The sequence below is a fragment of the Cohnella hongkongensis genome, assembly GCF_042654645.1.
GTDB classification, from domain to species: Bacteria; Bacillota; Bacilli; order Paenibacillales; family Paenibacillaceae; genus Cohnella; species Cohnella hongkongensis.
The window spans coordinates 1-57,671 of record NZ_JBHSEP010000016.1 but is presented as its reverse complement, the minus strand read 5'-3'; the positions used below and the strand labels follow the sequence as shown (position 1 = coordinate 57,671).

Sequence of the window (57,671 nt, the reverse complement as noted above, 5' to 3'; positions counted from 1 at the left end):
AAGCATGGCAGAGCGCCGGAGACGCCCGTCGCGCTCGTGCAGTGGGGAACGAGGGCCGAGCAGCGCACCGTAGTCGGAACGCTCGGCGATATCGAGGCGAAGGTGAAGGCGGCCAATCTGCAGCCGCCCGCCGTTATCGTCGTCGGCGAGGTCGTCCGGCAGCGCGAGGCGTTGGCTTGGGTTGAGAGCAAGCCGTTGTTCGGCCGGCGCGTCCTCGTCACCCGCGCGCGAGCGCAAGCGAGCGAACTGGCCGCGAAGATCGACGAGCTGGGCGGGGAGCCTTACGAGTTTCCCGTCATCGAGACGAGGCTTCCTTCCGGGAAGGAAGCCGAGGATGCGATTGCGAGCGCGTTGGCCCGGGCGGAGGAATACGATTGGGTGATGCTGACCAGCGTCAACGGCGTCGATTATTTCTTTTATTGGCTGGATCGCTTCGGCATCGACATTCGCCGGTTTCATCGGGCGAAATTCGCCGCCGTCGGCCCGAAGACGGCAGAGGCGCTGGCGCAGCGGGGCGTTCGGGCGGACCTGCTGCCGGAGAGCTTTCGAGCCGAGGGCTTGCTCGATAGTCTGGCGGATCAAGTTTCCGAGCAGCAGACGGCGCTGCTGCCGCGAGGCGATCTGGCGCGGAAGCATCTGCCGAAGGAATTGGCGGCGAAGGGCGTTCGTACGGTCGAAATCGACGTCTACGAGACGGCTCTGTCTGTTCCTTCCGACATCTGGCTGCCCGAAATGCTGAACAACGGCGAGATTCACACCGTGACGTTCACCAGTTCCTCGACGGTCGTCAATCTGCTGGAGGCGCTTCGCCGGCTGGGCGTCGCCGATCCGGGGAAGGCGCTGGAGCGCTGCCAGATCGCCTGCATAGGGCCGGTTACGGCCAGGACGGCGGAGGAGCACGGTCTGCGCGTATCGATCGTGCCGGACCGCTATACGATTGACGGCTTGGTTCAAGCTTTAATAGACGCGACAGGAAGGGAGATTGAACGGTAAATGGCCCATTATCCGACGGTTCGCAACCGCAGATTGAGAAATTCGCCCGGCCTGCGAAGTCTCGTTAGAGAGACGAGCCTGGAGGCGAACGATTTTATGATGCCGATCTTCGTCACGGAGGGCGAAGGCGTGCAGGAGGAGATCTCTTCGATGCCCGGCGTCTTTCACTGGTCGTTGGACAGGGTGGAAAAGGAGCTGGCGGACATCGCGAATGCCGGGGTTCGATCGGTGATGGTGTTCGGCGTCCCCGATCACAAGGATGCGCTCGGCACGTCCGCCTACGACGAGGACGGCATTACGCAGAGAGCGATTCGCAAAATGAAGAGCCTCTACCCCGAACTGATCGTTGCCGCGGACACCTGCCTGTGCCAGTATACCGACCACGGGCATTGCGGGGTCGTCCATACGACCGAATGCGGCGCGCAGATCGACAACGACGAGTCGCTGAGGCTGCTGGCGCGCACGGCGGTATCCCAGGCGCGAGCGGGAGCCGACATTATCGCCCCTTCCAACATGATGGACGGCTTCGTCTCGGCGATACGGCAGGCGTTGGACGAAGCCGGATACGAGAACGTTCCGATTATGTCGTATTCGGTGAAGTATTCGTCCGCCTTCTACGGGCCGTTCCGCGAAGCCGCCCATTCCTCCCCGCAATTCGGGGACCGCAAGACATATCAGATGGATCCGGCGAACTCCCGCGAGGCGCTGCGCGAAGCGCAGAGCGACGTGGAGGAGGGGGCGGACTTCCTGATGGTCAAGCCTGCGCTGGCTTATCTGGACATCATTCGGCTGCTGAGAGACCGATTTTCCCTCCCGATCGTCGCTTACAACGTGAGCGCCGAATACTCGATGGTCAAGGCTGCTGCGCAGCAGGGATGGATCGACGAGAAGGCGATCGTGCTGGAGACGTTAACCGGCATGAAGCGCGCAGGAGCGGATCTGATCATCACTTATCACGCCAAGGATGCCGCTCGCTGGTTGAGGGAAGGCTGAGGCTTTAGCCGCGGAGCTTGTCGAGGTTGAGCATGTATTCGCCCATGCCGAAGCGAAGGACGCCCCGCGTCTCCAGCTCTCGGATGACATCGGTCAACACGGTCTTGGTGACGCCGGCCATCTGGGCAAGCTCGTCGAAATTAAGCGTCATCGAGATGGAGATGATGTTGCCTTCGCGCTTGCCGTTGCGGTTGGCCATCGTGATCAGGTTTTTCAGCACTCTCGTCCGGCCGTCCAGGAACGTCAGGTCGTTGACATGCTCGTTCGTCGCCCGCAATCGGCGGCAGAGCTCGGCCAGTATTCCCCGGGTAATATCGAAGTGGTCTTGCAGCAAGCTCATGAATTGCTCGGAGGCCAGCTCCAGCACCGTCGTCTTCTCGAGCGTCCGGGCCGAAGCGGAGCGAGGTCTGCCGTCGAGCAGGGACAGCTCTCCGAAGCTTTCGCCGCTGCTGACCAGCGACAATATTTTCTCCTCGCCGTTCCCGCCTCTCGTGAACAGCTTGATCGAGCCGCTGAGCACGACATAGAAGGCGAGGCCCAGCTCCTTCTCCTGGAACAGCAAAGTTCCGGCGGGGAACGTCTTTCTCTGGGAGATGCGGAGCACGTGCTCCAGCTGCTCGTCGTTCAGATTATCGAACAGCGACACCTTTTTCAGCCATTCAATCATGGAATCGTCACTCCTGCTCTATGTAGGGTTGGTTGGACGGTTTAATGGCGCGTATCCAGTTTAACACAGCCTTTTCCAATTCTGATAGTAGGATGTGACGAAAATGAGCGAAAATCAGCGAATTCGCGTCGACTCCCGTTCCAAGGCGGAGTTCGAGCGCGCCAAGAGCGTCATTCCGGGAGGCGTGAACAGTCCGGTGCGGGCGTTCAAGTCGGTGGGCCTGACCCCGCTTGTCGTCGATCGGGGCGAAGGAAGCCGGATTACGGACATCGACGGCCAGACTTACATCGACTACGTGCTGTCTTGGGGGCCGCTGATCGCGGGCCACGCCCATCCAGAAGTCGTCGAAGCGATCAAGCGCACGGCGGAGAAAGGAACGAGCTTCGGGGCGCCGACCGAGCTGGAGACGCGAATGGCCGAGCTTGTGTGCGAACGGGTGCCCTCCGTGGAGGTCGTGCGCATGGTCAATTCCGGCACGGAAGCGACGATGAGCGCTCTGCGGCTGGCGCGCGGGTATACGAATAGAAGCAAAATTTTGAAGTTCGAGGGCTCTTATCACGGTCATGCGGACAGCCTGCTGATCAAGGCGGGCTCCGGCGTCGCCACGCTGGGGCTGCCGGACAGTCCGGGCGTGCCGGAGAGCGTGGCTTCCCATACGCTGACCGTTCCCTATAACGATCTCGATTCGACGAAGCTGGCCTTCGAGCGGTACGGCGAAGATATCGCAGCGGTGATCGTCGAGCCGGTCGCGGGCAACATGGGCGTCGTACCGCCGCTGCCGGGCTTCCTGGCCGGACTTCGGGAGCTGACCTCGCAATACGGCAGCCTGCTGATTTTCGACGAAGTGATGACGGGCTTCCGGGTGCATCTTCACTGCGCGCAGGGCTTGTACGGCATTACGCCGGATTTGACCTGTCTCGGCAAGGTGATCGGCGGAGGCCTCCCAGTCGGCGCATACGGCGGCAAGCGGGAGATTATGGAGCATATGGCTCCGGTCGGTCCGATCTATCAGGCCGGAACGCTGTCGGGCAATCCGCTGGCGATGGCTGCAGGCTACACGACGCTCAAGCTGATGACGGAGGAAGCTTACCAGCTTCTGGAGCGGCTGTCCGGCCGGCTGGAAGCCGGTCTGCTGCGCAATGCCGAAGCCTGCGGCGTCCCGATGACGATCAACCGCGTCGGCTCCATGGTGTGTCCGTTCTTCACGGATCAGGCAGTCATCAATTACGACGTCGCCCGGACATCGGATACGGAGCGGTTCCGCAGCGTGTTCCGGCGGCTGCTGGACAACGGCGTCAACATCGCTCCTTCACCTTTCGAGGGCTGGTTCGTGTCCATCGCCCACACCGAGCGCGATATCGATCTGACGATCGAGGCGCACCGGACGGCGCTGGCCGCGCTTTAACGGAGCCTTTCGTCGCGACCCCTGCCTTAAAAAAAGGCCAGGGGTTGTTTGCATTTTCAAGGCATGCCCGCCCATCCCCGGCATATAGATAATTAGTGAATTTGCATAGGTGCCGGCCGCGGCCGGACGCTAATTGCCGAAAGGAGGACTTCGTCGTGACGGATCAGTTAAACGGGCTGCGATTCGACATTTACGAGCGCGTGCACCTGCCTGACGATGTGGCCGCAATAGAAGAGCTGGAAGAAATCGAATTGGTGCCTCATATGCAAGCCTTGCCCCAGGACGACCAGGTGCTGTTGAGAGGGCATCTGCTCCTGTCGGGAGTGTACCGGTCGCAGGCGAATGCGGGCCTGTCCCAGCTCGAGCACTGGATTCCGGTCGAGATTGCGCTTCCCCATAACCGGATTCAAAGCGTAGAGGAGCTTGCGGTCGAGATCGATAACTTCGACGTGGATCTGCTGACGACCCGCTCTCTTAACGTAACCGGTGTGCTTGCGCTGCGCGGACTGCAAGTGCAGGCCGCCCAGAGCCCGGTATGGCGCGACGACAGCTTTACGGTCGTCCACCAGGCTCCGGCGGAGGCGGACCAAGAACTCGACGCTTCGGCGTTCCGGGCGGCGGAATCGCAAGCCGTGCCGGAGGAGACGAGCGGGAAAGAGGCCGGGGAGCCGACCGGCGAGGAGCCTTCGCTGCTGCCGGCCCGAGAGCTGGCCGAACCGGAGCGGGTTGACGAGTGGGGCTTGCAGGAGGAGACGGACGCGACGCTGGCTCATGACGCTTCGAAGGAAGCCAAGGAGAGCAGCTGGCTGTCGATGTTCCAGAACCTGGAGGAGTCCAGGGGGGAGCCGGCGGAGGCCGTTCAAGCTCAGGAGACTAAGGAGGCTCAATCGCCCGCCTCCGGCGAGGGCGTTCCGTGGGGGGACTTGTCGGAGGAGCGGCCGGCCGTTTCGGAGCAGCCGGCGGAGGCAGACCCGGAGCAGGAGGTCGAGCCGGCGCTGCAGGCCGAGCCTGAGCCGCCGGCGATCGAAGAGAAGCCGGATTTGCGAGTCGCCTTGGGAGGCAAGCCGCTCGACGCGGCTGCGCCGTCTCAGCCTTCGGGAGTCGGTCTGCTTTCGCAGCTCGGAGAAAAAGGCGCCAGGCGCGAAGCCCAACTGCGCATTCAGGAGGCGGAAGCGCAAGCGGAGCAGCAGGCGCAGCAGGCCCAGGCTTCCGCGCAGAGCGCGCTCTCCGGCGACGAGATCGAATGGACGCGGCTATTCCTCGGCAGCGGCTCGGAGGCGCAGTCCTTCCGCACGGTCAAGATGTGCATCGTCCAGAAGGAAGAGACGCTCGAAGCGATCGCCAGCCGCTACAACCTTCAATCGCGTGAGCTTCAACTGTACAATCGACTGCAGGAGCCTTATTTGTCCGAGGGCCAGGTGCTCTATATTCCGTAATTCGCCATCTCATCCGACCGGCGTTCGATTCTATCGAGCGCCGGTCTTTTTTCGCTGCGCCTCCATATTGACTCTCATAGAGGGGAAAGGTAAAATAAGTTACAATAACGAGGATAGGGAAGAGCAGTCAGAACATCCGTCAGAGAGCGGGACCGCTGTCATGCAGCGCTGAGAGGTTCCGCAGGCATTGCGCTGTCTGCGAGTCGCCCTGGAGTTTCCCGGGTTCGAAATCCGCCGCTTCGTCGGCCAAGTAGAACGGGACGGTCGCAACCGTTACTTTGCGTCGAGTGCCGTTACGGTCCGCAAGCCGGCCGGACGGAACGAAGGTGGTACCACGGAAGTTGACCTTTCGTCCTTTGCGACGGGAGGTTTTTGTATTTTTTGGCGGTTCGTGAAGGCGCCGAAGCCGATCCGAGCCGCAAGCCAACAGCGAATCGATGTCTCTATGGAGGTAGTGCCACACATGTCCGAATCCACGAAAAGCCCGAACGTCGAAATGCCGACGACCTACGACCCGACAAGCGCCGAGCGCAAATGGTACGACCATTGGCTGAAGAGCGGGTATTTTCAAGCCGGACGTCGCCCCGACGCTCCCAAATACACGATTGTCATCCCCCCGCCCAACGTCACCGGCATGCTGCATATCGGGCATGCGCTCGATTTTACGCTTCAGGATATTCTGATCCGCTTCAAGCGGATGCAGGGCTTTGACGCCCTGTGGCTGCCGGGGACCGACCACGCCGGCATCGCGACCCAGACCAAGGTGGAGCAGAAGCTCCGCGAAGAGGGCAAGAGCCGCTACGATCTGGGCCGCGAAGCGTTCCTAGAGAAGGTGTGGGAATGGAAGGAGCTCTATGCCGGAACGATCCGCGACCAATGGTCGAAAATGGGTCTGAGCCTCGACTATTCGCGCGAGCGGTTTACGCTGGACGAAGGGCTGTCGAAAGCCGTTCGCGAAGTGTTCGTTCGTCTGTACGAAAAAGGGCTGATCTATCGCGGCAAGCGGATTATCAACTGGGATCCGGCGGCGCGAACCGCGCTGTCGGACATCGAGGTCGAATATAAGGAAGTGAACGGGCATCTGTACCATCTCCGCTATCCGCTCTCCGACGGAAGCGGATCGATTACGGTCGCTACAACGCGTCCGGAGACGATGCTCGGAGACACCGCGGTCGCCGTTCATCCGGAAGACGAGCGTTACAAGCATCTGATCGGCCGAACGATTGTGCTGCCGATCGTAAACCGCGAAATTCCGATTATCGGCGACGAGTACGTCGACAAGGAATTTGGCAGCGGCGCGGTCAAGATTACGCCGGCGCACGACCCGAACGACTTCGAGGTCGGCGCCAGACACGCCCTGCCGCAAATTACGGTCATGGACGAAGGCGGCCGCATGAACGAATTCGCCGGTCCGTACGAAGGCATGGACCGGGCGGAGTGCCGCAAGGCGCTCGTTAAGGATTTGCAGGAGCAAGGCGTCTGCGTTCTGATCGAGGACCATGTGCACCAGGTCGGGCACAGCGAGCGTTCGGGCGCCGTCGTCGAGCCGTATTTGTCCACGCAATGGTTCGTCAGCATGAAGCCGCTGTCCGAGCAGGCGATCGCCTCGCAGAAATCCGGAGCAGGCGTCCGCTTCGTGCCGGAGCGGTTCGAGAAAATTTATCTCCACTGGATCGAGAACGTGCGCGACTGGTGCATCTCCCGACAACTCTGGTGGGGCCACCGGATTCCGGCCTGGTACCACGAGACGACCGGAGAGATTCACGTCGGCATGGAGGCGCCCGCAGGCGCGGAGGAGCCCGGCTCCCCGTGGAAGCAGGACAACGACGTGCTCGACACGTGGTTCAGCTCCGCCCTCTGGCCGTTCTCCACGCTGGGCTGGCCGGAGGAGAGCGACGATTTCAAGCGCTACTACCCGACGGACGTGCTCGTTACCGGCTACGACATCATCTACTTCTGGGTCGCCCGGATGATTTTCACCGCGCTGGAATTTACGGACCGCATTCCGTTCAAGGACGTGCTCATTCACGGCCTCGTCCGCGACGCGGAAGGCCGCAAAATGTCCAAATCGCTCGGCAACGGCGTCGATCCGCTGGAGGTCATCGAGAAGTACGGCGCGGATGCGATGCGGTACATGATCTCGACCGGCAGCACGCCGGGACAGGATTTGCGCTTCCGCTTCGAGAAGGTCGAGCAGGCGCGCAACTTTGCGAACAAAATCTGGAACGCCTCCCGGTTCGCGCTGATGAATCTGGAAGGCTTCGGCTACGAGCGGATCGACCTGCGCGGCGAGCTGTCGACGGCCGACCGCTGGGTTCTGCACCGTTTTAACGAGACCGCCCGCGACGTGACCCGCCTGATGGAAAGCTACGAGTTCGGGGAGACGGGCCGCCTGCTGTACAACTTCATCTGGGACGATCTTTGCGACTGGTATATCGAGTTTGCCAAGCTGACGCTCTACGGGGAGAACGAGGAGGCCAAGCGCAGCACCCAATCGGTGCTGGCCTACGTGCTCGACCGGACGCTGCGGCTGCTGCATCCTTTTATGCCTTTCTTGTCCGAGGAAATCTGGCAGCATCTGCCTCACGAGCCGGGCGATACGATTATGCTGGCCGCTTGGCCGGAGTACCGCGCGGAATTCGAGGCGCCGGGCTCGGTCAAGGAGATGGAGCTGCTGATGGAGGCGATTCGCGCCGTGCGCAACATTCGCGCGGAAGTGAACGTCTCCCCGGGCAAGAAGGTCGAGCTGCTGCTGAAGCCGACGGGAGAGGCGGAGGAAGCGATATTCTCGCGGAACGAGATCTATATTCAGCGGTTCTGCAACACGTCCGCGTATACGCTGGATCGCGCGCTGACGCCGCCGGACAAAGCGATGACGGCGATCGTCACCGGCGCAGAGCTGTATTTGCCGCTGGCCGGTCTGATCGATATCGCGCAGGAGATTGCCCGGCTGAACAAGGAACTGGAGCATCTGAACGCGGAGGTTCAGCGGGTCGAGAAAAAGCTGGCCAACGAAGGCTATCTCGCCAAAGCGCCGGCTCACGTCGTCGAGCAGGAACGGGCCAAGGGCGAGGATTACCGCGACAAAAGGGACAAGGTATTGGCAAGAATTGCGGAGCTGCAAGGATGACGGGAGGCGCAAGGCAACATGACGAATGACAAACCGACGGAAGAGGCGGCCTTTCGCACGGCGGAGGAGGCGATGGCGTGGATTACCGGATTGACCGCTTTCGGCATCCGTCCCGGCCTGGATCGAATCCGCTCGCTGATGGAGCGGTTCAACCATCCCGAGCGCAGACTTAAATTTATTCACGTGGCGGGGACGAACGGGAAGGGCTCGGTATGCGCGTTTTTGACGAGCGTTCTGCTGAAGAGCGGCTACGATGTGGGGACGTTCACGTCTCCGTACCTCACTTCCTATTCCAACCGTCTGCAATATAACGGGCAGGACATCCCGGACGAGCATCTGGTCCGGCTGGCGAACCGGCTGAAGCCGGCGGCGGACGAGCTTGCCGCAAGCGAGCTCGGCCCGCTCACGATGTTCGAGGTGACGACCGCGCTGGCGATTCTTTACTACGGCACCGTTGCCTTTCCCGACTACGTCGTCTGGGAAACCGGTTTGGGAGGGCGATTGGACGTCACGAACGTCGTCGTTCCGGTCATTAGCGTCGTGACGAACGTCGGCCACGACCATATGGACGTTCTCGGTCCGACGCTCGCCGATATCGCCCGCGAGAAAGCGGGCATCATCAAGTCGGGCGTTCCGGTCGTCTCGGCGGTCGCCCAGCCGGAAGCGGTGCAGGTCGTCGAAGAGACGGCCCGTTCGCGTCAGGCGACATTATACCGGGCGGGGGAGCAGTTCTTCTTCGAAGCGCTGTCCGTCGCCGAGGACGAGCAGCGTTTCTCCTTCCGCAGTCCGTTCCGCGAGATTCCATCGCTGACAATCCGGCTGAACGGCGAGCATCAGGTCGCGAATGCGGCGACGGCCGTCATGACGCTCGAGGTGCTGCGGCAGTACTATGCCCTCATCGTCGACGACGAGCAGCTGGAAGCCGGGCTGCGGGAGACGGTATGGCCCGGACGTCTGGAGATGGTGTCGAATGACCCGCGCATTCTGCTCGACGGCGCGCACAACCCGGAAGGGATGGAGGCGCTGAGCCGGGCTCTGCGGGACGTCTATGCGTACGACCGGTTAAATGCGATGATCGCGATGATGCCGAATAAGAATCATGAACATTCATTACGGCATATACTACCATTGGTGGATACGCTTGTGATCACGGAACCCGATTTTCATAAAAAAATGAACGCCGCCGAGCTTGCGTCCGTGGCGAAGCGGGTCGGCGACGAGCTGGGACGCTCTCCCGCCATCGTCGTCGAGCCGGATTGGCGGCGCGCGTTGGAATTGCTGCTGGGAGCTTCATCGTCTGCCGGGAACGGGAGTGCGCTGAACGTGATTACCGGTACGCTGTACCTGATCGCGGACGTCCGTTCATGGCTGCTCCAAGGAACGAAATCTGAAAAAGGCTGGTGAAGCGTTGTTGCGAACTGCAGAGCATGTGCATTTTATCGGCATCGGAGGCTACGGCATGAGCGCCATCGCCCGCGTCATGCTGGAGATGGGCTACCGGGTGTCGGGCTCCGACGTGGCGAGCCAGGAACTGACCGACAAGCTGGCCGCCAAAGGGGCTCAAATCTATATCGGCCACGAGCCGGAGAACGTCCGGGGAGCCGATCTCGTCGTCTATTCGACGGCGTTGTCCAAGGATAACGTCGAGCGCCAGCAGGCGGAGCAGCTTAATATTCCCGTACTGCACCGGGCCCAGATGCTGGCCCGTCTTCTTAATGCCCGCATGGGAATTGCGGTTGCGGGCGCCCACGGCAAAACGACCACCTCGTCGATGATCGCTCTCGTCATGGAAAATTGCGGACTCGATCCGACATACATTATCGGCGGAGAGATTGTGAACGTCGGCACGAACGCGAAGGCGGGCAAGGGCCGGTTCGTCGTGGCGGAAGCGGACGAGAGCGACGGCTCGTTCCTGCAGTACGAGTCGGCGATCGGCGTCGTTACGAACGTCGAGGCCGATCACCTGGAAAATTACGACGGCGACTTCAATAAGCTGAAGGCCGCCTACGTCTCGTTCCTGCGCAACATCAAGCCGGGCGGCTGCGCCGTCGTCTGCGCGGACGACGAGAACGTTCGGGAGCTGCTGCCGCAGGTAAAAGACAGACGTGTCGTTTCATACGGCATGGAGTCGGAGGATGCGGAGTACAGGGCGACCGACGTCGAGCTGGGGGACCGCTGCGTTTCGTTCACGGTGAGCCGCCGCGATCGGGTGCTCGGCCGGGTGGATCTGTCCGTTCCCGGACGCCATAACGTATACAACGCTTTGGCTACCGTTATCGTATGCTTGGAGGCGGGCGCGCCGTTCGGGGCGATCGCGGAAGCGATCAAGGAGTTCCGCGGAGCCAAGCGCCGGTTTCAAGTGCTTGGAGAAGTGAAGGACATGCTGGTCATCGACGACTATGCCCATCATCCGACGGAGATTCAGGCGACGATTCAAGCCGCGAAAGCGACCGGCAAGCGCATTATCGCCGTATTTCAGCCGCAGCGGTACACGAGGACGTATTTCCTGCTCGATGCGTTCAGCCGGGCGTTCGCCGATGCGGACGAAGTGTTCATTACCGACATCTACTCTCCGGCGGGCGAGCAGAGAATAGAAGGCGTCAGCTCTCGCAAGCTTGTGGAGCTCATAGCGGAGAACAGCAATCCCAACGTGTCGTACGTTCCGACGAAGGAAGAGGTGCGCGACATTCTGGCCGAGCGGGCCGCTCCCGGAGATCTCGTGCTGACGATGGGAGCTGGAGATATCTGGAAAACGTCCGTCGAGCTGTCCCGTCTGCTTAAGGAGCGCGAAGCCGAATAACATGAACCGCCCTGCGGCCTGAACTGCCCCGATGGTCGAATACGGTCTCCCGACGGAGATTCGTTCAACCGAGCGGGGCGGTTTTTTGTTCATATTTGTCTCTCTTCTCTCATATCCTAATTTCATAGATTATAGGACAAGGAGAGACTTCGCATGCGATCCAATGCCAGAATGACCATTCGCTTCGAACCCCCGGTCAAGCCGAAGACGAAGCCGATCGAACTGCCTGCCCCCGGCAAAGCCGACCCGATAGAAATCACGCCGGAGACCCGCGTGGAGCCCTCCCCGGCGTCGGCGAAATTCGAAGCCTGGAACAGTCCGTTTCAAGACGACATTCACGCGCTGGAGGAAATAATCCGGAAGTCCGACGGCTCCGGCCCGCTTCTGTCCGAGACCGCCTTTTCCTCCCGCCCTAAGCCCGGTCAAAGTGGCGTTCAGGACGTCTCCGTGCTGGAATGGATGGAGGACAAGCTCGGCGAGGCTCCGGACGGGACGGCCGAAGGGAATCGGTTCGGAGCGAACAACGGGTGGTACGATTCGATCGCGACGACGGAGATCGTGCGCGAGCGGGGGCCGTCATGGGGCCGAGTCGTTCTGTCCGTGGCCGGCGCTATCGCGACGGGCGTGCTGTTCGGCTACATGGTGCTCGGCCTGTTTACGGGCGAGCCGCTGTTTCCGGGAACGGCGAGTTCGGAAGCGACGGGGCTCCCGGCGCAGCCGAGCGGACCGTCCGCCGCAACCGAGACGGCGGGCGCGTCCGAGAGATCCGTTCCGGCTAGCGGAGAAGCCGCCGTCCCCGCGCTCGGCGAAGTGGCGCCGGAACGCTACTTTATGCTGCAATACGGCGTCTTCCAGAGCGCGGAGAGCATGGAGGCGGCCGCCAAGCAGTTGAAGGACAAGGGCTACTCGTGGGGAACGGAAGAGAACGACGGATATCGGGTTTACGCCGCGGCGACGCTGACGAAGGAGGAGGCCGAGCTGCTGGCCGCGCAGATGTCCGGCATGGATATCTACATCAAGCCGCTCGAAAGTTCGGCGCTTCGGGTCGGCGCAGGCGAGCTGACGGCGGAAGACGCCGAATATTTCGACGCTTCCTCGGCGATGATCCGAGAGCTTGTCCGCGTGTCGGGGACGGGGCTGCAGGAGCGGCAGCCGGCCGCGCTCAGCGACAAAAGGCTGGCGGAATGGCAGGCGGCGAAGCTGCGATGGCGGACCGCATCCGCGCGCGAAGGGGGATGGGGAGGCCAGGCGGCGGACGAAGCGGCGCGGATCGCGCAGGCGCTCTCGGCGGGAGAGGCGGCGATGGACGAATACGTCAAGGAGCCTTCCCGGAAGCAGCTGTGGAATATGCAGACGTCGGCGATGAACGCGCTGCTCGCGGAGCGCCGTCTTCGGGAAGCGCTCCGGCCAGGCGTTCAAAGCTAATGGCCGGGCCTGGTCGGGGAGGCGCGGAGCGTCCCGGTTTGGGACCCCTCTCCGGGCTGCGAACGCGGTATCGGGACTTTAGGACGGGACAGCCTGCATCGCTCAGGCTGTCTTTCGTTTTACACGTTGTGCGACTTGTCCGAGGGACGTATAATGAAAGGACGGGTGTCAAAAAATGGTGGGAGACGGGGAAAAATGAAGAAAAACGGATGGATTCTGCTGTTGTTTCTTTTTCTCGGGCTGCTCGCCGGCGCTCTGCTCGCCAATTGGCTGCAGGAGGTTCCGGGCCTTTCTTTTCTGACCCGTTCCCTGGAGGTCAGCTGGTCGCCGGCCGCCGATCTGTCCGTGGTCAAGTACAGCCTGAATCTCGAAGTTCGCCTCAGTCTGCTCAGCGTGATTGGCGCTGCCGCCGCGATCTGGCTGTACCGCAAAATGTAATTCGAAAGGAAGAAAAAAAGCATGCCGTCCGTGAAGCAAGCCGCAGCCGTTCTCGTGCTGGCCTCCTCTTCGCCGAGAAGGCAGGAATTGATCTCCTTGCTCGGCCTGCCCGTGCGGATTATCCCCAGCGGAGCCGACGAGAGGACGCCGGAGGAATGGTCTCCGCGCGAGATCGTCGAGGAATTGAGCCGGCGCAAGGCGCAGGCGGTCAGGCAGAAGCTAACCGAACAGCCGGATGAATCGTCTATTATCGTGGGAAGCGACACGATTGTCGTGTTGAACGGCCAGATCATGGGAAAGCCTAGAGACGAGCAGGAGGCCAGGGGCATGCTTCGGCAGCTTGCCGGCCGCGTTCACGAGGTCTATACCGGAGTGTCCTGCATCCGATCGTCCGACGGCAGGACGGCCACCTCCCATCGGGTGACGAAAGTTCGGATGAGGGCTCTGACGGAGGAGCAGATCGCCCGCTACGTCGCGACGGGGGAACCGATGGACAAAGCCGGAGCTTACGGCATACAGGAACTCGGGTCCGTGCTCGTCGAATCGATCGAAGGCGATTACTTCAACGTCGTCGGATTGCCCGTCTCTCTTCTGGCGGTGCTGCTGGAGCAGTTCGAGCTTGCGATTCCTTGAAAGACGAAGCCAATTCCGCGGCCGACGCGGTCATGAAAGCAGGTTGTTTCATTGGAGCAAAGATCGCTTCGATTGAGGGAGCTGCCTTCCGGGGAGCGCCCGAGAGAACGCATGCAGCAGCACGGCGCCCAGGCGCTTAGCCACGCCGAGCTGCTGGCCATTCTGCTGCGCACCGGCACTTCGAACGAGTCCGCCGTGCATCTGGCCCAGCGCATTCTGAACGAGTGCCGCGGGCTGAGAGGGCTGGCGGAGAGCGGCTGGGAGGATCTGATCCACATTCGCGGGATCGGTCCCGCCAAGGCGCTTCAGCTTCAAGCCTCCATCGAGCTCGGGAGAAGAATCGCCCGCTCCAGGCTGCCGGAGACGGTCAAGATCACTTGCCCCCAGGACGCCGCCGATCTTCTCATGGAGGAGATGAGGCACTACCGGGAGGAGCATTTCGTATGCCTGTTCCTCAATACCAAAAACCAGGTCATCGGCCGTCAGACGCTGTCCATTGGCAGCCTGAACGCCTCCATCGTTCATCCGAGAGAAGTGTTTAAGGCCGCCATCAGGCGCAGCAGCGCATCGATCCTCTGCGCCCACAATCACCCCAGCGGCGATCCGACGCCGAGCGCGGAGGACCTTCAAATCACGAGGCGTCTGAGAGAGAGCGGAGAGCTTCTCGGCATCGAGCTTCTCGATCATCTGGTAATCGGTGACAGCCGCTTTATTAGTTTGAAGGAGATGGGCTGCTTATAATATAATAAATAAGATTGTCCCGACGACTGACACGCAGCCTGAGCGTCAACCCTAGCAGTCGCGGTCATAGCAGGAGGTAGCAGAATGGTTGGAGGATTCACGCGGGATCTGGGCATCGATCTCGGAACCGCTAATACGCTGGTGTACATGAAGGGCAAAGGAATCGTCGTCAGAGAGCCGTCCGTGGTTGCTCTGCGTACCGATACAAAGAAAATTGAAGCCGTAGGCTCCGATGCGAAAAAGATGATCGGCCGTACGCCGGGGAATATCGTGGCCATCCGTCCGATGAAGGACGGGGTGATCGCGGATTTCGAGACGACGGCGACGATGATCAAGTATTTCATCCGCAAGGCGCAGAAGCCGCGGGCGATGTTCCCGCGCCACCCGAACGTGATGGTGTGCGTGCCGTCCGGCATTACCGCCGTCGAGAAGCGCGCGGTGGAGGACGCGACCAAGCAAGCCGGAGCGAGGGAGGCTTACATTATCGAGGAGCCTTTCGCCGCGGCGATCGGCGCGGACCTGCCGGTATGGGAGCCGACCGGAAGCATGGTCGTCGACATCGGCGGAGGCACGACGGAAGTGGCCGTTATCTCCCTCGGAGGCATCGTCACGAGCAAGTCGATCCGCATCGCCGGAGACGAGATGGACGATGCGGTCATCGCTTATATTAAGCGGCTGTACAATCTGATGATCGGCGAGAGGACGTCCGAGCAGCTTAAGATGGAGATCGGCTCCGCCCTGCCTCTGGACAAGGTCGAATCGATCGAGATTCGCGGCCGCGATCTCGTGACGGGGCTGCCGAAGACGTTGGCGATTACGTCGGACGAGATTACGGAAGCGTTGTCCGATACGGTCAATTCGATTATCGAGGCGGTTAAGGCGACGCTGGAGAAGTGTCCTCCGGAGCTGTCCGCCGACATTATGGATCGCGGCATCGTATTGACAGGCGGCGGAGCGCTGCTTCGCAATTTGGACAAGATGCTCGCCCGGGAGACGGGAATGCCCGTGCTCGTCGCGGAGCATCCGCTCGACTGCGTGGCGATCGGCACCGGCCGCGCGCTGGAGAACATCCATCTGTTCAAGTCCAAGGGCGGAGCATCCCGATCCAGCCGATAAATTTACAGGACGGGAAAGCAGGTGAGCGCGATCTTTCGCTTAATGCGCAACAAGCGTTTGTTTATTCTCATGATCGGTCTAATCGTATTTATCGCCCTCATGGGGTTTACGTTAGGCCGGACCCGACTGACTTGGCCGGAGAAATTCGTGAACGATGCTTTCGGGACTGTGCAAGGAGTGTTCTACCGGCCGGTCGGAGCGGTCGCGGATTTCTTCCGCGATCTCGGCCGGCTTTCCGACGTCTATAAGGAGAACGAACAGTTCCGTCAGACGGTCGCCCAGTATACGCAGGACCAAATCAAGTTCAACATGCTCGAAGCGAGAAACAGGGAGCTGGAGGAGCTGCTGGGCTTCACGGAGCGTCAGAAAAACATGGACAACTACCGCTACCTGCCTGCGCAGGTCGTCGGCAGCACGTCCAATCCATACGAGAAGACGATTACGATCAACCTCGGAAGCAAGAACGGGGTCCAACCGGAAATGGCGGTCCGTACCTCGGACGGGCTGGTCGGGCTCGTGAGCAAGGTCAAAAATTTCACGTCCACCGTCACGTTGATTACGAATTTGGACCCGAGCTCGTCCAAAGGAACTCCCGTATCCGCAACCTTCCTCAGCAAGCCGGACTCTTTCGGAATTATCGAATACGACGAGGAAACGAAAACGCTGCTCATGTCCAAGATCGAGGAAAAGGACAAACCGGTGGACGGAGACACGGTCATTACGTCCGGACTCGGCAGCCTGTTCCCGAAAGGAATCATTATCGGCAAGGTCAAGAGCAGCCAGGTCGGCGATTTCGGATTGACGTATACGGCGACGATCGAGCCGGCGGCCCAATTCGAGCATCTCCGGGACGTGTTCGTCATCGTCGTGCCAGAGGTGGATGAGCCGTGAGCATGCGCATCAACTGGGCGATTCTGCTGGGGCTCGCGCTCGTCGTCGCGGAAAACGCGATCGTGCCCTGGCTGATTCCGCCGGGCTGGAGCGACAGGCTGCTGCCTCATCTCACGTTTGTTTTAACGATATTCGTAGCCGGCTATGCGGGACGCCATCCCGCCTTCCTGTTCGGGCTCGGCTTCGGGCTGCTTCAGGACGTGCTGGCCTACGGTCACCTTGTAGGCCCCTACGGCTTCGGCATGGGCCTGATCGGGTATCTCGCCGGCCTGCTCTCGGAATACAAAAGCTATACGGTCAACCTGTTCTCGTGGGCGGTGCTCGTGTTCGGTCTGCTGCTCGATTCCGTCGTCTATTTCATCTATAAGCTGTTTCGACTGACGGAATTGGAGTTCGCGCACGTCTTCTACTGGCAGGTGGCGCCGACCGCGCTCCTGCAGCTTCTGATCGCGCTTCTGATGTACGTTCCGGTGCGCCGCTATCTGGTCAAACCCGCGCATTCCTCGGGCGAGGACAGCCCGGAATAGGACGATGTTTAATCCGGCAGGCAGGAATTCCGCTTCGCGAAGCCGAATTTCAATTAGCGTAGGGAGGAGCGGGCATCGTGACGGGCAAATCTATCATAACGATCAAAGGCGTCAAGGAAGGACTCGTATTCCTGCTGGACGACCGATGCGACTTCGTCGAGCTGCTCGACGAGTTAAACGCGAAACTGGATAAGCACGGTCAGCAGTTCAACGGGCCGATCGTGCATATTTTCATAAAGCTTGGCGCCAGGCAGTTAAACGAAGAGGGCAAGGAACGCATCCGGGCGATCTTCCGCAAGCAGGGCAATCTGCTTATCCAGTCGATCGAGAGCGATCCGCCGGACGCCGATCCGGAAGCGGAGTCGGTTCCTCTTCTGCACACGATGACCGGAATGGTCAGATCCGGTCAAACGGTCGAGTACGACGGTCATCTGCTGCTGATCGGGGACGTCAATCCGGGCGGCACGGTCCGCTGCAGCGGAGACGTATACGTGCTGGGGGCGCTGAGGGGCAGCGTGCATGCGGGGACGACGGGCAACGAGGAGGCGATCATCGCCGCCTCGCTCATGCGTCCGACCCAGCTGCGCATCGCCGACGTCATCAGCCGTCCCCCCGACGAATGGACGTCGGCCGAGCCGTGGATGGAATACGCGTTTCTGCGCGAAGGCGCGATGGCCATAGACAAGCTGACGAGTCTGGGACGCCAGCGCAAAGAAGTTATGCTGTTCAAAGGAGTGTAGAGATCATGGGAGAAGCGATCGTTGTCACATCGGGCAAAGGCGGAGTCGGCAAGACGACGACGTCGGCGAATCTGGGAACGGCCTTGGCGATTCTGGGACAGAAGGTCTGCATGGTGGATACCGACATCGGTTTGCGCAACCTGGACGTGGTCATGGGGCTCGAGAACCGGATCGTGTACGATCTGATCGACGTGGCGGAAGGACGCTGCCGGGTCAATCAGGCTTTGATCAAGGATAAACGCTTCGACGAGCTGTATATGCTTCCCGCAGCGCAGACGAAGGACAAGAACGACATTTCGCCGGAGCAGGTTCGTCAGATCGTCGAAAGCCTGAAGCCGGATTTCGATTATATCATTATCGACTGTCCGGCCGGCATCGAGCAGGGCTTTCGCAACGCCATCGCCGGCGCTACCCAGGCGATCGTCGTCACGACGCCGGAGAACGCCGCCGTTCGTGACGCCGATCGCGTCATCGGCCTGTTGGAGAAGAGCCATTTCCCCTCCCCCAAGCTGGTGATCAACCGGATCCGGCCGGGCCTCGTCCGCAGCGGAGACATGCTCGAGGTGGACGAGATTTGCCAAGTGCTCGCCATCGATCTGATCGGGATCGTGCCGGACGACGAGTCCGTCATTAAAGCGGCGCATTCCGGGGAGCCTACCGTCATGAATGTGAATTCCCGGGCGGCTATCGCCTACCGCAACATCGCGCGGCGCATTTTGGGAGAGACGGTGCCCCTGTCTCATCTGGACGAGAAGTCGGGCGTATTCAGCAAAGTAAAGAAGTTTTTTGGAATGGGATGATCGGCTTTGCTTAACCGCTTGAAGAAGATGGACTGGATGATGCTGGTCATTCTCCTGATGTTTATGGGCATCAGCACGATCGCCGTCCGCAGCGCAACGTTCAACAACCCGGCTTACGTGAATCACGATATTAAAACCTTGATCTTCTACGGGATCGGTTTTGCCGTCATCCTGCTCGCTACGCTGGTCGATTACCGGCTTGTCTTGAAAATCTGGTATGTCTGGTACGCCATCGGCATTATAATGCTGGTGCTGATCTTCGTGCTGGTCGAGCCGAAGAACGGGGCGCGAAGCTGGTTTGAATTCGGAGAAGTGTCATTCCAGCCCGCGGAGATCATGAAGCTGTTTCTCATTATCGCGATCGCCGCGATCATGGGACGGAGGCAGGGCGATCCGCTCCGAATGCGCACCGACGTCATGGCCGTGGCGGCGTTCGCCTTCGTTCCGTTTCTGCTCGTCATGCTGCAGCCGGATCTGGGCAACGCGATGATCTACATTTTTATCGTGCTCGGCATGCTCTGGATCGGCAACGTCAGATATTCGTATGTCGTCATCGGACTTGCGGCCGTCGTCGGCGGTCTGCTGCTGTTCGTCACGCTGTTCAATTCCTACAATTCCGAGATCGAGACGTATTTGCGGGATCGCAAGCTTGGCCATTGGTACGAGAGAATCAATACGTACATCCATCCGGAGCAGGCGTCGGCCGACGCCAGGCGCCAATCGGAATACGCGATGATCGCCATCGGCTCCGGGGGACTGTCCGGAGACGGCTATCTGATGGGCGAGTCCAAAAACCGCAAGTTTATTCCGTATACGTATTCGGATTCGATCTTCGTCGTCATCGGCGAAGAGTTCGGCTTCCAGGGCTCGGCCCTGCTTCTGCTGCTGTACTTCCTGTTCATCTATCGAATGATTCTGATCGCCTACCAGTGTTACGACCGACGAGGCTCGTTCATCATTATCGGCATCGCCACGATGATGGTATTCCAGGTATTCCAGAACATCGGCATGATGCTCGGCCTGATGCCGATTACCGGCATCACGCTGCCCTTCATCAGCTACGGCGGCACCTCGCTGCTGCTGAATATGCTGTCGATCGGGCTCATTTTCAGCATTAAAGCGCACCAAGACAAGTACCAGTTGGATTCGTGACGATTGCGAGACCGGGTTAATCCGAAGCTTGTCTTCAGGCCGGACTCCTCCGCAGCGGGGCCGTCCTTCTGTCATCCGGGCGATGCCAGAGGACGGCTTCTTTGCGCTGCTCGCGCCGCTGCGCCCAGGTCTATTCCCCCCTTGTCCGCCATAAGGTAATAAGAGAAAAGAGGACAGGGAGGGCTGGCGATGCAAATACGGAATAATGTGCGCGAGCGAAGACGGGAAAAGATCGCCCGGCTTATCGAAGGGCAATCGGCCGAAAGGCGGCCTGCCGGGCCGCCGGACGAGGCCGGAGGCGAAGCGGACGCCCGTCCGCGCGACGTCTCCTGGTCGACCGTTCGGAACGAGACGCGCGCATCACCGGAATTCGACCGGCCTCGTTCGGATTCGGGCCAGGAGCGCTTCCGTCCGGAGGCCTCGCCGTCCGATCCGGATCCGGAGCTATGGTGGAGAGAGCGGGAACGGCGGATGAAGACGGGACAAGTTCCCGGCTGGCAAGGGCTTAAAGGCCTTCCTCCGACTTCCGCGCCCGCCGGAGGAGGCTCGTCCGCAGGCAGGGATCCCGGCCGCTTCCTTCGCGGCGTCGGCACAAGAATCGCGATCGCGTCGATCGCCTTGGCCGGCTTCTGGGGCTGGACGAGACTGGAGCTGCCCGGCAGCTCCGAGGCGCGTATGTGGCTGGCGGAAGCGGTGACGCAGGACATGGACTTCCGTGCGATCGAGGCCTGGTATGGAGAGACGTTCGGAGGCTCGCCCTCTTTTTTACCGTTCGGACGCGACGAGCCGGATACGCGGGAGGTGACCGCGCTGCTCGATCCGGCGGACACGACCGTTCCGATCCGCGGAACGGTCGCGGAAACTTTCGCGGCGAACGGCACCGGGATGCAGGTGGCCGCGGCTGCCGGCAGCGAGGTGTTCGCCATCTATACCGGCAAAGTTCAGCAAGTCGCGCAAGATCCGGCCGGGGGCGTGACGATTCTCGTCCAGCATCCGAACCACGTATTGTCCGTATACGGAGGCTTGGCGGAGTCGGACGTCCAGCCGAACGATTGGGTGGAAACGGGACAGACGCTCGGCCGGCTCGGATCCGCCGCGAACGGAGAGGCGAAGCTCTATTTCGCGGTGCAGCAGAACGGAACCGTACTCGATCCGGCGGAAGTGGTCGCCTTTGATTAAATGGAGAGGAATCGCGCTCCGTCTGCATCCGCTGTTCGTGCTCATCATGATCGGCTCGGTCGCGACCGGGCGCTTCGCGGAGCTCATCACCCTGTTCTTTATCGTGATGTGGCACGAGCTCGGACATCTGGCGGCCGCCCTGCGCTTCGGCTGGACGGTGAAGGAAATCAAGCTGCTGCCGTTCGGAGGCGTGCTGGAGGTCGAGGAGGCGGGCTCGGTTCCCGTGCGGGAGGAGCTGTGGGTCGCCGCTGCCGGACCGGCCCAGAACGCCGTTCTGGCGGCGATCGGCGGGCTGCTCGGATATTGGGGCTGGATCGACGAGGCCTGGTCGGACGATTTCGTGCGTGCCAACGCGCTGATCGCCCTTTTTAATTTGCTGCCGATTTTGCCGCTGGACGGGGGACGGATTTTGCAGTCGTGGCTGAGCTTGAAGATTCCGTATCACCGCACGCTGATGTGGAGCGTCAAGATCAGCCTGGCCTTCAGCGGTCTGATGGTCGCGGCCTCGGTCTATCCGCTCGCGCGGGGCGGGCTGCTTCATCTGAACCTGCTGGCCGTCGGCCTCTTCCTTTGCGCTTCGAATTGGACGTATTTCCGCAACGTACCGTTTGTTTTTTTGCGCTTTCTCGTGCATCGCAGCGAGAGGGCCGAGAAGCATTTTGACCGGGGAAAGCTGTCGCAGCCGATCGTCATTTCCGAGAATCGGCCGCTTTCCCGCATTTTGAAGCTGTATATGAAAGAGCAATATCACCTGGTATACGTTATGAGGCAGGGGAAAATCGTCGGCGTCGTTCCCGAAAAGGCGATTATCGACGGATTTCTCGGCCGTCTGACATCGGGGCATGCGGATTTGCGGTTTTTCATGTAGAATAAAAGGAACGGAGAATACGCGGAGCATGGACAAAAGTTCCGATAGGGAGGTTATGCATGAAGCAGCTGTTTATCCATTGTTCGAATCATGTCACCCAATCGGCGCTGATGGAGGACGGCGTATTGACGGAGTTCGCCGTGGAGCGGACGGAAGGCGCCTCGCTGATCGGCAATCTGTACAAGGGGCGGGTCGTCAATGTGCTGCCCGGCATGCAGGCCGCCTTCGTCGATATCGGCTTGTCCAAAAATGCGTTTCTCTACGTGGACGATGTGCTGCATCCTCACCTGGACAAGCAGCCGAAGGAGAAGCCTCCGATCGGGGAGTTGCTCAAGCCCGGCGACGAACTGCTCGTTCAAGTGATGAAGGAGCCGCTCGGGGGCAAGGGCGCCCGGGTGACGACCCACTACTCGATTCCCGGGAGATGGCTTGTCTATATGCCGGATGCGGATTACATAGGCATATCGAAGAAGATCGAGCTGGAGCAGGAGCGAAGCCGGCTGAAGGGCTTGGCCGAGTCGATCCGCCGGGAAGGGGAGGGCGTCATCCTTCGGACGAATGCGGAGGGAGAGAGCCGCGAGGCGCTGGAGGAGGACTTGAACGGCTTGCGGAACGTATGGCGGAGCATCCTCGAGCGCAGCAAGCATGCGCACGCGCCGTTCGAGCTGCATCGCGACACGGGACTCGTGGGCCGAATGGTCAGAGACGTGATCACTCCGGATACCGAGCAGCTGATCATCGACGACGAGGCCAGCGCCCGGGAGGCGAGGGCTTATTTGCGTCAGACCGCTCCCGCTCTGGAAGGACGGATACAGCTGTACCGGGAGTCGAAGCCTCTTTTCGAGAAATTCGGGATCAAGGAGCAGCTCGACAAGGCCTTCCAGCCGAGAATATGGCTGCCGAGCGGCGGCTATCTCGTCTGGGAGCAGACGGAGGCGCTCACGGTCATCGATGTCAACACAGGCAAATATACCGGGTCGGTCGATCTGGAGGAGACGGTCTTCCAGACGAACGGAGAGGCGGCCGACGAGGTGGCCAGGCTGCTCCGTCTGCGCGACGTCGGAGGCATCATCATTATCGATTTTATCGACATGGAGACGGAGGAGCACCGCCACCAGATCGAGCAGAGGCTGGAATCGCGCATGAAGCGCGACCGCACCAAATGCCTCGTCGTCGGCTGGACGCGGCTCGGGCTGATGGAGCTGACGCGCAAGAAGGCGCGGGAGAACGCGATGAATTATTTCTACGAGACTTGCGCGGCTTGCAAAGGCAGCGGAAAAATTTACGTTCGATAATAGAGGGCTGACGGCAAGTAAGGACGAAAATAATTTATCTTGTATTACCGAGCTCGATATGATAAAATCCTATAGTGCGTGCAATCTGAGGATATGCAGGCTACAACCGCACTCCACCGGGTCGACAAGATCGGCGCTGTCCTAGCTCATCGAAGCCGCGGCATCCGACACCCTATGAGGCGAGTCTTAGACATAAGGAGGTGCACCAGATGTACGCAATTATTCAAACGGGCGGCAAGCAGTACAAAGTTCAAGCCGGCGACGTGATTTTCGTCGAGAAGCTTTCCGCGAACGCGGGAGACAGCGTGACGTTCGACCACGTGTTGGCCGTCTCCAAAGACGGAGGACTGACGACGGGAGCCCCGACGGTTGCCGGAGCAGCCGTAATCGGCAAAGTCGAGCAGCACGTCAAAGGCGAGAAGATCATCGTCTTCAAGTACAAGCCTAAGAAAAACTACAAGCGCAAGCAAGGCCATCGTCAACCGTACACGAAAGTGACGATCGAGAGCATCAAGGCATAAGCGAGGCCGCCGAGATGATCGCGATTACGATCGTGCGCAACGACGAGAGGGCTATTTTACGGTTTACCGTAACGGGGCACGCTTATTATAACGATCCCGGCAAGGACATCGTCTGCGCCGGCGTATCGGCTGTCACGATCGGAGCGGTCAACGCGATCGAGAAGCTGACGGGACTGGCTCCCCAGGCGGTATCGAAATCCGGGCTGCTCAAGGCGGAAGCGCCGCATTGCGCGGACCCTCGGCGAAACGATCAAGTCCAGCTGCTGCTGGAAGGGATGGTCGCCGCTCTCGAATCTATTGTGGAATCCTACGGCAAGTACGTGACCATAAAAGAAACCTTTGAACAAAAAGGAGGTTGACACCATGTTGAAGTTAGATCTTCAGTTATTCGCCTCGAAAAAAGGGGTCGGATCGACGAAGAACGGACGCGACAGCCAATCCAAGCGCCTTGGCGCGAAGAGAGCCGACGGGCAGATCGTCACGGCCGGAAGTATTCTGTACCGCCAGCGCGGCACGAAGATTCATCCGGGCACGAACGTCGGCATCGGCAAAGACGACACCCTGTTCGCTCTGGTGCCGGGCGTCGTGAAGTTCGAGCGTCTGGGACGCGATCGCAAAAAAGTGAGCGTCTATCCTGTAGCGCAAGCTCCGGTAGCTGCCGCGCTTGAAGTTTAATAGGGCATCCAGAACCCCGGCCAATGCACGTTGGTCGGGGTTTTTGCATGGACGATTCGGCGAGCATCGCCAACGTTCCGGCCGGCGTGGTCGCGCGTGTCCCTCCATGGTATACTGAACGGGAGCGACTTCCGAACGTTGGCCGGAGAGGATACACGAAACGGGGATACAAGCATGAGGTTTGGGAAAATGTCACTGAAGGAGCCGGCGGCTCTCGCGTCGCTGGTACTGCCTGCCGCGGCTGTCCTGATCTGGCCTCGTTCATGGTGGCCGTTATTCGTATTCGTGCTGTGGACATTGGCGGTATTCGCCGTGTTCGCCGCCTGGCAAAGAGGCAGGCATCGCGAGCAGAGCGGGAAGCTGATGGCGCGAGCCCAGCTGTCGACCATTCGGACGCTCAGCCACCATCGTCACGATTGGATGAACGAGCTGCAAATTTTATACGGATACTTAAGGTTGAACAAGCTCGATAAAGCGGTCGACGTCGTGGACAGAATAAGAGCGAGAATGGAGCAGGACAGCAAAGTCTCCCAGCTCGGCTGCCCCGAATTGTCGGTCTACCTGCTGTCGTTCCGTACGTTCTGCGACACGATGCGTCTGGAGGTCGACGTCGAGGACGGGGTATGCTTTGACAAGCTGCCGCTGGCTCCGGAGAGACTGTGCGGATCGATTATCGGTCTCGTGAACGTCATCCGCTTCCGCGCGTCCGTCCCGTTAGGCGGCGAGAACGTGCTTAAGCTTGCTCTGTCTCAGGAGAAGAACGCGTTGAAGCTCGTCATGCAGTATTGGGGGGAGCTGGCGGCGACCGACAGCATGACCGAGGAATTGGAGAAATGCGTGCAAGGAACAGGACGGCTGGACGAGGAAATAGAGCCGGCGGACAATTCCCCGCAAGGGCGGAAGATGGTGTTCCATTTTCCTCCGTCGGCATAATGGAGTGAACACATCATGTTTGTGGATAAGGCGAAAATATTTGTTAAAGGCGGGAATGGAGGAGACGGTCTCGTCGCTTTCCGCAGAGAGCTGTACGTGCCCGAGGGCGGACCGGCGGGCGGAGACGGCGGCAACGGAGGAGACGTCATCTTCCGCGTGGACGAAGGCTTGCGGACGCTGATGGATTTTCGATACCAGAAGCATTTCAAGGCGCCTCGAGGGGAGAAGGGGCGCAACAAGTCGCAGCACGGCGCCAACGCCGAGCCGATGATCGTTCGCGTCCCGCCCGGAACGATCGTCACGGACGACGACACCGGGGAACGGATCGCCGACTTGACGAGACACGGGCAGGAGGTCGTCGTGGCCAAGGGCGGCCGCGGAGGGCGAGGGAATATCCGCTTCAAGAGCTCGGTCAACACCGCTCCGGCCATCGCCGAGAACGGCGAGGAAGGCCAGGAGCGCTGGGTGACGCTGGAGCTGAAGGTGATGGCCGATGTCGGTCTGGTCGGCTTTCCAAGCGTGGGCAAATCGACGCTGCTGTCGGTCGTCTCGGCAGCTCAGCCGAAGATCGGCGCCTACCATTTTACGACGATTACGCCCAACTTGGGCGTCGTCGATCTGGACGAGGAGCGCAGCTTCGTGATGGCCGATCTTCCGGGTCTGATCGAGGGCGCCCACACGGGCGTCGGGCTGGGGCATGAATTTCTGCGCCACGTCGAGCGTACTCGCGTCATTCTGCATGTCGTCGATATGTCGGGGATGGAAGGGCGGGATCCGTTCGACGATTGGGTCAAAATCAATGACGAGCTGAGACTGTACAACGCGAAGCTGGCCGACCGCCCTCAGATTGTCGCGGCCAACAAAATGGACATGCCGGAGGCGGAAGAGAATTTGGCCGTTTTCCGGGAACAAGTGGCGAACCTGAGACCGGATATTGAGATTATGCCGATCTCCTCCTTGACGAAGAGCGGGGTCCGGGAGATGCTGCATCGGGTAGCCGATCTGCTTGAATCTCTGCCCGAGACGACGGAGGAGGAAGCGGAGGAGCAGAAGGCGAAGGCCGAGGAAGGCGTCGTTTTCCGGTACGAGGCGAACGACGATATGGCGTTCACGATCGCTCGCGACAACGAGGTGTACGTTATCGAGAGCGAAGGCGTCGAACGGCTGATGCGCCGGACGCAGTTCAACTCCTACGAAGCGGTGATGCGGTTCGGCCGCATCCTGCGCGGGCTCGGCATCGACGACGCCCTTCGCAAGCGCGGCGCCAAGGACGGCGACACGATCCGGATCGGGAAATTCGAGTTCGAGTTTTTCGAGGGCGGCAAGGACGAGTATTTATTCGAGGACGAGTAACGACGGCCGGTTATGAAGACTGTCTTGCGGGAGAGGAGACCCGGGGCGGTCTTTTTTTTATGAAAGCCTATTGCCGCGAGCCGTTCATTTCGTTATAATGTCCACTATATATATACACTCGTCTTTCTTGGGAGGACGCAATATGGCGGAGCGTTATTTCGTCGTCCGCGAGGACTTGCTGCCGGAAGGGATACTGAAGACGGAGCAAGCGAAGGAGCTGCTCAGGCGGGGGGACGCGGCGACGGTTCACGAAGCCGCGGAGCGCGTCGGCTTGAGCCGCAGCGCCTACTACAAATACAAAGACGGAGTTTACCTGCTCGAACAAGCTTCCCGGGAGTCGATCGCGACGTTGTCGATGGATCTGGAGCACCGTTCTGGCGTACTGTCCAAGGTGCTGGGCATCTTGGCCTCGAGCGAAGGAAACGTATTGACGATCTCTCAGTCGATCCCGCTGCAAGGCCTGGCCAACGTCGTCGTCTCGATCGATACGGCGAGAATGGGCGGAGCGCTGCCGGAGCTGTTGGAAAGGCTCCGCTCGCAGGACGGGGTCAAGCGGGCAAGCGTCGTCGGGCGCAGTTAAATAAGCAACGATCAGGATAGCGGACAGCTGGAAGCGGAGGAATCAAGATGAAGCCGGTAAAAGTAGGATTGCTTGGGTTGGGAACGGTCGGTACGGGCGTCGTCAGAATCGTAGAAGGTCATCAGGAGGATCTGTCCAATCAGGTCGGATCGCCGATCTCGATCGCGCAAATTCTCGTCAAGGATCGCAACAAGGGGCGCAGCATTGCCGTCGACGCTTCGAAGCTGACGGAGGACCCGTGGGAAATCGTAAGAAACCCGGACATTGACGTGATCGTCGAAGTGATGGGCGGCATCGCCCAGACGAAGGACTACATTCTCGAGGCGCTGGAACGCGGCAAGCATGTGGTGACGGCCAACAAGGATCTGATGGCGCTGCACGGACCGGAAATTCTGGAGAAGGCCCGGGAGAGAGGCTGCGACGTGCTTTACGAGGCGAGCGTAGCCGGCGGAATCCCGATTATCCGTACGCTGATCGAAGGCTTCTCCTCGGATCGGATTACGAAGATTATGGGCATCGTCAACGGGACGACCAATTATATTTTAACGAAGATGAGCCAAGAGGGGGCGGCCTACGCCGAAGTGCTGAAGGAAGCCCAGGAGCTCGGATACGCGGAGGCCGATCCGACTTCCGACGTGGAAGGGCTGGACGCGGCCCGCAAAATGACGATCCTGTCGTCGCTCGGCTTTCGCTCCAACGTCGCGCTCGATCATGTCAGCGTTAAGGGCATCAGCGGCGTGACGCAGGAGGACATTCGCTATGCGAAGCGCCTCGGATACGAGGTGAAGCTGCTCGGCATCGCCGAGCGCCAGGACGATCTGATCAGCGTCAGCGTGCAGCCGACGATGGTCAAGACGAGCCACCCGATCGCATCGGTGAACGGCGTATTTAACGCGGTCTACGTGCACGGGGAAGCGGTCGGAGAGACGATGTTCTACGGCGCCGGCGCCGGAGAGCTGCCTACGGCGACGTCCGTCGTCGCCGATCTGGTCGCTGTAGTCAAAAGTATGAAGCTGGGCGTCAACGGCCGCCAATCGCAGCTCAGCTACAACGTTCTGAAGCTGAAGACCGACGAACAGATCGCTTCGAAGTTTTTCCTGCTGCTGCACGTCGAAGATCGCGCCGGAGTTCTGGCTCAGATCGCTCAGGTGTTCTCCGATTGCGACGTCAGCATCGAGTCTGTCATGCAGCCCTCGACTCCGCATCAGTCGAGCACGGAGATTATTATTATCACGCATCAGGCAAGCAAGAAGGCCATGGAGGAAGTGCTTCAGGCGTTCGAAGGCTTGTCCGCCGTAAGAAGGGTGAAGAGCGTGTACCGCGTGGAAGGCTGAACATCAGACTTAAAGGAGCTTTCATATGCAAGCAGGCAAAGCAACAGAAGTGCAAGCGGCGCCCGGCCGCGTCATCGTGAAAGTGCCGGCCAGCACGGCCAATCTGGGACCGGGCTTCGATTCGCTCGGAATGGCGTTATCGTTGTACAGCTGGATCAGCATGGCTCCGGCGGAGAAGACCCGGATTACGCTCGTCGGGGACCATCTCGCAGGCGTCTCCGAAGACAAGACCAACCTGGTGTACGAGGTGGCGCAGGCTGTCTTCCGCAAGGCGGGAGCCGACCTGCCGGAGCTGGAGATCGGCATTCGCAGCGACATTCCGCTCGCCCGGGGACTGGGGAGCAGCGCAGCCGCCATCGTGGGGGCGCTCGTAGCGGCCAACGCGCTTGTCGGCGGCGCTCTGACGGAAGACGAGCTGTTCCAGATGGCGTCGGAGCTGGAGAAGCACCCGGACAACGTCGGAGCTTCTTTGTTCGGAGGCATCGTGGCGGCATCCTGGGACGGAGACCGGGCCGATTACGTGAGGCTCGAGCCTCCGGCAGGCATGGAGGTGCTGGCGGCGATTCCCGAATTCGAGCTGGCGACGAAGAAAGCGAGAAACGTTCTTCCGGAGCAGGTCTCGATTAAGGATGCGGTATTTAACGTGACGCACAGCTCGCTGCTGACGGCGGCATTGGCTTCGGGCCGACTGGATCTGCTGGGGCGCGCGATGAGGGATCGCCTGCACCAGCCGTACCGAGCGGCGCTTATTCCGGGCATGGAGAAAATATTGCGCGAGGCGACCGGCCACGGCGCCCTCGGGGCTGTGCTCTCCGGGGCGGGACCGACCTTGCTGCTGCTTGCGGAGACGGCGCAGATTGCGGACGGAAGCCTTGTCGCCTTCGTCGAGCGCGTGATGTCCGGAGAAGGAATCCGGGTAAAGACGCGCTGGCTTCAGCCGTGTCTGCACGGACCTCAAGTCCGGCAAGTCGCGAAGAGCGACCCGGAATTCAAGGAGGAGCCGCAGGTCTACCTGCAAAGCGTTCAATCGGAGGTGGTCGTATGAGCAAGAAAAAATCGGTCGCGCTGCTTCCCCAGGGCACCGTGTCGGATGAGGCCGTTCGTTATTTATTCCGTGGGGAGGACGTAGAGTACGTCTACTGTAAAATGATCGCCGACGTGTTCCAGTCGACGGCCCAGGGCCGTACCGATTGGAGCGTCATTCCGATCGAGAATACGATAGACGGCTCCGTAAATCTGCATACCGATTGGCTCGTTCATGAAGTGGACCTGCCGATTCGAGCGGAATGGGTCTATCCTTCGATTCAGAACTTGATCGGATTCGCTTCGGAATTAAGCGGAGAGAACGGCCGCTGGGATCCGAACAAGATCGTCAAGGTGATGAGTCATCCGGTCGCGATGGCCCAATGCTTGAAGTTCATCCGGGCGAATCTGCCTCATGCGGAGCTGGAGACGCTTAGCAGCACGTCGGAAGCCGTTCGGACCGTCATGAACAATCCCGGCAAGGGCTGGGCGGCGCTCGGCACGCAGCTGGCCGCGGCGGATATGGGGCTGGACGTGCTCGAGCATGCGGTCACCGATCACGACAACAATTTTACCCGTTTTTTGCTGGTCGGCCATACGCCGTACGAGAATCCGGAGGCGACCGCGCAGAAAACGAGCGTGCTGATTACGCTGCCGGAGGACTACCCGGGCTTGCTGCATCAGGTGCTGTCGGCATTCGCCTGGCGGCGGATCAACCTGTCCAAGATCGAGTCGAGGCCGACGAAGAAGAAGCTGGGCACGTATTATTTCTACATCGATATCGCCTACGGGCTCGACTCGGTGCTCCTCCCCGGAGCGATTGCCGAAATCGAGGCGCTCGGCTGTCAGGTGCGGCTCCTCGGCTCCTATCCGAGCCTCCCTTACGAACCGGCGAAAGCCGGCAACGGCTCCTCGCTCCGATAAAAAAATCCGGCATGCCGACAGGTTGCCGGATTTTTAACGCATATAGAGGTCAAAAGCCCAGAACCTGCATAGGATGTAAGGATTACGCGAGGGCATTCGCCCGGTCGTGAGCCACTTCATCACTATCAGGAGGGAACGGCGTGAAAATCCATATCGTCAAACAAGGGGATTCGCTGTATTCGATTGCCCAGAAATACGGCGTATCGCTGGAGGAGCTTCTGAAGGCCAATCCGAGCATCAGCAACCCCGACGTGATCGACGTGGGAATGAAGGTGAAAATTCCCGCGCAGTCGAAGACGCCGCTGGGCGTCATTCACCAGCATATCGTGCAGCAGGGAGATACGCTGTGGAAGCTGTCCAAGGCGTGGGGCATCCAGCTGACCGATCTGATCAAATCGAATCCGCAGCTGAAAAATCCGAACGCTTTGCTGACCGGCGAAGTGGTCAATATTCCGCAAACTTCGGCCTCCGGCGAGGAGACGACCGCGACGATGCACGGCAAGGCGAATACGGGCGCAGTCTCGGGCTCCGGGGGCAAGGCCGATACCGGCGTCAAGGCGCAGGAGACGGCTCCGGCGCCTGTCGTCATTACGCCTGCCGAGACGCCTGCGCCGCAGCCCGCTCCGGCTCAGCCGGCGCCGGTGAAGATCAAGCCGCTACAAGAGACGAAGCCGATCTACGGGCTCGAAGTTCACGAGCAGGTCGAATTGATCCAATATCCGGTCCATGTCTCCCCCGAACATGCCGGGCAGACGGCGCTGCATCCGGGATACGGCATGCCGTATCCGGGCGTCGGGTCGCAGCAGATGTATCCGGGTCAGGAGTACGGCGGTTACGGCCACAAGCATCCCGTCGCCGGCGGAGAAGGATGGCCCGGAGGCTATGGCGCGTCTCCGCTCGGAGGCGTCCCGGCGAATTGGGGCGGGCTGTACGGGCAGCAGGACATTTCCTACAGCCCGCCGGACGGCGCCTCCGTCCACGGCGCGATGACGGGCGCGAAACCGTCGGACTGCAAGCCTTGCAGCGCCAAATCGTCGCTTCCTTCTAACCTTCAAGCCGCCGAGGCCTATGCGAATGCGGCCGGATATGCCGACGGCAAAATTCCGTACGGGCCGACCCCGTTTGTCGCCGGCGTCTCGTCGCCCGACAAGGCGAGTCCGTTCTCCGGCGGATATGGAGCAGGTCCGGGTGCGGTCAGCCCGCTGTCTGGCGGGTACGGAGCAGGTCCGGGCGAGGTGAGCCCGTGGGCCGGCGGATACGGAGCAGGTCACGGCGCGGCGAGTCCGCTGTCGGGCGGATATGGGGCAGGTCCGGGTGCGGTCAACCCGCTGTCTGGCGGGTACGGAGCAGGTCACGGCGCGGCGAGTCCGCTGTCGGGCGGGTACGGAGCAGGTCCGGGCGAGGTGAGCCCGTGGTCCGGCGGGTACGGAGCAGGTCCGGGCGAGGTGAGCCCGTGGTCCGGCGGGTACGGAGCAGGTCCGGGCGAGGTGAGTCCGTGGTCCGGCGGGTACGGAGCAGGTCCGGGCGAGGTGAGTCCGTGGTCCGGCGGGTACGGAGCAGGTCACGGCGCGGTGGGTCCGCATTCAGGCGGGTATGGAGCAGGTCACGGCGCGGTGAGTCCGCATTCAGGCGGGTACGGAACAGGTCACGGCGCGGTGGGTCCGCATTCAGGCGGGTATGGAGCAGGTCACGGCGCGGTGAGTCCGCATTCAGGCGGGTATGGAGCAGGTCCGGGCGAGGTGAGCCCGTGGTCCGGCGGGTACGGAGCAGGTCACGGCGCGGTGAGCCCGCTGTCGGGCGGCTATGGAGCAGGTCCGGGTGCGGTCAGCCCGCTGCCGGGCGGGTACCCGGGCATGCAGTCCGGATACGGATACGGGGCGCCGGGATATTACGATCCGGGGTACGCCGGAGGTTTTCCGGCGATTCCGCCGATGCCGGGCTTTCCCCCGATCCCGCCGATGCCTCCTCTGAGGGAGGAGAGCAGCGAGCAAAGATCCGGCGCCGACGAGGAGGAGGCGACGATCCAATCGTCCTCATCCGCGAAAAAGCGCCAATCCAAGCCGAAATCCAAGTCGGTCTCGGTTAAAATCAGCAAGCCGAAGCGCAGAGAAAGCCAGCCCTGGATAAAATGGTAATAAGAGCGCATAGCGCCGGAATCCTCTGGCAACACTAGAGAAAAACGAAGAGAAGGGGATTCCGGTGTCTCGCTTCCGTATTTTCAAAGAACTGAAGAAATCGTTAAAACGCAAACGCCGCCATGTCTGGTCCCTCGGGATGATCGCATTCGCCTTCATGATGGCGTCTCTGGCAGGCACCTGGATCGCGGATCGCGTCGTTGCTCCGATTAGCATGGAGACCCTTCGGTCTGCGGAAGCGGCGCCGGTCTGGCCGGACGAAGAGCCGGCGGCCACTTCCGCGCATACGCTCCGGGAGCGGACGCTGCTCGCCTTGCAGGAGCGCAAGGGCGATGTCGAGCTCGTCCTGCACCGATCCTACTTATGCGGGGAGGAAATTCGCAGGCTCGGGAGGCATTCCGCTTCCCGGGCGGCCGAATTGCTGAAGTCTCATCGCGAGTGGAACGCCAGCCTCGACGCATCCGGCAAGCTGACCGTAAAAGAAGAGGTCGACGACCTTTCGCCGCAGTGCCGCAAGACCGCCTACATCGGCATGGATACCGAAGGCAATCTTTCCTTGTTCGACGGGCCGCCTTGGAAGGAGAAGGTGATCCGCACCTTTTTCCAGCTTGACGTGGACATGCTCGAGTCCAGATTGGGGAACGATCGCGTTCGGGAGCTGGCCGAAGGCATTCGCGTCTCGGACAAGGACGAGTATAACAGCGTGCTGTCGACCTTTAACGAATACGCGAGCAGCATACGTTCTCAAGCGCAGCCGCGGCCGTAGTCGCTGCGGAAGAGAGAAGACGTCCTCAAAAAGGGGCGTCTTCTTTATTGTGCGGCTGACCCATCCGCTCCGATTCGTTCGCGCGGTCCGCCTGGAGCTAGAATAAAAAGTGGACACCGCATAAGAGCAGTCAGATAATGAAGACAACAAGAAAAAGAGGTGTCCGGTGTGGGGGAGCAAAGACAACATTACAGCGAAGAAATCAAAGAGCAAGTCGTTCCGTACGTTCAGGAGCAGACAAAGACACTGCCTCAAATTGCAGAAGAACTGAATGTGCCAAAGGGAACGATACGACAGTGGCAAGCGAAGTACCGCAAGTTTGAGAATGAACCGCTCGTAGATCGCGAAACATTGCGTCAAAAGGACCAGCAGTTGCAGGAACAAGAGCGCACCATTGAGGATCTCAAAGAGGAAATCGCCATCCTAAAAAAGGCAATGCACATCTTCAGCAAAGAAAGGAACTAAGGTTCCGGTTCATCGAGGATCATCGCTCCGAGTTTCGAATGGAGAAGATGTGCGCAGTTCTAGACGTATCCCGGAGCGGTTACTATAAGTGGTGCCAAGAGAAGGCGAATGAGAACTCGTACCAGAGACGCCGCAAGGCCTTGCTGGCACGGCGGGGAGGCTGATGCAAGAAAATGGTCTGCGCTCGTGTGTATTAAAGAAGTTCAAGGTCACGACAACGGATTCCAATCACACCCACCCGATTGCGCCAAATGTGCTCAATCAACAGTTTAGGACGACGGCAAAGGCTGCGCATGGCCTCGGCAAGCTTGATTTTTTCAAGGTAGGCCAGAAAGATTTTGATGCCACCGAAGCTCGTGGCATTTGCAATGAAAATACGGTCTTGATTTACCTGACGGGTGTGGTAGACTTCACCTGAAAAGTGCTCCTCTCTTTGGGTGATGTTGTTCCGACTTCTCAAAACATAGGCACAAGCTTTTCATCCGCTTATATCAAAACATGGAACAAACCGTTATCTACTGCTGAATGGATACTTGAGAGACCTAAAATTGATGGAGATTTTTTAAATGTTAATTTGGCAAAGGGCAACACAACTTTTTCTAATGCACGTTGGTCAAGTTCAGCAAACGGGACTTTATCGAACATGACCGATACATCAAGCACAGAGAAATTCATTATGAAGAACCAGGCAGTAACAACTACTTTAGCTAGTCCCGGATCAATTTCAAATGGTTCGTTTACAGTTACATGGAGTAACTACAAATAAAAATGGTATTAGGGGGGGTCAATGTTGTCAGGTTAAGCCGTTGTCGTATGCGATCGACGGCATACGGTCGATGGTATGCGACCGATCGTATGCGATCGGAGGCGCGCAACCTGCCGGCAACGTCTAACGGTTGCAGTGGCGCTTAATCGATCGTTTTCCCGAAAAAGGAAAAGCTAACGGTTGCCACCGCGCTTATTTTGGGGTTATCGAGCGAAACGGCGCGTTTTCGGCGGAAATAGCCGCTGCTGCAACCGTTACAATCTCCGTACTGCGAAAATGGCACAAATAGCGGCGCTGGCAACCGTTACGTTAGTGGGCTGGCGGGGGCTCGCGGGGTTGGTGTGTGTTGGCCTGGACTGGCGGGGGTTAGCGGAGTGCGTAGGTTGGTCTGGACTGGCGTGATGCCGGTTCTCCCGTACCTCCGTAAACAAATGGGTAACGGAAAAGTTTTTTATCTACAATACAAGGCAAAGAAACGACTAAGGAGACGCTTCCCACAGTGTATCCAGTTATTTGCCGGACTTCTTTTGGAGCTGCCATTTCCAATTGGCCGCATCCTAAAACGCCTGATATTTCATCTAAATTTACACGCCCGCGATTTCCAGAAACAATCATTGCAAAATATCCTTTTTCTGACTTGAGAACTAATGTGGGTGCTGTTTCCAAAGTATTCTGCGCCTTCCCGTGCTGTACGAATCGGTTGTTCATGATGAATAATTTCATATTGAACTCCTTTTTCTTGCAAAATCGCTTTTAAATTATCCATAAACAGCTGTACTCCTCCAGTAATTCGAAGTCTTGCTCGCAGGTTGTTGCCGACTTTCTTGTGCAGCTCCAAGAAACGAGACCAGAACAAGTAGTCGTCAATTTCCTTTGTCGCTGCCCCTTTAAATCGTTCCATCCGATCTTTTATTCGCCTAAGAACGCCGGCCGGCTTTTCCGAATGCCGCTTTCGCAGCAGCAGGCCGCCGAGCGTCGATGAGAAGCGGTCGGGCGCAATGCGAGGGACGCGGTCCCGTAATGCGTTCTCCTTCTGTTCTCATGGAGAAGAACTTTTGCTATAATGAAGAGTATTATTTTTTATTATTTTTAAGATTTAATAGAGCATAGTGTACATAGAGACGCTAGAATCGGGGGATCGTTTCATGAGAGTGCTGGGAATCGACCCTGGGATAGCCATTATGGGATTCGGGTTTATCGACAAGACGGGACACAAGCTGACTCCCGTGCAGTACGGGTGCATCGAGACGGCGGCCGGAACGCCGCAGGAGACGAGGCTTAAGCAAATCTACGAGGCCGTATGCGGTCTGCTGGATCAGTATAAACCGGATACGGTTGCGGTCGAGAAGCTGTTCTTCAACAAAAACGTGACCAACGCGTTCAGCGTCGGACAGGCCCGCGGAGTGTTCATGCTGGCTGCCGCCCAGCGGGGGCTGCAGATTGCGGAGTATACGCCGATGCAAGTGAAGCAGGCGGTGGTCGGCTACGGCGGCGCCGAGAAAAGACAAGTCCAGGAAATGGTCAAAATGCTGCTGAAATTATCCGCCATCCCCAAGCCGGACGATGTGGCCGATGCGCTGGCGGTTGCGATCTGCCACGCGCACTCTATCGTCCTGAACGAGAGAATGAATGGAGTGACGCGCCGGTGATCGATTATTTGCGGGGCAAGGTAGCCCATGTGGAGGCCGAATACGTTGTGCTGGACGTTCGGGACGTCGGCTATCAGGTATATACGCCGAATCCCTACGGATTGGCAAGATCCGAGGAGCCTGTGCAGCTGTATACCTATCATCATGTTCGCGAGGACGCGATACAGCTGTTCGGGTTCACGACGAGAGACGAGCAGGCGCTGTTCCGCCGGCTTCTGGAAGTGTCGGGCATCGGGCCGAAGGTGGCGCTCGGCGTGCTGGCGGGCGGCCGGCCCGAGAACGTCGTCGCCGCGATCCAGCAGGAGAATCTCGCTTTCCTGACGAAGCTTCCGGGCATCGGCAAGAAGACAGCCCAAAGAATGATTCTCGATCTGAAAGACAAGCTCGGATCGATCGACAGCCGCTGGGCCGTCGCGTCGATGATCGAGCTGCAGCCGTCTGAGGCTCAGCCGGAGGATGGAGGGGCGGCATGGGCGGCCGCGCGCGAAGCGCTGGCGGGCCTCGGCTACCGGGAAGCGGAGCTGGACAAAGCCTGGCTGTCCATGAAGGACAGAATCACCGGCGAGGAGTCGCCCGACACGCTGATCAAGGTCGCGCTGCAGCAGTTGTTCCAAGGATGATCGGCAAGCGGGAGAGGAGGCCGGAACGATGGAAGAGGAGCGTATCGTCACCGCGAATCTGATGATGGAAGACCAGGCGGTGGAATACAGCTTGCGCCCTCGCTACTTGGCGGAATATATCGGCCAATCGCAGGTGAAGGACAATCTGAAGATTTACATAGAAGCGGCCAAAATGCGGCGGGAGCCGCTCGATCACGTGCTGCTGTACGGGCCCCCGGGGCTGGGCAAGACGACGCTGTCCAACATTATCGCCAACGAGCTGGGCGTTCACATTCGCACGACGAGCGGACCGGCGATCGAGCGGCCGGGCGACCTCGCGGCGATTCTGACGAATTTGCAGGAGAACGACGTCCTGTTCATCGACGAAATTCACCGCCTGCACCGGACGGTGGAGGAGGTGCTGTACCCGGCGATGGAGGACTTCGCGCTCGACTTCATTATCGGCAAGGGACCGAGCGCGCGCTCGGTCCGGCTCGATCTGCCGAGGTTCACGCTGATCGGGGCGACGACAAGGGCGGGTCTGCTGTCCGCGCCGCTCAGAGACCGCTTCGGAGTCGTCAGCCGGCTGGAATATTACGGCGAGGACGAGCTCTCGTTTATCGTGACGCGAACGGCGGAAATTTTCGGCGTCGGCATCATCGGCGAAGCTTCTCGGGAAATCGCCAGACGGTCTCGAGGCACGCCTAGAATCGCCAACCGGCTGCTGAAGCGCGTTCGCGACCACGCCCAGGTGAGGGGCGACGGCATCATTACGGAGGAGGTCGCGCAGGACGCCCTGGAACGCATTCAGGTCGACCCGATGGGGCTGGACAGCATCGACCATAAGATGCTGCGCGCGATGATCGTCAGCTTCGGCGGCCGACCGGTCGGACTGGATACGCTGGCGGCGTCTATCGGTGAAGAAAGCCAGACGATCGAGGACGTGTACGAGCCGTATTTGATGCAGATCGGATTTTTGCAGCGGACGCCGAGGGGCAGAGTCGCAACGTCGGCCGCCTATCGGCATCTGGGTCTGCCCTTGCCCGAGTCCGACAACTGATGACCGTTCCACGACTACAACATGACGGAGGTATTCTATGATGGCAAGCGCTTCTACGAAGACAAAGCCTGTCCGGCTGCTGCTGCTCGTCCTGCTCTCGGCCGCTCTGGCGCTGAGCTCTTCCCCGATCGTCGCGCGTGCGGCGGTCGTCGTTCCGGAGACGATCCGCGTGGCGCTTTTCCTGAATCTCGGCGCCGGCAAGTATCAGGCGATCACGCCGACGGCCACGCTGTCCTCGGAAGGGGGCATGCGCCTGATCTGGAGCGACGGCCAGACGAACGCGCCAATCGGTTCCGTTCCGGCGGGACAGGCGGCGATATTCGCGATGGACGCTTATCGCGCGCTCGTTCTCGAGACGGCGGACTACAATGCCGCCGTCGCCTCTCTGAAGATCATCCAAGCCTCCTCCAGTGCAGGGGCGATTACGCAGCTCGGCAAGTCCGGCCAGACCGTCTATCAGGTGACGGAGGGCGCTTACTCCAGCGCAGCCGGAGCGAGCGCCGCGCTCGCCAAGTGGACGAGCGCCGGCGCCGCGTCGGGTCCCGCGCTGTCGAAGGCGAGAGTCGTGGGGCCGTGGGCAGTTGAGACGGGAGCCTATCCGAGCTTGGCGGAAGCGCAGGCGGCCGCCGACCGGCTGGGCGATGCGGGGCTGGAAGCGTTCGTCGCGCTGAAGCCGCGCGGCAACGCTTTGCAATTCGTCGTGCGGGTCGGTCAGGAGCAGGACGCTTCCAAGCTCGCCTCGCTCCGGCAGGCGGCCGCAGCCGCCGGGGGAGCCAATCTGCGCATTCCCGAAGCGGGAGAGCCGTATGCGACGATGCGCCAGAATGTGACGCAGGCGGACGGGGCGGCGACGTGGTACGCGCTTGCTGCCGGGGCGTCTTCGGTCATCCGGGCCGAGCCTGCAGGCGCCGACGGCATCCTGCTGGCGGAGCGCAGCAAGAGGACTTACCGGGGCCATCTGGAAGTGAGCGTCCTGAATCAGTCTTTGGCCGTTGTCAACGAAGTTCCCTTCGAGCAGTATTTGTACTCCGTCGTCGGAGTCGAGGTCGGTCAGAGCTGGCCGCTGGAAGCGCAGAAAGCGCAGGCGGTCGCCGCCCGAACGTACGCGCTCTTCGCGGGCACGGGCTACCAGATCGCCAACGTCGTGGATACGACGCTGAGCCAAGCTTACTACGGCATCGGATCGGAGAACGCGAATTCCACCGCCGGGGTCGACGCGACGGCCGGGGAGGTGCTGACGTACGGGGGCAAGCCGATTAACGCGGTGTTCTCTGCCAACGCGGGAGGAAAGACCGCCGATAACCGGATCGAAATCTGGGGCGGGGACAACTCGTACTTCTCTGCGGCCGCGCCGAGTCCCGACGAAGGGCCGGAGCAGGGCAAGATGATGTGGTATCATGTCGCCCTCTCCAACGGGATGAACGGATACATCCGGTCGGATCTGCTGGTCGACAGCGGCCGGAAGCACGTTAGCGGCGCAAAAATATGGCGGGTCAGCGAAGACGGAGTCGCCGTTCGCTCGAGGCCGCAGATCGTCAGCACGGTGGAGCCTTTGACGCGTCTGAATACGGGAGAGCTCGTCGTGGAGCTGAAGCAGGTTCCCGAATATAACGACTTCAGCTGGATCGAGGCGCCGATGACGCCCGACCGGCTGCTGGAAGCGCTGAACAAGAGGGCCAAAACGCCGATCGCAGGCCCGCTCCGCACGCTGGAGGTGTCCAAGCGCGGTCCGTCCGGGAGAGCGACGGAGGTGAAGGCGAATGGGGTGGCTGTCGATGTCGGCGTGGGAGACAATCTGCGCGGCGCGCTCGGCGGCATCAAGAGCACGCTGATCTCCATCGAGGAGACTGGCCGCTTCACGATCGTCGGAGGCGGCGGCCGTACGAGGGAAGTGCCGGGTCAGGGCGGAACGCTGCAGGTGGCCGGAGCGGACGGCAAGGCGCGCAGCCTGACCGCTTCTAACGTGTATGTCATGGATGGAGACGGCGGCTTGCGGGCCGCGACGACTTCGCCCGGCTTCGTGATCTCCGGGAACGGCTACGGACACGGCGTAGGCATGTCCCAATGGGGCGCGCGCGGACTCGCCGAGCAAGGGTATGACTACCAATATATTCTGAAATACTACTACCAGAATGCGACAATCGAAAAGGATGCCAAACGATGAACGTTAGCGATTACGATTTTGATCTGCCCGAGTCCTTGATCGCCCAAACGCCGCTGCCGGACAGAACCTCGTCGCGCCTGCTCGTGCTGCATCGATCGACGGGAGCCGTCGAGCATCGCGTGTTCACCGATTTGGCGGAATATTTGCGGCCGGGAGACACGCTCGTGCTTAACGACACGAGGGTGATTCCCGCGCGTCTGTTCGGCGTCAAGGCGGAGACGGGCGCCAAGGCGGAGCTGCTGCTGCTCAAGCGGATCGAAGGCGACCGTTGGGAAGCGCTCGTTCGTCCGGGCAAGAAGCTGCACCGAGGAGCGAGGATCGTATTCGGCCCTGCCGAGCGGCCGCTAATTACCGCAATCGTGGAGGAAGAGGGAGAGCTTGGCGCAAGAATCGTTCGCTTCGAATATGAGGGAATCTTTAACGAGCTGCTGGATCGGCTCGGTCATATGCCGCTGCCGCCTTATATCAAAGAAACGCTGAACGACCGCGAGCGCTATCAGACCGTATATTCGCGCCACGAAGGCTCGGCGGCTGCGCCGACGGCCGGACTGCATTTTACGAAGGCGTTCCTCGAACGGCTGCAAGCCGACGGGGTGAAGCTCTGTCCGATCACGCTTCACGTCGGGCTTGGGACGTTTCGTCCGGTGTCGGCGGAAACGGTCGAGGAGCATGAGATGCACGCCGAGTGGTATTCGGTTAGCGAGGAGAGCGCCCGGCAGCTGAACGACGCCCGAGCCGGAGGCGGCCGGATCGTCGCCGTCGGTACGACTTCGGCCCGGACGCTGGAGACGCTCGGACAGCGCTTCGGGGATCGGCCTGTAGAAGCGTGCAGCGGATGGACGGACATTTTCATTTATCCGGGGTACGAATTTAAGCTGGTCGACGCGCTGCTGACGAACTTCCACCTGCCGCGCTCCACTCTCGTCATGCTGGTCAGCGCGCTGGCCGGCCGGGACAACATCCTCGGCGCCTATCGGGAGGCGATCGAGCGCGAATACCGTTTTTTCAGCTTCGGAGACGCCATGTTGATTGCCGGCGACTGAACGGCCAGGGGCCGAAGTTGACCGCAATCAACTCGAATCAGCCGACTCTATTTTGCTTCTTGAAAGGAATTTATCCACCATGGCTGTCCAATACGAATTGATCAAAACGTGCGCCCAGACCGGGGCCAGACTCGGCAGGCTGCACACGCCCCACGGCGTCATCGACACGCCGACGTTCATGCCGGTCGGCACGCTCGCTTCCGTCAAAGGGGTAAGCCCCGAGGAGCTGAAGACGCTTGGCGCCCAGATCATCCTCAGCAACACCTACCATCTGTTCCTCCGTCCCGGCCATGAGCTGGTGAAGGAGGCGGGAGGCCTTCACCGGTTCATGAACTGGGACCGGCCGATCTTGACGGACAGCGGCGGCTTCCAGGTGTTCTCCCTGAGCGAGATGCGGAAGATTACCGAAGAAGGCGTGGAGTTCCGCTCCCATCTGAACGGCGACAAGCTGAGCCTGACCCCGGAGAGCGCGACGCGCGTGCAAAATGCGCTCGGCGCCGACATTGTGATGGCGTTCGACGAGTGCCCGCCCTACCCGGCCGAGTACGAATACGTCAAGCAATCGACCGAGCGGACGAGCCGCTGGGCCGAGCGGTGTCTCAAGGCGCACGAACGGCCGCAGGACCAGGCGCTATTCGGTATCGTGCAGGGGGGCATGCACGCAGACTTGCGCAAAAAGAGCGCCAAGGATTTGACTTCCCTTGATTTTCCGGGGTATGCTATTGGTGGACTAAGCGTGGGCGAGCCTAAGCCGCTCATGTACGAAATGTTGGAAGAGACCGTCCCTTTTCTTCCCGGCAACAAGCCGCGGTACTTAATGGGGGTCGGTTCTCCGGATGCCCTTCTCGAAGGCAGCATTCGCGGGGTGGACATGTTCGACTGCGTTCTGCCGACGCGAATCGCCCGCAACGGAACGCTGATGACAAGCCAGGGCCGAATGGTCGTCCGCAACGCCAAGTACACGAACGATTTTAGTCCGCTCGATCCGGAATGCTCCTGCTACGCATGCCGGCATTACTCCCGAGCCTACATCCGGCACCTGATTAAAGCGGACGAGATGTTTGGACTCCGCCTGACGACCATACATAATCTTCACTTTTTGGTTCAGTTGATGGTTCAGGTTCGCGAGGCGATTCGGGAAGACAGGCTGGGGACGTTCCGCGACGAATTTTTCGAGAAATATGGCATGGCTCACAACGAAAGCGGTTTTTAAGAGAGGGGGGAAAACGAAATGTGGTTGGCAGAAACGGCAGCCGCCGGCGGAAGCATCTGGATGACGCTGGCGCCCTTTGTTCTGATGTTCGCCATCTTTTATTTCCTGTTGATCCGTCCGCAGCAGAAGAAGCAGAAGCAGCGCGGAGCGATGCTCAACGCTCTGAAGAAGGGCGATAAAGTGGTGACGGTCGGCGGGCTGCACGGAACGATCGCGGAGATTACCGACGATACGGTCGTGCTCAAGGTGAACGATGTGACCAAGCTGACATTCGACCGTTCGTCCGTGAATAACGTGACAGCGAAGAGCGAGTCCCCGTCGTTGGAGAAATCCTGACGGTCGCCGGCGCAGAATGAAAGAAGCCTTACCGAATCGGAGGAAGCTCCGGAACGGGAAGGCTTTTTTCATGGCTTGCTGCCGCTTGCGGGAGCTCCGGGCGCGGACGGGACGGCGGGCTCAGGACTCGACGGAGTGCGACGGTTCAAGCGGCTCCCGGGTCTGCCAGGCCGGATCCGAAGCGAATCTGATCTCGGCCCACGCGCCGACCTTCAATCCGACGTACACGCTGAATACGGCCAGCGCGACGCCTGCGGCCATATCGGTAAACCAGTGGATGCCGAGATAGAATATCGAGAACACGATGACGACGGCGTTCACCCAGGCGAAAGTCGACCAGCGGCGAATTCCGGAGCGGCTCGCGATCAGGGCAAGCGTGACGGACAAGGAAGTATGGAGGCTCGGCAGGCAATTGTTCAAGCCGGACAGCGACCGATAGTGCTGCTCGAAGGCCGGAAACGCGTGAAGCATCAAAAATTGGATTTGCGGGTTCGCGTACCACGCTTCGTTGACCGGTACGAACAGGTAAAAGGGAACGGCGATCAAGTAATTGAGCAGAATCGCGATGCAGGTGGCGTAATAGAGCTTCATATTTCGCTTGTACGTATAGATGCCGACCGATGCGATCATCGTCGCCTGGAACAGAACGAGGTAGAAGACCGCGCAGACGCCGACGAGAAGATCCGATTGCAGCCGGCTCTGCAGTCCGGCCTGCCAAGCGCCTTCCCAGCCTGTCAGCGCCGAGGTCAAGTCGTACGAGATGTTGATCCAGTTCTCCAGATGGAGCTCGTATTTGTTCAGAAGCAAAATGGCCAGGACCGCGAGGAAGAAGAGCAAATACTGGCGGGATTGAATTAACGCTTTGACGAACGTCCACCCGACGGCCAGCGGCTGCCGGCCCGCTCCGAACCAGATAAGAACAACGACCGCGAACGCGGTGGCGTAGGCCACTGTAGACATATTGTGAAATAAAATCATGACACGTCCTCCGAAAGCTCGATGAGAAACACCAACCAACCTATTATATCACATCGGCGGTGCTTTCACCCCTCATCGGGATTTCGTGCCAGCGCTTGCATTCACGCCGAGCATGCCGCCTACCGCTCCGGACAGACAGGCGACCAGAAGGAATGTCGGAACCGCCGCCGACCAGCCGGCATCGGTAGCCAGGAAGCTGATCGCGAGCAGCAGCAGGGCGTAAAGCAGACCGTTGGCCATTCCGAAATACCAGCCTCTTCGACCGGATCTCTTGGCGGACACGAATCCGCCCGCCAGCGTCGCGAAGCCGTGAACGCCGAACACCCAGGGCTGCATGCTCGATTCGGTCAAGGATGAGCCGGTCAGCAGGACGGACAGGACGAGCGCTCCGATCGCCAGCCAAATGCCGGACCAGTACAGTCCGGAAGCAACGGGGGAAGCGCTGCGCAGCCCGAATAGGCGAGATAACGAATTCAAGGCCGATCACTCCTAACGAGAATAAGTTTAGTATCAGCTTATGGCGGGCCGGCGGATCCTAGTACAGGCCCATCCGGATTTTCGGGACGGGACGTCCGGCGTTTCCATATTTTCCGCAGGCTAGACCGGAATGAGGCGTTTCCGAGGCGGTGACACTAAAGGTCCGAACGACCTCATCTGGCACCGCTTCGCAGCAGTGGGCCTGACAGGGATGAAAGGCGGGGTACGCATGGAAATGGCCACGATCTTGCTTCGGACGATCTTCATGTATTTCTTCATTTTCCTGATCATGAGGATGATGGGCAAGCGCGAAATCGGCAAGCTGTCGGTGTTTGACCTGGTCATCTCGATTATGATCGCCGAGATCGCCGTTATCGTCATCGAATCGACGGAGAAGACGCTGCTGACCGCCGTCGCGCCGATCGTCCTGCTGGTGGTGATCCAGCTGGGGATCGCCTTCCTGTCGCTCAAAAATCGGACGATCCGGCTGCTGATCGACGGCAAACCGAGCGTCCTGATTCAAGACGGCCATCTGAATCGCAGGGAGATGTTCCGCCAGAGATACAACATGGACGACCTGATGCTGCAGCTGCGGGAAAATCAGGTGTCCGATATTGCCGAGGTCAAGATGGCCGTGCTGGAGTCAACAGGAAAGCTTTCCGTTATTATGAGGGAACAAAGAGGAATCGACAGCTCGGAGAGTGCGGACGATCGTCAGTCGGGCGTTTCCGGAGCGGCGGCGGACGCGAAGTCGGAAGCGGGACCGAAAATCCGTTACGAGCTGCTTCCGCTGCCGCTTATCATGGACGGACAAGTCCAGGACGACAACTTGAACAAGCTGGGCAAAACCCGGTTTTGGTTAAAGAGCGAGCTGCAGCCGCACGGCGTGGACAGCTTTAAACAGGTGTTTTTCTGCAGCATCGACCATAAGGGCAAGCTATACGTAGACAAAAAGGAATAAGCGATCAGGACGGATTTCGGGGGGACAGAAACCGCCCGAAGAACGGCAGCCGCGCGATGTCCTCGCGGTCGATCAACCGGAGAGGAAAGAGCAGCAGCAAATAGACGGCGATGCCGGAAGCGGCGGCGGCGGCCAGGTTCGCGGCGTGAGGGCCGAACCAGTCGAACTCCCATATGCGCAGCGTCGCCGCGCTCATGATCATCATGGCGGCGGTTACTTTCAGAAAGTCGAACGGGCGCATCCGAAATCCGGTCAGCCGCGATACGCTAATCCAATGAAGCAGAGTGACCAGCGTCATATTGACGCCGATCGCGGCGACGACGCCGGCGATGCCAAGATCCGGGTCGGTTGCGAGCCGCGCGATCAGCACCAGCTTGACGGCCGCTCCGGCAAAGGTGTTAAACAGAGCGGTTCCCGGACGGTTGAGCGCCTGCAGTGCGGCCTGGAGCGGAGACTGCATGTACAGGAAAATCGCCAGCGGCGCCATCCATCTCAGCATGGGCGCCATCGAGTCGTCTCCGTAGAGCAGCTTACAGACCGGGGCGGCCAGCAGCGCAAGCAGAACGACGAACGGCGCTCCGGTAATGACGGCCAGCTTCATCGATTGATGAAGCCGCGCTCGAATCGCCGGCCAATCGCCGCGCGAGGCGGCTTCGGACAAGGAGGGGACCAGGGAAACGGCCAGCGAATACGTCAGCGCCCCCGGCAGCAGCAGCAGCGGAATGACCATGCCCTGCAGCGCGCCGTATTGAGCGGTCGCTCCGGCGGCGGCGATCCCCGCGATTGTCAGGCTCCGCACGGTCAGTATCGACTCCAGCAAGTAGGAGAGGGAGCCGATCATTTTGCTTCCGGTTACCGGAATGGCCGTACTCAGCAGGTCGCGGGCATAGCTCTTGGCCGGGGCATGCGAAGGAGGCGGCTGCTGAGGCTCGGACTCCTTTCTGCGCTCCAGAACGAACTGCCGCCACAGCACGAGCAAGCCCGCGAACTCCCCGACCGCCATGCCCATCACGCCGCCCGCCGCCGCTGCCTCCAGCCCGTACGGAAGGAGCAGGCCGGCGAGCAGCAGCGTGAAGACGATGCGAAAAATCGTCTCCGTCGTCTGGGAGATCGCGGTGGGGACCATGTTCTGCTTGCCTTGGAAGTAGCCGCGCCAGACGGAAGAAACCGCGACGAGCGGAAGGATGGGAATCATCGCCAGAAAGGCGGTTCGCACGCGGGGATCGGTCATTATTTGAGTCGAGATGAAGTCCGAGAGCGCCAGGCAGACCGCCGCGGCGACCAGACTGATCGACACAGATATCGTGATGGCGATGTTCAGAATTCGCCGTACGCCGGCCGAGTCGCCCTTCGAGTCCGCTTCCGCGACGAGCTTGGCTACCGCCAGGGGGATGCCGCCCGAGATCAGCGTCAGCAGCACGATCGTAAACGGAAAGACGAGCTGGATCAATCCGACCCCCTCCGCGCCGACCATTCTCGGCAGCGCGATGCGGGGGACGAAGCCGAGCAGCCGATTGAGCAGCCCGGCCGCCAGCAGGATCATGGCGCCCTGGATAAAGGACTGTTTGCGCAAGCTCAATGAAATCCCTCTTCCCTTGCATGGGTTAGTCCATATGTATGCAAGGGTTGTCCGTCTTCATGCCTCCGGCAGGAAAACGGAGGTTGAACGAAGAAAGAATATAGAGGACAATAAGGAGAACAACGTGGATGGACACGAGGCAGGAGGGAATCGCTGTGGAAGAGCGGGACAATACGATGTCGGCCGTCGAACCGGACAAGCCGGAGTCCGAATCGGTCTTAAGCGAGGAAGAGCTGAACGAGACGATCGTGCAGCTTTGCCGGAGCAAGGCGGAGGAGTTTCGTCTAATCGGCTACGAGCAGGTGACCGGGGAAGACGTGTGGGAATGCGTCAGCGACAAGTACCACAAGAAAGGGGTTCCGCCGCTTTACGAGATCGTTAACGACATTCTATCCTTAAAGGTCACCCAATTCATGAACTTCATTACGCTTAATATGTATAGAGGCGAATTTCGCAAATAACGGAAGGGACGATTCTGCCGGCATTCTCGCGATGCCCGGACCGGATCGTCCCTCGTTTTTGACTTCTTTTTGATCGCGTAGGTATAATAGGAACATTGAGAATGGAAAGGGGACCGCAAACAGAGATGAAACGTATAGTCGCTTTCGTGCTTGTCGTTCTCGTCGGCTTTGCAGTGATGGGAATTTTCACTCCGGGGCTGCTGAACGGTACGAAGCTTGGGCTTGACCTGAAAGGCGGGGTCGAAATTCTGTATGAGGCCCATCCGCTCACGGAAGGCGGCACGGTCACGAAGGAATCGCTGACCCGGACGGCGCTCAGCCTCGAGGAACGGGCGAACAGAAGCGGCGTAGCCGAGCCGGAAGTCACGACCGAAGGCAAAAACCGCATTCGTCTGAAGATCGCCGTCTCAACCGGCGAAACGGCCAAAGAAAGGGACGAAGCGATCCAGAAAATTCGCGATCTGATGAAGCGTCCGGCGGAACTGCAGTTCCGCAGCGCGGACGGCTGCGCGGACGGCTCCTTCTGCAAGGTGGAGCTGTACGGCTCCGACTTCAAGGAAGGCGCCGCCAAGGTCGAGCTGGGCGAGCTTAACAGCTACATGGTCCGGATCGAGGTGAAGGAGAAGCAGAAGCTGGCCGACGTGTCGACTAGGCTCGTAAACCAGAAATTGGCGATTTTCCTGGACGATGTGCTTCAGTCGGACCCTGAAGTGCGGCAGCCGCTGACCGACGGAACGGCCGTCATTACCGGGCAAGACTCCCGTCAGGAGGCGCAGGAGCTGGCCGATATTATCAACCTGGGCGCGCTGCCGCTTAAGCTGACCGAGAAATATACCCAGAGCGTCGGGGCGACGCTCGGTCAGAAGGCGCTGGAGGACACGCTGTTCGCCGGCATTCTGGCTTCGGTGCTGATTCTCGTATTTATGGTGGTCGTCTACCGGCTTCCGGGCTTCGTCGGAAGTCTCTGTCTGGTCGTGTTCGTCTGGGTGCTGCTCGGCGTTCTCTATCTCATGAACGCGACGTTGACGCTCCCCGGGATCGCGGCGTTCGTGCTCGGAGTCGGGATCGCCGTAGACGCCAACATCATTACGGCCGAACGAATTATGGAGGAGCTGCGCAGCGGCAAGTCGATCGCCTCTTCTCTTCGCGCCGGAGCCAAGAACAGCTTCCGGACGATTATCGACGCGCATCTGACGTCGGCTATCGCCGGCTTCGTGCTTTTGTTTATGGGGCATGGCATCGTAAAAAGCTTCGCGGTCGTATTCCTGTGGAGCATTGCCGTCAACATTTTGACGAACGTCTTCCTGCCTCGCTATCTGCTTAATCTGCTCGTGAAGAGCTCTTATTTCACAAAACCGAAGTATTACAATGTGAAGGAGAGTGAAATAAGTGCGCTCTGAACGAAAATTCGACTTTGTCAAATCCAGCCGCATTTTTATGATCTCCTCCGCCGCCGTTATGCTGATCGGATTGGTCGCGCTAGGCGTGTTCGGTCTGAATTACGGAATCGATTTCAGCTCCGGCACGTCCGTGGACGTCTCGACGAGCAAGAAGCTGGAGGATGCGCAGGTCAAAACGTTCCTGGACGATCAGAATTTGGGGAGCTATACGCTGGCATCCGGGGAAAACCGGGAATCGATCCGCTTTAAGACGGCGCTTAACGAAGATCAGGAGAAGCAGTTCAAAGAGAACTTCCTGGCCCAACTGGATCAGGAGGCCTCGTTCGAGATCAATATCGTCGACGTGGATATCGCGAAGGAGCAGGAGAGAAACGCTCTGATCGGGATGGCTGTCGCGAGCCTCGGCATTATGCTTTACATCGTCATCCGTTTTGAATGGCGCTTCTCGATCGGCGCGATCGTATCGACGGTTTACGATGCCCTATTCGTCATCTGCGTCTTTTCGATTTTCCGTTTGGAGGTTAATCTGCCGTTCATTCTGGCCGTGCTGACCATCATCGGCTACTCGATCAACGATACGGTCGTCATCTTCGACCGAATTCGGGAAAATCTTCGTTTCGCGAAGATCAAAAGCCATGCGGATCTGGACAAGCTGGTTAACGACAGCATCTGGCAAACGCTGGCGCGTTCGATCAATACGGTTATTACGGTGCTGATCGCGGCCGTCTGCCTGTTCATCTTCGGCGGGCAGTCGATCAAGCTGTTCTCTCTGGCCATCATTATCGGTCTGGCGAGCGGCGCATACTCTTCGATCTTCATCGCCAGCCAGGTCTGGCTCTACTTTAAGAAGAAGCAACCGTTGAAGAAGGTCGCCGTCAAACCGCAAAGCACGCCGTAGACATCAGAAAAGGGGGAGCTCTTGTGGCTGCGGTTCAACGTTCTCTTTCTGCGGAAAAAGGCACCCTCGTTTCCGTATGGGGGCTGCTCGGCCTCTTTATCGTGAAGGGCTCGGTCGGCTGGTTGACGGGAAGCAAGGCGCTGCTGGCCGACGCCTGCCATTCCGCGGCCGATTGCGCCGGCACGTTCACCACTTATTTGGGGCTGCGCAAGGCGAGGCTCGAGCCCAATCCGACCGTCTCGTCCCCGAACCCGGAATCGATTGCGGCGATCGTCCTGTCGGCCATGCTGCTTGTCGCCGGGCTGGAGATGGGCGTCTCCTCGATCCGGGCGGTCGCCAGCGGCCCCGAAGAGGCTCCCGGAGTCGGGGCCGTCGTCGTCATCGCGGTCGGCATCGGCGCCAGGGAGGCCATCGTCCGCTACAAGCGCCGCTGCGACAGCCGCTGCGGCATACGCGGCGACCGGGCCGGAGACAACCGCTCCGATATTTTCGCTTCGCTTACCGCGCTTGTCGGGACAGGGGGCGCCGTCCTCGGCTCCTGGTACAACATGCCGTTCCTGTACGTGCTCGATCCGGCCGCGGGACTCGTCATCTCGGTTTTCGTCATTCGGATGGGCTATCGGCTGACCGCGGGCGTCGTCCGCGCCTCGGCCCGCTGTTCGATCGACGATTCCGGCACCCAGACGATGCTCGAAGCGGTGCAGAGAGTCGACGGCGTCGTCGCCGTGGACGAGGTAAAGGCGAGGGAGCGCGGACATTACATCGTGCTGGACGTCGCGATTCGCGTCAATCCCCGTATTAGCGTCTTCGAGGGCCAGGATGTGGCGAATCGGGTTCGACGCATGCTGACCAAGCGGTTTCTGCACGTGATGGACGTGAACGTCAAAGTTCAGCCCTACGATCCGGGTTATCCGTACAAATCGAATCATCAAGAGGAACAGATGCCCTCAGTGCTGCAATAATACTGCAATAATACGCCCTTCGAGATCCGCCGCCGGTTAGGCGGCGGATCGTTCTCGTCATAAGGGCCGAACCGGAGGAACACAGTCGCCATGATCAAATCGAAATACAGGTGGGATCTGCCGGAACGCTCGGCGGATCGGGAGAAGGAGCTGATCGCCGAGCTGGGCGTCGGTCCGCTCGCGGCGGGCGTGCTCGCCTCAAGGGGGCCGGAATCGCTCGCAGAAGTCCGCGCCTTTCTGGCTCCGTCGGCTGAAGGGCTGCTGGATCCGTTCGGAATGAAGGGAATGGCGGAGGCGGCGGACCGCATCCGGCGCGCGGTGCGGGACGGGGAGCGAATTCGCGTCTACGGCGACTACGACGCCGACGGCGTCACGTCGACCGCGCTGATGATCCGGCTGCTGACCGAGCTTGGCGCCAGCTTCGACACGTACATACCTCATAGAAGCCGCGAAGGCTACGGGCTGAATAACGCCGCGCTCGACCTGGCCGCCGCTGCGGGAGTTCGACTGCTGATCACGGTGGATAACGGCATCAGCGCGGTCGAACAGATCGCCTATGCCGCAAGCCTTGGCATCGACGTCGTTGTCACCGACCACCACGAACCGCCCGAGCAGCTTCCGGCCGCCGCGATTGCGCTCGTCAACCCGAAGCAGAAGGATTGTCCTTATCCGTTTAAGGGGCTGTGCGGCGCAGGCGTCGTGTTCAAGCTGGCGCATGCGATGCTCGGACGTCCGGTGCTCGAATACGCCGACTTGGCGGCGATCGGAACGATCGCGGATCTGATGCCGCTCACGGGCGAGAATCGGATCATCGCCCGGCTCGGGCTGGCCCGGCTGCGGGAAGCGCCGCCGCAGGGCATTCGGGCGCTGGCCCGGGTCGCAGGCATTCCGGTCGAGGAGATCTCCGCCGGCCGGGTCGGCTTCTCCCTGGCTCCGAGGCTGAACGCCGGAGGCAGACTGGAGCATGCCGACATCGCGGTCCGGCTTCTGGCGGCGTCCGACGAAGCCGAGGCGGAGACTAGCGCGCAGGAGCTGGATCGGTTAAACGCGGAGCGGCAGCAGCTTGTCGAGCGGACGGCAGCGGAAGCGGAGGAGATGTGGCTTGCGCAGCGGAAGGCGGACGGGGATCGGCCGAGACGGGCGATCGTTCTCGCGAAGGCGGGCTGGAACGCCGGCATCGCGGGTTTGGTCGCGTCCAGGCTCGTCGAACGCCACTACCGTCCGGCCGTCGTTCTTGCCGTTGATGAGGAGTCGGGGCTGTGCAAAGGCTCGGCGCGCTCTATCGACGGATTCGACCTGTACGCCGCGCTTGTGGAATGCGCCGACCTGCTCGAGCATTACGGCGGGCATCCGGCGGCGGCGGGGATGACCTTGCGCGCGGACCGCGCGGCGGAGCTGGGCGACCGCCTCGACCGGCTTGCCGGGTTATGGCTGACGGACGAGGATTGGCAGCCGAAGCGCCGCGTCGACCTGTGCGTCTCGCTGGAGGACGTCACGCTGCGAGCCGTCGAGCAGCTGGCGGCGCTGGAGCCGTTCGGCAGCGGGAATCCGACGCCGCGCGTCGTCCTGCAGGACGTCGTTATCAAGGAATGCCGGACGATGGGCAAGGAAGACAAGCATTTAAGATTAACGGTCGAGCAGGCGGGCCGCACTCTCGAAGCGGTGGGTTTCGGCATGGGACCGGAACGGGAGAAGCTGGTTGGGGGCATGAGCGTCGATCTGCTGGGCGAGCTGACCGTTAACGAGTGGAACGGAAACCGGAAGACGCAGATGGTCGTGCAGGACTACCGGTCGGACCATCTGCTCGTGAACGATCGGCGCGGGGAGCGCAATCTGTGGACGGCTCTGGAGCGTCTGATCGGCGCGGAGGCCGAAGCACTCGCCGTCGTGTGCGCCTCCAAGGCCGTCTTCCGTGAAGCCGTCGCCCGCTTCGGGGAGGCGGGGGTGCCGTTCGGCTTGTACGAGACGCCGGGCGATACGGAGGCCGCCGCGGCGGCCGAAGACGGGAACGAGGGGCTGCCGGCGTCCGGCTTCCGCCATCTCGTTCTGCTGGGGCTGCCCGGGGGCGAGCCCGAGATCGGCACGCTTAAGCGCTTGCTGCTGCCGGAGCGGGGGCTGGAGAAGGTGACGGTGCTGCCGGACGGCAGCCAGCCGGCGGCGCCGGAGACTGCGAACGGCCGGGGACGTCTCTTTCCCGAACGGGCGCATTTTGCGGAGGTGTATAAGCTGTGCCTCAAGAAGGGCAGCTGGCTGGACAGCCCGGACGGCTTCCTGCGGGAGACGGCGCTGGCGACGTCTTGGCCGCTCGCGACCGTCCGCATGATGCACGAGGTGTTTATCGAGCTGGGCTTTATCGCCGCCGACGGGGTGTCGCGCAAAGTCGTCGCCAACCCCCCGCGCAAGGAGCTGGGGGAATCGGCGCGCTACCGCAAGGCGAAGGAGCAAGCGGCCGTGCGGAGTCTGCAGGAAATGACGGCGGAGGAGCTGCGGAGCTGGATGGTTGCCTGTCATTCCGCCGCCGGGTGACGGGGGAAGAAGGGGAATCGGCGCAGAGAGCTTCCCGCTAGCCAAAGGCCGACCAAAAAGTGTATAATGCTACTCGTGAACTCGAACGAATACGTTTCATGCCGATAAAGGAGCCTGATATCCGTGAATTTCAAAGATTACATCCGCGTCATTCCCGATTTTCCGCAGCCGGGCATCCGGTTTAAGGATATTACGACGCTGCTGAAGGACGGTCAGGCGTATCGCGCCGCCATCGACGCGCTTAGAGAGCTCGTAAAAGACAAGCAAATCGACCTGATCGCGGGTCCAGAGGCGCGCGGCTTCGTCATCGGCGCTCCGCTCGCGCTCGCGCTCGGCATTGGCTTCGTGCCGATCCGCAAGAGCGGCAAGCTTCCCGGAGAGACGGTGGAGGCCGCTTACGATCTGGAGTACGGCAAAGACCGTCTCGCCATTCACAGCGACGCGATTAAGCCGGGCCAGAAGGTGCTGATCGCCGATGACCTGTTGGCTACGGGCGGCACGATCTCTACGTCGATCGAGCTGATCAACCGGCTCGGCGGCGAGATCGTAGGGGCGGCGTTTCTGATCGAGCTGAGCTATCTGAACGGCCGCGACAAGCTGAACGGGCTGGACGTCGCTGCGCTCGTGACGTATTAATCCGCTTTTTATGCGGACACGAAGGCACTCCTCGGCGGCTTGGCCGGTCGGGAGTGCCTTTTTGGCGCTTGGCGCCGCCGATTCGGGCGAGCGAATCTGGGACTTAAGTCTCTCGGCCAAGGTTGACGTTTCCTGTCGCGAAGAGGCATAATGATAGCAATACTTCTGGGGAAAACATCGGCGTAAGGCGCCGGCGGAAAGGAATTCGGCATGGGCATGGAGCTGCTTCTCGAGAAAGCATCTACTTATATGAAAGAGCAAGATCTGCAAAAAATCCGGGATGCGTACGAATTTGCCGAGGAAGCGCACCGCGGTCAAGTTCGCAAATCCGGCGAGCCTTATATTCTGCATCCGGTGGCCGTCGCCGAAATCTGCATGGGGATGCAGATGGACGTCATTACGGTGATGGCGGCTTTGCTTCACGACGTCGTCGAGGATACGAAGGTGACGCTGGACGACTTGCGCGAACGGTTCGGGGAGACGCTGGCCGGACTGGTCGACGGCTTGACCAAGCTGGAGCGAATTCAGTTCCGGTCCAAGGAGGAGCAGCAGAACGAAAATTACCGCAAAATGTTCGTAGCGATGGCCAACGATATTCGCGTCATTTTGATCAAGCTGGCCGACCGCCTTCACAATATGAGAACGCTCAAGTTTCAATCGGAGGAGAGCCAGCGGCGCATCGCGCAGGAGACGCTGGACATTTTTTGCCCGATCGCCCACCGGCTGGGGATCAGCGCCATCAAGTGGGAGATGGAGGATATCGCGCTTCGCTTTCTCAACCCGCAGCAATATTACCGCATCGCCCATCTGATGAAAATGAAGCGTACGGAGCGGGAGCAGTATATTTCGGAGCTCATCGACAAAATTCGCGAGAAGCTGGAAGAGATGGGCATTCAGGGCGATATTTCGGGGCGTCCGAAGCATATTTACAGCGTCTATAAGAAAATGATCTCGCGCAACAAGCAGTTTAATGAAATCTACGATTTGCTGGCGATTCGGATTCTCGTCGACAACGTGAAAGATTGCTATGCCACGCTCGGAATCATTCATACGCTGTGGAAGCCGATGCCCGGCCGGTTCAAAGACTATATCGCCATGCCGAAGGCGAACATGTATCAGTCGCTGCACACGACGATTGTAGGCTCGACGGGCGAGCCGACGGAGGTGCAAATTCGCACTTGGGAGATGCACCGCACAAGCGAATTCGGGATCGCCGCTCACTGGGCGTACAAGGACGGGAATGCGGCGGGCGTCGTTCCGGGCAGCTTCGGGGAAAAAATGAACTTCTTCCGCGAGATTATCGAGCTGCAGCAGGACACGCGGGATGCGGCGGAGTTCATGGAATCGCTGAAAATGGACTTTTTCACCGATCTCGTGTTCGTGTTTACGCCGAAGGGCGAAGTGTTCGAGCTGCCGGCCGGCTCCGTGCCGCTGGACTTCGCGTACCGGGTCCATACCGAGGTAGGCAACCGGACGATCGGAGCCAAGGTTAACGGCCGAATCGTCCCGCTGGATCATAAGCTGAGAACCGGAGACATCGTCGAGATTCTGACCTCCAAGCATTCCTACGGACCGAGCCAGGACTGGCTCAAAATCGCGCAATCGTCCCATACGAGAAGCAAAATCCGCCAGTGGTTCAAGAAGGAGAAACGCGAGGAAAGCGTCGAAAAAGGGCGGGAGCTGCTCGACCGCGAGCTGAAGCGGCTCGGCCTGGAGCCGCACGAATGGACATCGGACGAGAAGCTGCTGGATGCGGCGAAGAAGTTTACGTTTAACGACGTCGAGGATATGCTGTCCGCGATTGGCTTCGGCGGCATTACGGCGGCGCAGATCTGCACGAAGCTGACCGAGAAGCTGCGCAAGGAAGCGGAGGAGGCCCAGCAAATTCAGCTCACGGCGGAAGTCAAGGAGATGAAGGCGGCTTCCTCGGCCACGGAGAAAAAACGGGGCTCCCACGGCGTCAGCGTCAAAGGCGTGGACAATCTGCTCGTTCGGTTCGCGCGCTGCTGCAATCCGGTGCCGGGAGACGACATTATCGGCTATATTACGAGAGGACGGGGCGTATCGGTTCACCGGACCGACTGTCCGAACATCCCGACGGGCGAGGACGGGGAGGAGACGGCTCGGGTCATCGAGGTCGAATGGGAAGATTCGGTCGACGCCAACTACAGCGTGGAGATCGAGATACTCGGACACGACCGTCGGGGGTTGCTGAACGAGGTGCTTCAGGCCGTATCCGAGAGCAAGACGAATATCGCCGCCGTGTCCGGCCGATCGGACAAAAATAAATTGGCGATTATGCATATGACGATTCTGATTCGCAACAAGGAGCATCTGCAGTCGGTCGTGGACAAGATCAAACGGGTGAAGGACATTTTTTCCGTACAGCGGATGATGCAATAGAGACCCGAGGCAAGAGATGGAGGAAACCGGAATGAAGGTCGTGCTGCAGCGGGTATCCGAAGCCAAGGTCACCGTTCAGGGGGAGGCCGTTGGCGCCATAGGAAAAGGGCTGCTGCTGCTTGTCGGAGTCGGGCAGGAGGACACGGAGCAGGATTTGGCCTGGATGGCGGACAAGCTGGCCGGACTGAGAATTTTCGAGGACGAGGCCGGGAAAATGAACCTGTCGGTCGAGGACGTGGGCGGCGAGGTGCTCTCCGTATCTCAGTTCACGCTGTACGGCGACTGCCGCAAGGGCAGAAGGCCGAACTTCATGGGCGCAGCCCGGCCCGAGCAGGCCGAAGCGCTGTACGACAAATTCAACGAGCTGCTGGGGGCGCGGGGCTTGCGCGTCGAGACGGGGCGGTTTGGGGCGATGATGGATGTATCGCTCGTGAACGACGGCCCGGTGACGCTCATTCTGGAAAGCCGCTGACCGTTTGTCCAGGCGGCGATTGGGCCATACTACATGTCAAACCTTCTGTTAAAGGCGGGGAACGACATGAGGCAATCGCGCAAGGAGCAGACGACGCAATGGCTGATGCGGGAAGGGCTGATGCCCGAGCGCAGGGAGGCGATGGCTCTGGCGGCGCAGAGCGAGGAGTTCGGAGGCGAGCTGGGCGCGAGACCGGCCGCAGGCGCCGGGAACGGCCGCCGGCATCCGTCCGGCGGCAGGGGGTAAGCTGATGCTGTCGGGTTAAAGCTTGTCGCTCCATGGCCCAGGCAATAGATTGTGCTTTAGTGGAGTGAACCCGAGCCGTGGAGCGGAGGCCAACAAAGTGCTTTGACGAGACTCGATCCGTGGAGCGAAGGCCAAAATAGTGCCTTGATGAGACCCGATCCGTGGAGCGGAGGCCAAAAAAGTGCCTTGACGAGACCCGAGCCGTGGAGCGGAGGCCAAAAAAGTGCCTTGACGAGACCCGAGCCGTGGAGCGGAGGCCAAAAAAGTGCCTTGACGAGACCCGATCCGTGGAGCGGAGGCCAACAAAGTGCTTGACGAGACCCGAGCCGTGGAGCGGAGGTCAAAAAGTGCCTTGACGAGACCCGATCCGTGGAGCGAAGGCCAACAAAGTTCCTTGATGAGACTCGAGTCGTGGAGCGAAGGCCAACAAAGTTCCTTGACGAGACTCGAGCCGTGGAGCGGAGGCCAAAAAAGTGCCTTGACGAGACCCGATCCGTGGAGTGGAACGGCAGTCGCTCATGTTCACCTAACCCGACAATGTTGGGTGAACTCGGATCGACAGGCTAGAGAGACTAACGTCCGAAGTCCGCTGCAAGGCAGCGCTTACTTTTTTGTAATCAAACTGTAATCTGTTGTACACGCGAGCTTAAAATTTATCGTCTATTCTATAGACGACCCCCTTTTTCAATATAAACAACTATTGAACCTGCCGATTGCGGCAGGTTATTTTCTTTCGGCCTCCGATTAAGCGATGACCTCCGCGCAACGGGGGCGGCTTCAGGCTCCACGCACCTGAATCAAAAATGAATCGTTAAAGCCATGTGTGAGTAAGGTTGCGAGGGTATTGTCGAAAATAAAGAAAATCCAAATTTTACTGGCAATTTTGGAGGAGGAAACGGCTTAA

The 57,671-nt window shown here is 60.0% G+C and carries 56 protein-coding genes and 1 other annotated feature (1 of these 57 running past the window's edge); of the genes, 51 read left to right on the top strand and 5 right to left on the bottom strand.

The genetic code is table 11. The annotated features are described in order from the left end of the window. Both cobA and hemB read left to right on the top strand, forming a co-directional pair. Positions 1 to 993: the 3' portion of a uroporphyrinogen-III C-methyltransferase gene (gene cobA / locus ACFO3S_RS19395; protein ID WP_378099482.1), read on the top strand. 558 nt of this gene lie to the left of the window's left edge; the window shows 993 of its 1,551 coding nt (coding positions 559-1,551); the start codon falls outside the window, past its left edge; its stop codon occupies positions 991 to 993. After that, positions 994 to 1,986, top strand: coding sequence for a porphobilinogen synthase (gene hemB, locus ACFO3S_RS19390; protein WP_378099480.1), 993 nt, complete (start codon positions 994 to 996; stop codon positions 1,984 to 1,986). Between the two features lie 4 nt (positions 1,987 to 1,990). Here hemB and ACFO3S_RS19385 read toward each other — a convergent pair whose 3' ends face one another. Beyond that, positions 1,991 to 2,653 carry a Crp/Fnr family transcriptional regulator gene (locus tag ACFO3S_RS19385; RefSeq protein WP_378099478.1) on the bottom strand — a complete coding sequence of 221 codons (663 nt, stop codon included), beginning with the start codon at positions 2,651 to 2,653 and terminating at the stop codon, positions 1,991 to 1,993. A 103-nt stretch (positions 2,654 to 2,756) separates the two neighbouring features. On the opposite strand from ACFO3S_RS19385, the gene hemL reads away from it, so the two are divergent. The 32 genes from hemL (at position 2,757) to ACFO3S_RS19225 (ending at position 34,704) form a co-directional block, all read left to right on the top strand. Beyond that, positions 2,757 to 4,058, top strand: coding sequence for a glutamate-1-semialdehyde 2,1-aminomutase (hemL, locus tag ACFO3S_RS19380; RefSeq protein ID WP_378099476.1), 1,302 nt, complete (start codon positions 2,757 to 2,759; stop codon positions 4,056 to 4,058). Positions 4,059 to 4,213: 155 nt separating this feature from the next. Beyond that, positions 4,214 to 5,494 carry a LysM peptidoglycan-binding domain-containing protein gene (locus tag ACFO3S_RS19375; protein WP_378099474.1) on the top strand — a complete coding sequence of 427 codons (1,281 nt, stop codon included), beginning with the start codon at positions 4,214 to 4,216 and terminating at the stop codon, positions 5,492 to 5,494. A 463-nt stretch (positions 5,495 to 5,957) separates the two neighbouring features. Further along, positions 5,958 to 8,624 carry a valine--tRNA ligase gene (locus tag ACFO3S_RS19370; RefSeq protein ID WP_378099472.1) on the top strand — a complete coding sequence of 889 codons (2,667 nt, stop codon included), beginning with the start codon at positions 5,958 to 5,960 and terminating at the stop codon, positions 8,622 to 8,624. An 18-nt stretch (positions 8,625 to 8,642) separates the two neighbouring features. Next, complete coding sequence (locus ACFO3S_RS19365; RefSeq protein WP_378099470.1) at positions 8,643 to 10,028, top strand: bifunctional folylpolyglutamate synthase/dihydrofolate synthase; 1,386 nt, start codon at positions 8,643 to 8,645, stop codon at positions 10,026 to 10,028. A gap of 7 nt (positions 10,029 to 10,035) precedes the next feature. After that, positions 10,036 to 11,424: a UDP-N-acetylmuramate--L-alanine ligase gene (gene murC / locus ACFO3S_RS19360; RefSeq protein WP_378099468.1), complete on the top strand. Its 1,389-nt coding sequence runs from the start codon at positions 10,036 to 10,038 to the stop codon at positions 11,422 to 11,424. A 153-nt stretch (positions 11,425 to 11,577) separates the two neighbouring features. Continuing rightward, a complete protein-coding gene (locus ACFO3S_RS19355) occupies positions 11,578 to 12,849 on the top strand; it encodes an SPOR domain-containing protein (RefSeq protein WP_378099466.1) in 1,272 nt (423 codons plus the stop codon). 195 nt (positions 12,850 to 13,044) lie between these two features. Continuing rightward, positions 13,045 to 13,287 (top strand): DUF4321 domain-containing protein, encoded by a 243-nt coding sequence (locus ACFO3S_RS19350; protein ID WP_378099464.1) that lies wholly within the window; start codon positions 13,045 to 13,047, stop codon positions 13,285 to 13,287. Positions 13,288 to 13,308: 21 nt separating this feature from the next. Beyond that, positions 13,309 to 13,920: a Maf family protein gene (locus tag ACFO3S_RS19345; protein ID WP_378099462.1), complete on the top strand. Its 612-nt coding sequence runs from the start codon at positions 13,309 to 13,311 to the stop codon at positions 13,918 to 13,920. Between the two features lie 51 nt (positions 13,921 to 13,971). Further along, complete coding sequence (gene radC, locus ACFO3S_RS19340) at positions 13,972 to 14,661, top strand: RadC family protein (RefSeq protein ID WP_378099460.1); 690 nt, start codon at positions 13,972 to 13,974, stop codon at positions 14,659 to 14,661. 84 nt (positions 14,662 to 14,745) lie between these two features. Continuing rightward, the gene (locus tag ACFO3S_RS19335) at positions 14,746 to 15,777 is read left to right on the top strand and encodes a rod shape-determining protein (RefSeq protein ID WP_378099458.1); all 1,032 of its coding nucleotides are present in this window, start codon (positions 14,746 to 14,748) and stop codon (positions 15,775 to 15,777) included. Positions 15,778 to 15,798: 21 nt separating this feature from the next. Further along, positions 15,799 to 16,668 carry a rod shape-determining protein MreC gene (gene mreC / locus ACFO3S_RS19330; RefSeq protein WP_378099456.1) on the top strand — a complete coding sequence of 290 codons (870 nt, stop codon included), beginning with the start codon at positions 15,799 to 15,801 and terminating at the stop codon, positions 16,666 to 16,668. Positions 16,669 to 16,670: 2 nt separating this feature from the next. After that, positions 16,671 to 17,195 (top strand): rod shape-determining protein MreD, encoded by a 525-nt coding sequence (gene mreD, locus ACFO3S_RS19325; protein ID WP_378099620.1) that lies wholly within the window; start codon positions 16,671 to 16,673, stop codon positions 17,193 to 17,195. Between the two features lie 74 nt (positions 17,196 to 17,269). Continuing rightward, positions 17,270 to 17,935, top strand: a complete 666-nt coding sequence (minC, locus tag ACFO3S_RS19320) for a septum site-determining protein MinC (protein ID WP_378099618.1) — start codon at positions 17,270 to 17,272, stop codon at positions 17,933 to 17,935. A 5-nt stretch (positions 17,936 to 17,940) separates the two neighbouring features. After that, positions 17,941 to 18,735, top strand: a complete 795-nt coding sequence (gene minD, locus ACFO3S_RS19315; RefSeq protein ID WP_378099454.1) for a septum site-determining protein MinD — start codon at positions 17,941 to 17,943, stop codon at positions 18,733 to 18,735. 6 nt (positions 18,736 to 18,741) lie between these two features. Further along, the gene (locus ACFO3S_RS19310) at positions 18,742 to 19,887 is read left to right on the top strand and encodes an FtsW/RodA/SpoVE family cell cycle protein (protein WP_378099452.1); all 1,146 of its coding nucleotides are present in this window, start codon (positions 18,742 to 18,744) and stop codon (positions 19,885 to 19,887) included. A gap of 189 nt (positions 19,888 to 20,076) precedes the next feature. Continuing rightward, on the top strand, positions 20,077 to 21,066 hold the full coding sequence (locus ACFO3S_RS19305; protein WP_378099450.1) for a peptidoglycan DD-metalloendopeptidase family protein: 990 nt from the start codon (positions 20,077 to 20,079) through the stop codon (positions 21,064 to 21,066). Beyond that, positions 21,059 to 21,934 (top strand): site-2 protease family protein, encoded by an 876-nt coding sequence (locus ACFO3S_RS19300; protein ID WP_378099448.1) that lies wholly within the window; start codon positions 21,059 to 21,061, stop codon positions 21,932 to 21,934. The genes ACFO3S_RS19305 and ACFO3S_RS19300 overlap by 8 nt, the downstream gene beginning before the upstream one ends. Before the next feature lie 59 nt (positions 21,935 to 21,993). Beyond that, a complete protein-coding gene (locus ACFO3S_RS19295; protein ID WP_378099446.1) occupies positions 21,994 to 23,229 on the top strand; it encodes an Rne/Rng family ribonuclease in 1,236 nt (411 codons plus the stop codon). A 94-nt stretch (positions 23,230 to 23,323) separates the two neighbouring features. Further along, positions 23,324 to 23,426: a sequence feature (ribosomal protein L21 leader region), on the top strand. Between the two features lie 12 nt (positions 23,427 to 23,438). Further along, a complete protein-coding gene (gene rplU, locus ACFO3S_RS19290; RefSeq protein WP_378099444.1) occupies positions 23,439 to 23,750 on the top strand; it encodes a 50S ribosomal protein L21 in 312 nt (103 codons plus the stop codon). Between the two features lie 14 nt (positions 23,751 to 23,764). Continuing rightward, a complete protein-coding gene (locus tag ACFO3S_RS19285) occupies positions 23,765 to 24,109 on the top strand; it encodes a ribosomal-processing cysteine protease Prp (RefSeq protein ID WP_378099442.1) in 345 nt (114 codons plus the stop codon). Between the two features lie 4 nt (positions 24,110 to 24,113). Continuing rightward, positions 24,114 to 24,425 (top strand): 50S ribosomal protein L27, encoded by a 312-nt coding sequence (gene rpmA, locus ACFO3S_RS19280; protein ID WP_378099440.1) that lies wholly within the window; start codon positions 24,114 to 24,116, stop codon positions 24,423 to 24,425. Between the two features lie 189 nt (positions 24,426 to 24,614). Then, a complete protein-coding gene (locus ACFO3S_RS19275) occupies positions 24,615 to 25,358 on the top strand; it encodes a Spo0B domain-containing protein (protein ID WP_378099438.1) in 744 nt (247 codons plus the stop codon). A gap of 15 nt (positions 25,359 to 25,373) precedes the next feature. Next, positions 25,374 to 26,711: a GTPase ObgE gene (obgE, locus tag ACFO3S_RS19270; RefSeq protein ID WP_378099437.1), complete on the top strand. Its 1,338-nt coding sequence runs from the start codon at positions 25,374 to 25,376 to the stop codon at positions 26,709 to 26,711. Between the two features lie 142 nt (positions 26,712 to 26,853). Further along, entirely contained in the window at positions 26,854 to 27,291 is a 438-nt protein-coding gene (locus tag ACFO3S_RS19265; RefSeq protein ID WP_378099435.1) for an ACT domain-containing protein, read from the top strand. Positions 27,292 to 27,338: 47 nt separating this feature from the next. Beyond that, the gene (locus ACFO3S_RS19260) at positions 27,339 to 28,625 is read left to right on the top strand and encodes a homoserine dehydrogenase (RefSeq protein WP_378099433.1); all 1,287 of its coding nucleotides are present in this window, start codon (positions 27,339 to 27,341) and stop codon (positions 28,623 to 28,625) included. 25 nt (positions 28,626 to 28,650) lie between these two features. Beyond that, the gene (gene thrB, locus ACFO3S_RS19255) at positions 28,651 to 29,670 is read left to right on the top strand and encodes a homoserine kinase (protein ID WP_378099431.1); all 1,020 of its coding nucleotides are present in this window, start codon (positions 28,651 to 28,653) and stop codon (positions 29,668 to 29,670) included. Beyond that, positions 29,667 to 30,572 carry a prephenate dehydratase gene (pheA, locus tag ACFO3S_RS19250; protein WP_378099430.1) on the top strand — a complete coding sequence of 302 codons (906 nt, stop codon included), beginning with the start codon at positions 29,667 to 29,669 and terminating at the stop codon, positions 30,570 to 30,572. The genes thrB and pheA overlap by 4 nt, the downstream gene beginning before the upstream one ends. A 140-nt stretch (positions 30,573 to 30,712) precedes the next feature. Further along, positions 30,713 to 32,707, top strand: a complete 1,995-nt coding sequence (locus ACFO3S_RS19245; RefSeq protein ID WP_378099428.1) for a LysM peptidoglycan-binding domain-containing protein — start codon at positions 30,713 to 30,715, stop codon at positions 32,705 to 32,707. 64 nt (positions 32,708 to 32,771) lie between these two features. Further along, the gene (locus tag ACFO3S_RS19240; protein WP_378099427.1) at positions 32,772 to 33,473 is read left to right on the top strand and encodes a BofC C-terminal domain-containing protein; all 702 of its coding nucleotides are present in this window, start codon (positions 32,772 to 32,774) and stop codon (positions 33,471 to 33,473) included. A 168-nt stretch (positions 33,474 to 33,641) separates the two neighbouring features. Then, positions 33,642 to 33,938 (top strand): transposase, encoded by a 297-nt coding sequence (locus ACFO3S_RS19235; RefSeq protein ID WP_378099425.1) that lies wholly within the window; start codon positions 33,642 to 33,644, stop codon positions 33,936 to 33,938. A 163-nt stretch (positions 33,939 to 34,101) separates the two neighbouring features. Continuing rightward, entirely contained in the window at positions 34,102 to 34,356 is a 255-nt protein-coding gene (locus ACFO3S_RS19230; protein ID WP_378099628.1) for a hypothetical protein, read from the top strand. Between the two features lie 15 nt (positions 34,357 to 34,371). Beyond that, complete coding sequence (locus ACFO3S_RS19225) at positions 34,372 to 34,704, top strand: hypothetical protein (protein ID WP_378099423.1); 333 nt, start codon at positions 34,372 to 34,374, stop codon at positions 34,702 to 34,704. A gap of 366 nt (positions 34,705 to 35,070) precedes the next feature. Here the strand turns inward: ACFO3S_RS19225 and ACFO3S_RS19220 are convergent, their stop codons facing one another. Continuing rightward, positions 35,071 to 35,427 carry an aminoacyl-tRNA deacylase gene (locus ACFO3S_RS19220; RefSeq protein WP_378099421.1) on the bottom strand — a complete coding sequence of 119 codons (357 nt, stop codon included), beginning with the start codon at positions 35,425 to 35,427 and terminating at the stop codon, positions 35,071 to 35,073. A gap of 422 nt (positions 35,428 to 35,849) precedes the next feature. Between ACFO3S_RS19220 and ruvC the strand changes: the two genes are divergently transcribed. From ruvC to yajC, 7 genes are all read left to right on the top strand, one after another. Further along, complete coding sequence (gene ruvC, locus ACFO3S_RS19215) at positions 35,850 to 36,353, top strand: crossover junction endodeoxyribonuclease RuvC (protein WP_378099419.1); 504 nt, start codon at positions 35,850 to 35,852, stop codon at positions 36,351 to 36,353. After that, positions 36,350 to 36,973 (top strand): Holliday junction branch migration protein RuvA, encoded by a 624-nt coding sequence (ruvA, locus tag ACFO3S_RS19210; RefSeq protein WP_378099417.1) that lies wholly within the window; start codon positions 36,350 to 36,352, stop codon positions 36,971 to 36,973. The genes ruvC and ruvA overlap by 4 nt, the downstream gene beginning before the upstream one ends. A gap of 28 nt (positions 36,974 to 37,001) precedes the next feature. Beyond that, positions 37,002 to 38,012, top strand: a complete 1,011-nt coding sequence (gene ruvB / locus ACFO3S_RS19205; protein WP_378099415.1) for a Holliday junction branch migration DNA helicase RuvB — start codon at positions 37,002 to 37,004, stop codon at positions 38,010 to 38,012. A 40-nt stretch (positions 38,013 to 38,052) separates the two neighbouring features. Further along, entirely contained in the window at positions 38,053 to 40,176 is a 2,124-nt protein-coding gene (locus ACFO3S_RS19200; protein ID WP_378099413.1) for a SpoIID/LytB domain-containing protein, read from the top strand. Further along, the gene (gene queA, locus ACFO3S_RS19195; RefSeq protein WP_378099411.1) at positions 40,173 to 41,219 is read left to right on the top strand and encodes a tRNA preQ1(34) S-adenosylmethionine ribosyltransferase-isomerase QueA; all 1,047 of its coding nucleotides are present in this window, start codon (positions 40,173 to 40,175) and stop codon (positions 41,217 to 41,219) included. Before ACFO3S_RS19200 ends, queA begins: the two co-directional genes overlap by 4 nt. Before the next feature lie 79 nt (positions 41,220 to 41,298). Next, positions 41,299 to 42,432: a tRNA guanosine(34) transglycosylase Tgt gene (tgt, locus tag ACFO3S_RS19190; protein ID WP_378099409.1), complete on the top strand. Its 1,134-nt coding sequence runs from the start codon at positions 41,299 to 41,301 to the stop codon at positions 42,430 to 42,432. 18 nt (positions 42,433 to 42,450) lie between these two features. Continuing rightward, positions 42,451 to 42,768: a preprotein translocase subunit YajC gene (yajC, locus tag ACFO3S_RS19185; RefSeq protein WP_378099408.1), complete on the top strand. Its 318-nt coding sequence runs from the start codon at positions 42,451 to 42,453 to the stop codon at positions 42,766 to 42,768. A 120-nt stretch (positions 42,769 to 42,888) separates the two neighbouring features. On the opposite strand, the gene ACFO3S_RS19180 is transcribed toward yajC, so the two are convergent. Both ACFO3S_RS19180 and ACFO3S_RS19175 read right to left on the bottom strand, forming a co-directional pair. Beyond that, positions 42,889 to 43,746 (bottom strand): phosphatase PAP2 family protein, encoded by an 858-nt coding sequence (locus ACFO3S_RS19180; RefSeq protein WP_378099406.1) that lies wholly within the window; start codon positions 43,744 to 43,746, stop codon positions 42,889 to 42,891. Between the two features lie 72 nt (positions 43,747 to 43,818). Then, positions 43,819 to 44,223, bottom strand: coding sequence for a TIGR04086 family membrane protein (locus ACFO3S_RS19175; protein WP_378099404.1), 405 nt, complete (start codon positions 44,221 to 44,223; stop codon positions 43,819 to 43,821). 229 nt (positions 44,224 to 44,452) lie between these two features. Here ACFO3S_RS19175 and ACFO3S_RS19170 point away from each other — a divergent pair, with 229 nt between their 5' ends. Continuing rightward, a complete protein-coding gene (locus ACFO3S_RS19170; RefSeq protein ID WP_378099402.1) occupies positions 44,453 to 45,184 on the top strand; it encodes a YetF domain-containing protein in 732 nt (243 codons plus the stop codon). A gap of 4 nt (positions 45,185 to 45,188) precedes the next feature. On the opposite strand, the gene spoVB is transcribed toward ACFO3S_RS19170, so the two are convergent. Next, entirely contained in the window at positions 45,189 to 46,763 is a 1,575-nt protein-coding gene (gene spoVB, locus ACFO3S_RS19165; protein WP_378099400.1) for a stage V sporulation protein B, read from the bottom strand. Between the two features lie 128 nt (positions 46,764 to 46,891). Here spoVB and ACFO3S_RS19160 point away from each other — a divergent pair, with 128 nt between their 5' ends. The 9 genes from ACFO3S_RS19160 to ACFO3S_RS19120 all read left to right on the top strand — a co-directional run bounded on the left by ACFO3S_RS19160 (position 46,892) and on the right by ACFO3S_RS19120 (position 56,767). Beyond that, positions 46,892 to 47,224, top strand: a complete 333-nt coding sequence (locus ACFO3S_RS19160) for a post-transcriptional regulator (protein WP_378099398.1) — start codon at positions 46,892 to 46,894, stop codon at positions 47,222 to 47,224. Between the two features lie 125 nt (positions 47,225 to 47,349). Continuing rightward, on the top strand, positions 47,350 to 48,624 hold the full coding sequence (gene secD, locus ACFO3S_RS19155) for a protein translocase subunit SecD (RefSeq protein ID WP_378099396.1): 1,275 nt from the start codon (positions 47,350 to 47,352) through the stop codon (positions 48,622 to 48,624). Further along, positions 48,614 to 49,522 carry a protein translocase subunit SecF gene (secF, locus tag ACFO3S_RS19150; protein ID WP_378099394.1) on the top strand — a complete coding sequence of 303 codons (909 nt, stop codon included), beginning with the start codon at positions 48,614 to 48,616 and terminating at the stop codon, positions 49,520 to 49,522. Before secD ends, secF begins: the two co-directional genes overlap by 11 nt. A gap of 23 nt (positions 49,523 to 49,545) precedes the next feature. After that, positions 49,546 to 50,484 (top strand): cation diffusion facilitator family transporter, encoded by a 939-nt coding sequence (locus tag ACFO3S_RS19145; RefSeq protein ID WP_378099392.1) that lies wholly within the window; start codon positions 49,546 to 49,548, stop codon positions 50,482 to 50,484. A gap of 90 nt (positions 50,485 to 50,574) precedes the next feature. After that, on the top strand, positions 50,575 to 53,010 hold the full coding sequence (gene recJ, locus ACFO3S_RS19140; RefSeq protein WP_378099390.1) for a single-stranded-DNA-specific exonuclease RecJ: 2,436 nt from the start codon (positions 50,575 to 50,577) through the stop codon (positions 53,008 to 53,010). Between the two features lie 123 nt (positions 53,011 to 53,133). Then, positions 53,134 to 53,646 carry an adenine phosphoribosyltransferase gene (locus ACFO3S_RS19135; protein WP_378099388.1) on the top strand — a complete coding sequence of 171 codons (513 nt, stop codon included), beginning with the start codon at positions 53,134 to 53,136 and terminating at the stop codon, positions 53,644 to 53,646. Positions 53,647 to 53,856: 210 nt separating this feature from the next. Then, complete coding sequence (locus ACFO3S_RS19130; protein WP_378099386.1) at positions 53,857 to 56,049, top strand: RelA/SpoT family protein; 2,193 nt, start codon at positions 53,857 to 53,859, stop codon at positions 56,047 to 56,049. Positions 56,050 to 56,080: 31 nt separating this feature from the next. Further along, complete coding sequence (gene dtd, locus ACFO3S_RS19125; protein ID WP_378099384.1) at positions 56,081 to 56,521, top strand: D-aminoacyl-tRNA deacylase; 441 nt, start codon at positions 56,081 to 56,083, stop codon at positions 56,519 to 56,521. A 66-nt stretch (positions 56,522 to 56,587) separates the two neighbouring features. Next, a complete protein-coding gene (locus tag ACFO3S_RS19120; protein ID WP_378099382.1) occupies positions 56,588 to 56,767 on the top strand; it encodes a hypothetical protein in 180 nt (59 codons plus the stop codon). Positions 56,768 to 57,671 lie beyond the last annotated feature (904 nt).

Coding starts and splice junctions, on each gene's coding strand:
- hemB (WP_378099480.1), top strand. CDS start 994: ATGGCCCATTATCCGACGGTTCGCAACCGCAGATTGAGAAATTCGCCC.
- ACFO3S_RS19385 (WP_378099478.1), bottom strand. CDS start 2,653: ATGATTGAATGGCTGAAAAAGGTGTCGCTGTTCGATAATCTGAACGAC.
- hemL (WP_378099476.1), top strand. CDS start 2,757: ATGAGCGAAAATCAGCGAATTCGCGTCGACTCCCGTTCCAAGGCGGAG.
- ACFO3S_RS19370 (WP_378099472.1), top strand. CDS start 5,958: ATGTCCGAATCCACGAAAAGCCCGAACGTCGAAATGCCGACGACCTAC.
- ACFO3S_RS19365 (WP_378099470.1), top strand. CDS start 8,643: ATGACGAATGACAAACCGACGGAAGAGGCGGCCTTTCGCACGGCGGAG.
- ACFO3S_RS19355 (WP_378099466.1), top strand. CDS start 11,578: ATGCGATCCAATGCCAGAATGACCATTCGCTTCGAACCCCCGGTCAAG.
- ACFO3S_RS19350 (WP_378099464.1), top strand. CDS start 13,045: ATGAAGAAAAACGGATGGATTCTGCTGTTGTTTCTTTTTCTCGGGCTG.
- ACFO3S_RS19345 (WP_378099462.1), top strand. CDS start 13,309: ATGCCGTCCGTGAAGCAAGCCGCAGCCGTTCTCGTGCTGGCCTCCTCT.
- ACFO3S_RS19335 (WP_378099458.1), top strand. CDS start 14,746: ATGGTTGGAGGATTCACGCGGGATCTGGGCATCGATCTCGGAACCGCT.
- mreD (WP_378099620.1), top strand. CDS start 16,671: ATGCGCATCAACTGGGCGATTCTGCTGGGGCTCGCGCTCGTCGTCGCG.
- minD (WP_378099454.1), top strand. CDS start 17,941: ATGGGAGAAGCGATCGTTGTCACATCGGGCAAAGGCGGAGTCGGCAAG.
- ACFO3S_RS19305 (WP_378099450.1), top strand. CDS start 20,077: ATGCAAATACGGAATAATGTGCGCGAGCGAAGACGGGAAAAGATCGCC.
- ACFO3S_RS19295 (WP_378099446.1), top strand. CDS start 21,994: ATGAAGCAGCTGTTTATCCATTGTTCGAATCATGTCACCCAATCGGCG.
- rplU (WP_378099444.1), top strand. CDS start 23,439: ATGTACGCAATTATTCAAACGGGCGGCAAGCAGTACAAAGTTCAAGCC.
- ACFO3S_RS19285 (WP_378099442.1), top strand. CDS start 23,765: ATGATCGCGATTACGATCGTGCGCAACGACGAGAGGGCTATTTTACGG.
- rpmA (WP_378099440.1), top strand. CDS start 24,114: ATGTTGAAGTTAGATCTTCAGTTATTCGCCTCGAAAAAAGGGGTCGGA.
- ACFO3S_RS19275 (WP_378099438.1), top strand. CDS start 24,615: ATGTCACTGAAGGAGCCGGCGGCTCTCGCGTCGCTGGTACTGCCTGCC.
- obgE (WP_378099437.1), top strand. CDS start 25,374: ATGTTTGTGGATAAGGCGAAAATATTTGTTAAAGGCGGGAATGGAGGA.
- ACFO3S_RS19265 (WP_378099435.1), top strand. CDS start 26,854: ATGGCGGAGCGTTATTTCGTCGTCCGCGAGGACTTGCTGCCGGAAGGG.
- ACFO3S_RS19260 (WP_378099433.1), top strand. CDS start 27,339: ATGAAGCCGGTAAAAGTAGGATTGCTTGGGTTGGGAACGGTCGGTACG.
- thrB (WP_378099431.1), top strand. CDS start 28,651: ATGCAAGCAGGCAAAGCAACAGAAGTGCAAGCGGCGCCCGGCCGCGTC.
- pheA (WP_378099430.1), top strand. CDS start 29,667: ATGAGCAAGAAAAAATCGGTCGCGCTGCTTCCCCAGGGCACCGTGTCG.
- ACFO3S_RS19230 (WP_378099628.1), top strand. CDS start 34,102: ATGCAAGAAAATGGTCTGCGCTCGTGTGTATTAAAGAAGTTCAAGGTC.
- ACFO3S_RS19220 (WP_378099421.1), bottom strand. CDS start 35,427: ATGAAATTATTCATCATGAACAACCGATTCGTACAGCACGGGAAGGCG.
- ruvC (WP_378099419.1), top strand. CDS start 35,850: ATGAGAGTGCTGGGAATCGACCCTGGGATAGCCATTATGGGATTCGGG.
- ruvB (WP_378099415.1), top strand. CDS start 37,002: ATGGAAGAGGAGCGTATCGTCACCGCGAATCTGATGATGGAAGACCAG.
- ACFO3S_RS19200 (WP_378099413.1), top strand. CDS start 38,053: ATGGCAAGCGCTTCTACGAAGACAAAGCCTGTCCGGCTGCTGCTGCTC.
- queA (WP_378099411.1), top strand. CDS start 40,173: ATGAACGTTAGCGATTACGATTTTGATCTGCCCGAGTCCTTGATCGCC.
- tgt (WP_378099409.1), top strand. CDS start 41,299: ATGGCTGTCCAATACGAATTGATCAAAACGTGCGCCCAGACCGGGGCC.
- yajC (WP_378099408.1), top strand. CDS start 42,451: ATGTGGTTGGCAGAAACGGCAGCCGCCGGCGGAAGCATCTGGATGACG.
- ACFO3S_RS19180 (WP_378099406.1), bottom strand. CDS start 43,746: ATGATTTTATTTCACAATATGTCTACAGTGGCCTACGCCACCGCGTTC.
- ACFO3S_RS19170 (WP_378099402.1), top strand. CDS start 44,453: ATGGAAATGGCCACGATCTTGCTTCGGACGATCTTCATGTATTTCTTC.
- ACFO3S_RS19160 (WP_378099398.1), top strand. CDS start 46,892: ATGGACACGAGGCAGGAGGGAATCGCTGTGGAAGAGCGGGACAATACG.
- secD (WP_378099396.1), top strand. CDS start 47,350: ATGAAACGTATAGTCGCTTTCGTGCTTGTCGTTCTCGTCGGCTTTGCA.
- recJ (WP_378099390.1), top strand. CDS start 50,575: ATGATCAAATCGAAATACAGGTGGGATCTGCCGGAACGCTCGGCGGAT.
- ACFO3S_RS19130 (WP_378099386.1), top strand. CDS start 53,857: ATGGGCATGGAGCTGCTTCTCGAGAAAGCATCTACTTATATGAAAGAG.
- dtd (WP_378099384.1), top strand. CDS start 56,081: ATGAAGGTCGTGCTGCAGCGGGTATCCGAAGCCAAGGTCACCGTTCAG.
- ACFO3S_RS19120 (WP_378099382.1), top strand. CDS start 56,588: ATGAGGCAATCGCGCAAGGAGCAGACGACGCAATGGCTGATGCGGGAA.